This is a genomic window from Endozoicomonas arenosclerae, from assembly GCF_001562015.1.
Taxonomy (GTDB): Bacteria; Pseudomonadota; Gammaproteobacteria; order Pseudomonadales; family Endozoicomonadaceae; genus Endozoicomonas_A; species Endozoicomonas_A arenosclerae.
The window spans coordinates 1-51,889 of record NZ_LASA01000102.1 but is presented as its reverse complement, the minus strand read 5'-3'; the positions used below and the strand labels follow the sequence as shown (position 1 = coordinate 51,889).

Below are 51,889 nucleotides of genomic sequence, written 5' to 3'. Positions count from 1 at the left end.
TGCAGCCGCAAACTGAAACTGTATGGCGTCAGGCTGACAAATACGAAGTGCCTCGCATGGTGTTTGTTAACAAGATGGACCGTACCGGTGCAGACTACCAGATGGTTGTCGATCAGTTGCGTGAGCGTCTGAATGCTACTGCTGTACCAATGCAGATGACTATTGGTGCAGAAGACGAATTCAAGGGTGTAGTCGATCTCGTTAAGATGAAAGCAATCATCTGGAACGAGGCTGACCAGGGAATGACCTTCAAATATGAAGATATTCCTGCTGATATGGCTGATGTTTGTGCAGAAATGCATGAATACATGGTTGAAGCTGCAGCTGAAGCAACCGAAGAGCTCATGGATAAATACCTTGAAGAAGGTGGGCTGACTGAGGAAGAGATCAAGGCTGGTATCCGTGCGCGGACCCTGGCTAACGAAATTATTCCTGTCTTCGGTGGCTCTGCGTTCAAGAACAAGGGCGTACAAGCCGTTCTGGATGCTGTTATCGAGTACATGCCTTCTCCGAAAGAAGTTAAGGCTATCGAAGGTGTTCTGGACGATAAGGATGGAACCGTTGAGACTCGTGAAGCTGATGACAATGCGCCATTCGCTTCCCTGGCATTCAAGATTGCTACCGACCCATTCGTTGGTACGTTGACCTTCGTTCGTAGCTATTCCGGTACTCTGAATTCAGGTGATACCGTATACAATCCTGTTAAGGGTAAGCGTGAGCGTGTCGGCCGTATGGTTCAGATGCACTCAAACAATCGCGAAGAGCTCAAGCAGTGCCTGGCGGGCGACATTGTTGCCTTGATCGGCATGAAAGACGTAACCACTGGTGACACTCTGTGTGCCACGGATAACGTTATTACTCTGGAGCGCATGGAGTTCCCGGAGCCAGTAATTTCTGTTGCTGTTGAGCCTAAAACCAAGGCTGACCAGGAAAAGATGGGTATCGCTCTGGGCAAGCTGGCTCAGGAAGATCCTTCTTTCCGCGTTCACACCGACGAAGAAAGTGGTCAGACCATTATCTCCGGTATGGGTGAATTGCACCTGGATATCCTTGTTGACCGTATGCGTCGTGAGTTTAACGTTGAGGCCAACATTGGTAAGCCACAGGTTGCTTACCGTGAGAAGTTGAAAGGCACTGTTGACGCTAACCACAAGTTTGCCAAGCAGTCTGGTGGTCGTGGTCAATACGGTCATGTTGTTATTGAGCTTTCTCCTGCTGCTGCGGGTGAAGAAGGTCTTGAGTTTATCAACGAGATCGTGGGTGGTGCTATTCCTCGTGAATACATCCCTGCTGTACAAAAAGGTCTGGAAGAGCAGATGCAGAACGGTGTTATCGCCGGATATCCTCTGCTGGGTCTGAAGGCTCGTTTGTACGATGGTTCGTATCATGATGTTGACTCTAATGAGATGGCGTTTAAAATCGCAGCTTCTCAGTGTCTGAAGAAGTATGCTCCTCAGGCTCAACCTGTATTGATGGAGCCTATGATGCAGGTTGAGGTGGTAACACCTGAAGACTATATGGGTGACGTGATGGGTGACCTGAGTCGTCGTCGTGGTGTTCTTCAGGGTATGGAAGATACCCCTTCAGGCAAAACAATTAATGCTCAGGTGCCGCTGGGTGAAATGTTCGGCTACGCCACAGATCTGCGTTCAGCAACTCAGGGGCGTGCAACATACTCTATGGAATTCGCAGAGTATGCCGAAGCGCCCGCCAGCATTGCTGAAGCGGTCATTAAAAATCAGGGTTAATATACGCTGACAGTGTTCTGGTATCCCTTGTGGGGTGCTAGAATGCTGCGTCAAGTATCACTACCCCCGAACCATTGATATTTAAAGGTTAAGAGAAATGGCTAAGGAAAAATTTGAACGTTCGAAGCCGCACGTAAACGTCGGCACCATCGGTCACGTTGACCACGGTAAAACAACTCTGACTGCTGCACTGACTCGCGTATGTGCTGAAGTTTGGGGTGGTGAAGCTAAAGACTTCTCCCAGATCGATAATGCTCCTGAAGAGCGCGAGCGTGGTATCACTATCTCTACTGCTCACGTAGAGTATGATTCTCCAAACCGCCACTATGCTCACGTTGACTGCCCAGGTCACGCTGACTACGTTAAGAACATGATTACTGGTGCTGCTCAGATGGACGGCGCTATCCTGGTATGTTCCGCTGCTGATGGCCCCATGCCTCAGACTCGTGAGCACATCCTGCTGTCTCGTCAGGTTGGCGTACCATACATCGTGGTATTCCTGAACAAAGCCGACATGGTAGACGACGAAGAGCTGCTGGAACTGGTTGAGATGGAAGTTCGTGAGCTTCTGGACATGTACGAGTTCCCAGGTGACGATACTCCAATCGTTATCGGTTCTGCTCTGATGGCTCTGGAAGGTAAAGACGACAACGAAATGGGTACTACTGCTGTTAAGAAGCTGGTAGAAACCCTGGACGAGTACATTCCTCAGCCAGAGCGTGCTATTGATCAGCCGTTCCTGATGCCTATCGAGGACGTATTCTCCATCGCTGGTCGTGGTACTGTAGTAACAGGCCGTGTTGAGCGTGGTATCATCACCGTTGGTGAAGAAGTAGAAATCATTGGTATCAAAGAGACTACCAAGACTACTGTTACCGGTGTTGAAATGTTCCGTAAGCTGCTGGACGAAGGTCGTGCAGGTGAGAACGTTGGTGCGCTGCTGCGTGGTACCAAGCGTGAAGAAGTTGAGCGTGGTCAGTGTCTGATCAAGCCAGGAACTGTGACTCCGCACACCAAGTTCGAAGCAGAAGTATACATTCTGTCCAAGGACGAAGGTGGTCGTCACACTCCTTTCTTCAAGGGCTACCGTCCTCAGTTCTACTTCCGTACCACTGACGTGACCGGTGCTGTAGAACTGCCAGAAGGCGTTGAAATGGTAATGCCAGGCGACAACATCAACTTCGTAGCTACTCTGATCGCTCCAGTAGCGATGGAAGACGGCCTGCGCTTCGCTATCCGTGAAGGTGGTCGTACTGTAGGTGCTGGTGTTGTAGCTAAGATCATCGAGTGATACTGAATCACTGGTAATCTAAAGCCACCCTATAAAAACCCCGGACTTGTCCGGGGTTTTTTTATGTGTGTGGTTGGCTTTTAAGGTGAGCGGTTGTAAGGGTGTTAAGGGTTGTGTGTTATTGAGTGGGGTGTAGAGCGGGTGTTCAATGTGTTGTACTGAGTGAGGTGTTTGCAGATCCGTTGTGGGTGTGGAAGAATGGCTGTGCCTTAGGGCGCAGTAACCCAATAAGAATAAATGGACTTTTGTCATGGCTGAATTGTTGTTTTATAGCGAGCCGACTCTTCTGAATCGCGAAGTACACAAAACTCTTCGATTTTCTGCTTCTCCTGATTATTCCTTTACCAAAGAAGTTAATTCCGTGCCTCTGGCGGGAATTGAGTTTTTTGAGGCTAGTCGGGATATGCCAGTTCTTTTCGGTAAAGATGAAGAGGGTGGGTATTTTCCTCTGGTGATGCTCTCATTGATGGATGGGGGGCATAAGCAGCTGGATGAATCGGGTGAGTGGGGTGATAGTTATGTTCCTGCTTTTATCAGGCGCTACCCTTTTGCACTGACTGATGATGGGACGGTTTGTTTTGATCAGAAGGCGGGTCAGTTGCAGTCGGAGGAAGGTGATCTTCTTTTTAATGATGAGGGTGAAGGTACAAAAGTACTGGATAATATTGTTCAGTTTTTAAGTAGTTTTGAGGGGCAGTATAAGGAAACTCGTCGCTACTGTGATCAGTGTAAAGAGTTTGATCTGTTTGTTCCCTTTAATCTCAAGGTCATGGCGGGTGGTGAAAAACCGCTGAAGCTGGATGGCCTTTATGTGATTGATGAGAAAAAACTGAACGAGATTCCTGAGTCCGCTGTTTCGAGTTGGTTTAAATCAGGTTGGCTTGCCTGGACTTATGCCCATTTACATTCTGTGGGTGCGCTGAGTCGGCTGGTCAAAAAACAAGGTTGATACTAACGTCCGTCTTTTTATTTAGTTCTATCGTACAAAAATATTGCAGTGCTGCCGTTCATTTTTAAGCGTAAATGTTTAGGGTGTGTTGGCGGCCTGCTCTACTCTCCTCAGCAGTTTTCCTTATCTCTTTGTTGGATTTAATGCGCTATTATGCCGTCTTTAATATGTGTGCGGTGGCTGAAGCAAGTAAGATGGGATCTTTCATCTGGCACTTGTGTTGACTTTAAGTTTTGTGCTTAGTAGAATTCCGCGTCCTTTTGTCTAGGTGGCATTGCACACCGGACTTAGTTCTTTATTGATATATGGTTACAACAAGATGAGTCAAGCTCAGCAGATTCGCATTCGTTTAAAGGCTTTTGATCATCGCCTGATTGATCAGTCCACGCAGGAAATCGTTGATACTGCGAAGCGTACTGGTGCTCAGGTTCGTGGTCCAATCCCTCTGCCAACCCGAAAAGAACGTTTTACAGTTCTGATCTCTCCTCACGTAAACAAAGATGCGCGTGACCAGTATGAGATCCGTACTCATAAACGTCTTCTCGACATTATAGAGCCCACCGAAAAGACCGTTGACGCGCTGATGAAGCTGGACCTGGCAGCCGGCGTTGAAGTGCAAATCAGTCTCGGTTAATAACGGAGCGGGCGGCCATTCAGTGTGCACAAAACTTTTGTGTAACGCTCTGGAATGAGCGGCCATAGTGGGTGAAAGCCCCGTACACGAGAGAGGTTCAAATGACTATTGGATTAGTCGGTAAGAAGTGCGGTATGACCCGTATCTTCACAGAAGACGGTGCTTCTGTACCAGTCACTGTAATTGAGGTTGATCCTAACCGTATTACCCAGGTTAAAAGCCAGGAAGTAGACGGTTACAGCGCAGTTCAGGTGACTACTGGTGCTAAGAAAAGCAGCCGTGTTCGCAAGCCAGAAGCTGGTCACTTTGCGAAAGCAAAGGTTGAAGCCGGTCGTGGTCTTTGGGAGTTTCGTGTTGACGATTCAGCTTCTTTCGAGCTGGGTCAGTTGATCGGAGTTGACCTGTTCGAGCAGGGTCAGAAAGTAGACGTAACTGGTCAGTCCAAAGGTAAGGGCTTCCAGGGTGGCGTAAAGCGTTGGAACTTCCATATGCAAGACGCTACACACGGTAACTCTCTGTCTCACCGTGCTCCTGGTTCCATCGGTCAGTGTCAGACCCCAGGTCGTGTCTTCAAAGGTAAGAAGATGGCTGGACATATGGGTGCTGAGAAAGTGACCGTTCAGTCCCTGGAAATCGTTCGCGTTGACGCTGAACGTAACCTGCTGCTGGTAAAGGGTGCAGTGCCTGGTGCTACTGGTGCTGACGTTATCGTTAAAGCTGCAGTTAAAGCGCGCGCCTGAGGGGATTAGACGATGGAATTGAATGTAACAGGTGCTGGTACGGTTCAAGTCTCTGACGTGACCTTCGGTACTGAATTCAACGAAAGTCTGGTTCATCAGACAGTTGTTGCTTTCATGGCCGGTGCTCGTCAAGGCACTCGTGCTCAGAAAACCCGCAGCGAAGTAAGCGGCGGTGGACGCAAGCCCTGGCGTCAAAAAGGTACTGGTCGTGCACGCGCCGGTACTATCCGTAGCCCATTGTGGCGCGGGGGCGGCAAATCTTTTGCTGCTAAACCACAAGATCACGCTCAGAAGTTGAACAAGAAAATGTATCGCGGTGCTCTGCGTTCTATCTTGTCCGAGCTGGTTCGTCAGGAGCGTCTGGTTGTTGTTGATAGCCTGGCTGTTGACACTCCTAAGACCAAGCTGATGGTAGCGAAGCTGAAAGAGCTGAATGTCGAGAGCGGTCTGATTGTTTCTGATGAAGTTGATCAGAATCTGTATCTGGCTACTCGCAACATTCCGCATGTGGATACACGTGACGTACAAGGCGTTGACCCTGTCAGCCTGATCGCTCATGAGAAAGTCGTGATGACTGTTGCAGCCATCAAGAAATTCGAGGAGATGCTGGGATGAACCAGGAACGTATTTATAAAGTTCTGCTTGGTCCGCACATTTCCGAGAAGGCGACAGTGGTTGCTGAAGAGCATGGCCAGTACGTCTTCAAGGTAGCCAAGGACGCAACCAAGCTTGAAATTAAAAAAGCGGTAGAGCAGCTGTTCGAAGTCAGCGTTGACGCTGTTCGTACAGCGGTTGTTAAAGGTAAGACCAAGCGTACTCGCTTCGGTATGGGCAAACGCTCAGACTGGAAGAAAGCGTACGTGAGTCTGGCGCAGGGTCAAGAGATTGACTTTGCCGACGCGGAATAAGGAGTTACAGGATGGCCGTAATTAAGTGCAAGCCGACTTCTCCGGGTCGTCGCTTCGTAGTCAAGGTTGTAAACCCTGACCTTCACAAGGGTCGCCCACACGCGCCTCTGGTGGAAAAGAAGAGCAAGACTGGTGGTCGTAACAACGCTGGTCGTATCACTACCCGTCATCGTGGTGGTGGTCACAAGCAGCACTACCGTATCGTAGATTTCCGTCGTAACAAGGATGGCATTCCAGCTGTCGTTGAGCGTCTGGAATACGATCCAAATCGTACTGCTCACATCGCCCTGTTGAAATACATGGACGGTGAGCGTCGTTACATCATCGCACCTAAAGGTGTGAAGGCTGGTGACGAGCTGTACTCTGGTGTTGATGCTCCTATCAAGCCAGGCAACACACTGCCTCTGCGTAATATTCCGCAGGGTTCTGTAGTTCACTGTGTTGAGCTCAAGCCAGGTAAAGGTGCGCAGATGATGCGCAGTGCCGGTACTTCCGCTCAGGTCGTGGCTCGTGATGGTGCTTACGTTACCTTGCGTCTGCGTTCCGGTGAAATGCGTAAAGTTCTGGCTGACTGTCGTGCAACTCTGGGTGAAGCCTCTAACAGTGAGCACAACTTGCGCTCTCTGGGTAAGGCTGGTGCCAAGCGTTGGAGAGGCGTGCGTCCAACCGTTCGTGGTGTTGCCATGAACCCGGTTGATCACCCACACGGTGGTGGTGAAGGTCGTACTTCCGGTGGTCGTCACCCAGTGACGCCATGGGGTGTTCCGACTAAGGGTCGCAAGACTCGTTCCAATAAGCGTACGGATAAAATGATCGTACGTCGTCGCAGCGCGAAGTAAGCCTAGAGAGAGGATACGACAGTGCCACGTTCTTTGAAGAAAGGCCCATTTATCGACCTTCACCTGCTGAAGAAAGTCGAAGGTGCGGCTGAAAGCGGCAACAAGCGTCCGATCAAGACCTGGTCGCGCCGCTCAATGATCCTGCCAAACATGGTAGGTCTGACCATCGCCGTTCATAACGGTCGCCAGCATGTGCCTGTTTTCGTTAGCGAAGACATGGTAGGCCACAAGCTGGGTGAGTTTGCTGCTACCCGCACCTATCGCGGTCACGCTGCAGACAAGAAGGCCAAGAAGCGCTAAGAGGGTAAGAAATGAAAGAAGTAGCTGCTATACATAAAGGCGCTCGCATTTCTGCCCAGAAAGCGCGCCTGGTTGCTGACCAGATTCGAGGCAAAGCCGTTGGCGACGCCCTCGAGTTGCTGGCATTCAGTCCTAAAAAGGCTGCAGAGCTGGTCAAGAAGGTGTTGGAATCTGCGATTGCTAATGCAGAGCACAACGAAGGCATGGATATCGATGAGCTGAAAGTGTCTACTATCTTCGTTGACGAAGGTATGACCATGAAGCGCATCCGTCCACGTGCCAAGGGCCGTGCCGATCGCATTCTGAAGCGGTCTTGCCATATCACGGTTAAGGTTGCAGAGGTCTAAGGAGCGATCACATGGGTCAGAAAGTTCATCCAAATGGGATCCGACTGGGCATCGTAAAGCCCCACAGATCTGTATGGTTTGCTGAAGGTCAGGAATACGCTGACAAGCTGATTACAGACCTGGAAGTTCGTGATTTCCTGCAAAAGAAGCTGAAAAATGCTTCCGTTAGCCGCATCGACATCCAGCGTCCTGCTCAAAGCGCTCGCGTTACCATTCATACTGCCCGTCCAGGCATCGTGATTGGTAAAAAAGGCGAAGACGTTGAGAAGCTGCGCCAGGCTGTTACCAAGATGATGGGCGTACCTGTTCACATCAACATTGAAGAAGTTCGCAAGCCCGAACTGGACGCAATGCTGGTTGCACAGTCCATCGCTGGTCAGCTGGAGCGTCGTGTAATGTTCCGTCGTGCCATGAAGCGTTCTGTACAGAATGCTATGCGTTTGGGCGCGAAGGGCATCAAGGTGCAAATCGGTGGTCGTTTAGGCGGCGCTGAGATTGCTCGTACCGAATGGTATCGTGAGGGTCGCGTACCTCTGCACACTCTGCGTGCAGACATCGATTACGCAGCTTATGAAGCCCTGACTACCTACGGTATCCTGGGTGTTAAAGTATGGATCTTCAAAGGCGAAGTGATTGGCGGAATGGCTCCTGAGGAGCCAAAAGAGCCAGCCAAGCGTCCTAAGAAGAGACAGGCTAAGAAGTAAGGAGCGCGGTAATGTTACAGCCAAAGCGTACGAAATTTCGTAAGCAGCAAAAGGGTCGCAATCGCGGCCTGGCACACCGCGGCTCCACTGTTAGCTTCGGTGAATACGCATTGAAAGCAACGGGTCGTGGACGTATAACTGCTCGCCAGATTGAAGCAGCTCGTCGTGCCATGACTCGTCACATCAAGCGTGGTGGTAAAATCTGGATTCGCGTCTTCCCTGACAAGCCGATCTCCAAGAAACCTCTCGAGGTTCGTATGGGTAAAGGTAAGGGTAGTGTTGAGTACTGGGTAGCACAGATCCAGCCGGGTCGTGTCCTGTACGAAATGGAAGGTGTGTCCGAAGAGCTGGCTCGCGAGGCATTTGCCCTGGCTGCAGCCAAGCTTCCAGTGGAAACTGCCTTCGTTAAGCGGAGCGTGATGTGATGAAAGCTGCTGAATTGCGTGAAAAAACTGTTGAACAGCTCAACGAAGAGCTGATCACACTGCTGCGGGACCAGTTTAACTACCGCATGCAGAAAGCGACTGGTCAGCTGAGTCAGACTCATCTGCTGAAGCAGACCAGACGCGACATCGCCCGTATTAAGACGGCGTTGAATGAGAAGGCAGGTATTTAACGATGGCTGAAGACAAGAAAGTCCGTACTCTGACCGGTAAGGTTGTGAGTGACAAGATGGACAAGACCGTCACCGTTCTTATTGAGCGCCGTGTTAAACATCCGCTCTACGGTAAGATCGTTAAGCGGTCCACCAAGTTGCACGCTCACGACGAAAACAATGAATGCCGTATGGGTGACATTGTTACAATCAAGGAAACACGTCCAATGTCAAAGTCCAAGACATTTGAACTGGTTTCCATTGATGAGCGTGCTACTCAAATATAAGGCCACGGTGCCTAGAGTCTGAGTAGTGCCAGGGCTGAAAGGCACTGGCAGCGAATGATCGGTCTTCGGGCCGGTCGCTCTTACTTTGACTGGCGGGTACCCGTCTGCAGTTTGGGCTTGGAGAATAAGCATGATCCAGACAGAATCTCAACTCGAAGTAGCCGATAACTCCGGCGCTCGTCGAGTACAGTGTATCAAGGTGTTGGGTGGATCCCATCGCCGCTACGCCCACATCGGCGACATCATCAAAGTTACCGTTAAGGAAGCAATTCCTCGCGGTAAGGTCAAAAAAGGCCAGGTGATGAACGCAGTTGTAGTGCGTACTAAAAAAGGCGTTCGTCGTCCAGACGGTTCCGTAATCCGCTTCGATGGCAATGCAGCCGTTCTGCTGAACGCAAGCAATCAGCCAATCGGTACCCGTATCTTTGGGCCAGTGACTCGTGAATTGCGCGGTGAGCAATTCATGAAGATCATTTCCCTGGCACCAGAAGTACTGTAAGGGAGCAGGAAATGAAAAAGATCCGTCGTGACGACGAAGTTATCGTCATAGCTGGCAAGGACAAAGGTAAGCGCGGCAAAGTGCAAACCGTTCGTGCCGATGGCAAGCTGATTGTTTCTGGTATCAATATGATCAAGAAACATCAGAAGCCTAACCCAATGCTGGGCACCCCTGGTGGCATCGTTGAAAAAGAAGCGCCTATTCAGGCTTCTAACGTTGCAATCCTGAACACAGAAACCGACAAGGCTGATCGCGTTGGCACTGCTATCTCTGAAGATGGCAAAAAGCAGCGCGTGTTCAAGTCTACCGGTAAGCCGGTTGACGCGTAAGGGGTGGCATAATGGCAAACTTCAAGACTCAATATCGTGAAGAGATCCTGCCTAAGCTCAAAGAAGAGCTGGGTGTGAGCAATATTCACGAAGTTCCTCGAATCACCAAGATCACTCTGAACATGGGTGTAGGTGAAGCGATCGGTGACAAGAAGGTCATCGAAAACGCTGTTGCTGACATGGAAAAAATCGCCGGTCAGAAAGCAGTAGTTACCAAGGCACGTAAATCCGTTGCAGGCTTCAAGGTTCGTGAAGGCTGGCCAATCGGTGTTAAAGTGACCCTGCGTGACGAACGTATGTACGAATTCCTGGAGCGTCTGGTTGACATCGCTCTGCCTCGTGTTCGTGACTTCCGTGGCATCAGCCCGAAGTCATTTGACGGCCGTGGCAACTACAGCATGGGTGTCAAAGAGCAGATTATCTTCCCGGAAATCGATTACGATAAAGTCGACGCTCTGCGTGGTCTGGATATTACCCTGACTACTACAGCCAAGACTGATGACGAAGGCCGTGCATTGCTGAAAGCCTTCAACTTCCCATTCCGTAACTGATTAAGGTACGAGCCCATGGCAAAAGTATCCATGAAGCAGCGGGAGTTGAAGCGTCAGCGCACCGTTGCCAAGTTTGCAGAGAAGCGCGCTGCGCTGAAGGCGATCATCAGCAGCCCAAACAGCTCAGAAGATGAGCAGTGGGAAGCTGTAGTAGCACTGCAGAAGCAGCCACGTGATGCCAGCTCATCTCGTCTGCGTAACCGCTGCCGTATAACAGGTCGCCCTCACGGTTACCTGCGTAAATTCGGCCTGAGCCGCATCAAGCTGCGTGAAGCAGCTATGCGTGGTGACGTTCCAGGTCTGGTTAAGGCCAGCTGGTAAGCGCGATTGATCTTCTGGAGAGATAGATAATGAGTATGCAGGACCCGTTAGCAGATATGCTAACTCGTATCCGTAATGCCCAAATGGCAGAACATGCATCTGTCGAAATGCCCTCTTCCAAAGTAAAGGCTGCTGTAGCCAAAGTACTGAAGGAAGAAGGTTATATTACTGATGCACGTGTTGAAGGCGAAGTTCAGAAGACTCTGATCATTGACCTGAAATACTATGAAGGCAAACCAGTTATTGAAAACCTGAAGCGCGCTAGCCGTCCAGGTCTTCGTACTTATGCCGGTAAAGAAGGTCTGCCTAAAGTTAAAGGCGGTCTCGGAATTGCCATCGTTTCTACCAACAAAGGTGTAATGACCGATCGTGCTGCTCGTGCAGCCGGTGTTGGTGGCGAAATTCTTTGCACCGTATTTTAAGGGAGGGGTGAGATGTCTCGAGTAGCAAAAAGCCCTGTAGAAATCCCTGCCGGTGTTGAGATCAAGCTGAATGGTCAGCACATCGCTGTCAAGGGTGGCAAAGGTCAACTGGAGCTGAGCATTCACTCCAATGTTGAAGTAAAGCAGGAAGAAAACGTCCTGACTTTCGAAGCCCGTGACGGTGCTAAGCACTCTCGTGCACTGGCTGGTACTACACGTGCGCTGGTTAACAATATGGTTACCGGTGTGACCGCTGGTTTCGAAAAGAAACTGAAGCTGGTTGGTGTAGGTTATCGTGCGCAGGCCAAGGGCAAGAGCCTGAATCTGAACCTGGGCTTCTCCCATCCGGTTGACTACAGTCTGCCGGAAGGTGTTACAGCGGAAACTCCAAGCCAGACTGAGATCCTGATCAAAGGGATCGACAAGCAGCTGGTTGGACAGGTTGCAGCGGAAATCCGTGAATTCCGTCGCCCAGAGCCATATAAAGGCAAGGGTGTCCGCTATGCTGACGAACACGTTCGTCGCAAAGAAGCCAAGAAAAAGTAAGGTAGGGTGAGATCATGATTGATAAAAATTCTGCTCGCCTGCGTCGTGCCCGCCGTGCACGGATGAAGATGCGTGAACTGGGCGCTAACCGTCTAAGCGTTCATCGCACACCGCGTCATATTTATGCGCAGGTGGTTGCCCCTGAGGGTGACAAGGTGCTGGCCTCTGCCTCCACCGTTGAGAAGGAGCTGCGTGGCGAAGCTACCGGTAACGTTGATGCTGCTAAAAAAGTGGGTGCTCTGATTGCTGAGCGCGCTAAAGCAGCTGGTGTTGCCAAGGTCGCTTTCGACCGCTCCGGTTACAAGTATCACGGTCGTGTTAAGGCTCTCGCCGATGCAGCCCGTGAAGCCGGTCTGGAATTCTGAGGGTAGGCATCATGGCGAAAGATGAGCGTAAGCAACAAAACGACGAAGGTCTGATTGAAAAGCTGGTACAGGTTAACCGTGTAGCCAAAGTGGTGAAAGGTGGTCGTATCTTCGGTTTCACAGCCCTGACCGTTGTTGGTGATGGTAAAGGTAAAGTAGGTTTTGGTCGTGGCAAGGCGCGTGAAGTGCCGGTCGCTATCCAGAAAGCTATGGAAGCTGCCCGTCGTAACATGATTCAGGTAGACCTGAACGGTGACACCCTGCAGTACCCTGTGAAAGCCCGTCACGGTGCTTCCAAGGTATACATGCAGCCTGCTTCTGCGGGTACTGGTGTAATTGCCGGTGGTGCTATGCGTGCCGTTCTGGAAGTAGCTGGCGTACATAACGTACTGGCCAAGTGCTACGGTTCTACCAACCCTGTGAACGTTGTTAATGCAACTTTCAAGGGTCTGCGCGACATGCGTTCTCCTGAAGACATTGCCTCCAAGCGTGGCAAGTCTGTAGAAGATATTCTGGGGTAAGTCATGGCTGAGAAGATCAAAGTGAAGCTCGTTAAGAGCACTAACGGTCGCCTCGAAAGCCACAAGGCTTGCGTCCGTGGCCTGGGTCTGCGTCGCATCAACCACACGGTTGAAGTGGAAGATACTCCTTCCGTTCGCGGCATGATCAACAAGGTATCTTACCTCGTTAAGGTCGAAGGAGAATAACATGCGTCTGAATACTCTGAGTCCTGCTGAAGGCAGTCGTAAAGAGCGTAAGCGCGTTGGCCGTGGTATCGGTTCTGGTCTGGGTAAGACTGGTGGCCGTGGTCACAAAGGTCAGAAGTCACGTTCCGGTGGTTCTGTAAGACCAGGTTTCGAAGGCGGTCAGCAGCCTCTGCAACGTCGTCTGCCGAAGTACGGTTTTACTTCACGCAAGGCGCGCTTTACTGCTGAAATTCGTCTGCACGAGCTGGCCAAGGTTGAATCCGATGTGATCGATCTGGCTGCTCTGAAGGCTGCGGACCTGATCAACGGTAGCATCCTGCGTGCGAAAGTGGTACTGTCCGGCGAACTGAACAAGGCCGTAACACTGAAAGGTGTGGCAGCTACCAAGGGCGCTCGCGCCGCGATCGAAGCTGCTGGTGGTAAGATCGAGGACTAAATGGCTAAGACACTACCTGTTGGGAATCAAAGCGGGTTGGGCGAGTTAATCTCTCGCCTCAAATTCGTATTTCTGGCGATCCTGGTATATAGGATCGGAGCTCACATTCCTGTACCGGGCATCAATCCTGATGCTCTGGCACGGATGTTTCAACAAAATGAAGGCACTATTCTTGGCCTGTTCAACATGTTCTCCGGTGGTGCACTGGAGCGTATGTCGGTACTGGCTCTGGGAATCATGCCTTACATTTCGGCGTCCATCATCATTCAGTTGATGACCGTGGTCAGTCCGCAGTTGGAGCAGCTGAAGAAGGAAGGTGAATCAGGTCGACGCAAGATCAGCCAGTATACTCGCTACCTGACAGTGTTGCTGGCGTTCGTCCAGGGTATGGGTATGACCGTAGGTCTGGCCAACCAGGGCGTAGCGTTCAATCCTGATATCAGCTTCTACGTAGTGGCTGTTGTAACCTTCGTAACCGGTGCTGTCTTTATGATGTGGCTGGGTGAGCAGGTTACTGAGCGCGGGATTGGTAACGGCATCTCTATCCTGATTTTTGCAGGTATTGTCGCTGGTCTACCTAGTGCGATTGGGCGGTCTTTCGAGTCCGCCCGTCAGGGTGACATCAATATTCTGGCATTGCTCGCAATTGCCTTATTAGCAATCGCAATTATCGCGTTCGTTGTGTTCATTGAACGCGGTCAGCGCCGTATAACTGTCAATTACGCCAAGCGTCAGCAAGGTCGTAAAGTGTTTGCGGCACAGAGCAGTCATTTGCCACTGAAAGTAAATATGGCTGGGGTAATTCCTGCTATCTTTGCTTCCAGCCTTCTTCTGTTTCCTGCTTCCATTGCACAATGGTTTGGTCAGGGTGAAGGTTGGGAATGGCTTCAGGATATTGCACTGGCGCTTGGCCCAGGCCAGCCGCTGAACATAGTTCTGTTCTCGGCAGGTATCATCTTTTTCTGCTTCTTCTACACTGCACTGGTCTTCAACCCGAAGGACGTTGCAGATAACCTGAAGAAGTCAGGGGCTTTCATCCCGGGTATTCGTCCTGGTGAACAGTCTGCCCGTTACATTGATGGTGTCCTGACTCGTCTGACCATGTTTGGCGCTATCTATATGACAGCGGTATGTCTGCTGCCACAGTTCCTGGTAGTTTCGGCTAACGTGCCTTTCTATCTGGGTGGTACCAGTCTGCTGATCGTAGTAGTGGTCGTCATGGATACTATGGCTCAGGTGCAGTCTCACCTGATGTCACATCAGTACGAGTCACTGCTGAAGAAATCCAATCTTAAGGGCTACGGTGGTGGTGGCCTGACCCGCTAACACCGGTTCTGCAACGATTGTGGAGTGAATAATGAAAGTACGTGCGTCGGTTAAGAAAATCTGCCGTAACTGCAAGATTATCAAGCGCAAGGGCACCGTTCGTGTGATCTGCGTTGAGCCACGTCACAAACAGCGTCAAGGCTGATTGTGTATGAGGTCTTTCGGAATTTTCCGGGCTGTTATGGTCTGACCTCATAAGGCTACAGACAAATACAATCGCTCATGAGTATCATGAGCGGTTGTATTTTGTCGTAGGTGGGATTAAAATTTCCGCCTTTCGACCTGTTAGTTGTGTAAGCATCTAACAATGGGTTGGGAAGCATGCTTTTCAGCATTCTTTTTCAGTATCTTCAGGTACTGGTCTCGCCCAACGTTATCTGCCTATAGATAGCGAAGTAGATAAACGTCGCATAATTGACTGAAAAGTTAATTAAAGAAGTCTACAGGCGAAAATAACCGTGAACTCAAAATGTCCCTGTCTTTCCAGACTAGGATGAACTCACGGAGAAACAAACGGAGACGATTGAATGGCCCGTATTGCTGGCGTCAACATTCCGGATAACAAACATGCTGTTATCTCGTTGACCTACATATTCGGCATCGGCAAGACCACAGCTAAGCAGCTGTGCGAATCCACTGGCGTTAAGCCAGAAGCCAAAATCGCTGATCTGAGCGAAGAGCAACTGGAGTCCCTGCGTGGTGAAATCGCCAAGCTGGACGTTGAAGGTGATCTGCGTCGTGAAATCAGCATGAACATTAAGCGCCTCATGGACCTGGGTTGCTACCGTGGTATTCGCCACCGTCGCAGTCTGCCGGTTCGTGGTCAGCGTTCCAAGACGAATGCTCGCACCCGTAAGGGTCCTCGCAAGCCTATTCGTAAGTAAGTATCAATTAAGAATGGTTATACCGTTCTTATGAAACAGGATTTATTCTGATATGGCAAAGCCAGGTACTCGTTCACGTAAGAAGGTTAAAAAGCAGGTTGTTGACGGTGTAGCTCACATCCACGCTTCTTTTAACAACACTATCGTGACCATTACCGATCGTCAGGGCAACGCTCTGGCCTGGGCCACAGCCGGCGGTTCCGGTTTCCGTGGTTCTCGTAAGAGCACGCCGTTTGCAGCCCAGGTTGCTGCTGAGCGTGCAGGCCAAGCTGCTGCTGAATACGGTCTGAAGAATCTGGATGTCTGCGTGAAAGGACCTGGTCCTGGCCGCGAATCCGCTGTACGCGCTCTGAACGCTTGTGGTTACAAGATCACTAACATCACTGATGTTACCCCGATCCCCCACAACGGTTGTCGTCCGCCTAAAAAGCGTCGTGTATAAGCAGGAGTCGGTATAAATGGCTAGATACATTGGTCCTAAGTGCAAACTGTCTCGTCGTGAAGGCACCGATCTCTTTCTGAAGAGCGGTGTGCGCCCACTCGAGTCAAAGTGCAAAGCAGAAATTCCTCCAGGTCAACACGGACAGCGTCGTGGTCGTTTATCCGACTACGGTGTTCAGCTTCGTGAAAAGCAGAAAGTTCGTCGTATCTACGGCGTTCTGGAGAAGCAGTTCCGTAACTACTACAAGGCCGCTGATCGCAAGAAAGGTGCAACAGGTTCAAACCTCTTGCAACTGCTTGAAGCTCGCCTTGATAATGTAGTTTACCGCATGGGATTCGGTTCCACCCGTGCCGAAGCACGTCAGCTGGTAAGCCACAAGGCAATTCTGGTAAATGGAAAGGCTGTAAACATTCCTTCCTACCAGGTTCAGCCAGGCGATGTTGTCGCTATTCGCGAAAAAGCGAAAAACCAGCTGCGTATCAATGCAGCACTGGAGCTGGCCGCTCAGCGTGGGTTCTCTACCTGGGTTGAAGTTGATTCCAGCAAGAAGGAAGGTACCTTCAAGGTGCTGCCCGAGCGGAGTGACCTGTCAGCTGACATCAACGAAAACTTGATCGTCGAGCTGTACTCCAAGTAAGGGATAGACAGTTAGGTGGGGTGTAACATCCATGCAGAATTCGGTTACTGAATTTCTAACTCCTAGACACATTGATGTCGAGGAAATTAGCCTGACGCGTGCTAAGGTAACTCTGGAACCGCTTGAGCGTGGTTTTGGACATACCTTGGGCAATGCTCTGCGTCGTATCCTTCTTTCTTCCATGCCCGGCTGTGCCGTGACGGAAGTAGAAATCGACGGCGTACAGCATGAATACAGTGCGATTGAAGGTGTTCAGGAAGATGTTATTGACATCCTGCTGAACCTCAAAGGTCTTGCTATTCGCATGACTGGCCGTGACGAAGCAACACTGAGCCTGACCAAAAAAGGTGCTGGCCCTGTGACTGCTGCGGATATCCAGTTGGACCACGATGTTGAAATCGTTAACCCGGATCATGTGATCGCCAATCTGAATGAGAAAGGCGACCTGAACATGAAGCTGAGAATAGCTCGTGGCCGTGGTTATGAGTCTGCTGACAGCCGTCATCAGGATGAAGAAGAGACCCGTGCTATTGGCCGTCTGCAACTGGATGCCACCTATAGCCCTGTTTACCGCGTCTCCTATGTCGTTGAAAGTGCTCGTGTTGAGCAGCGTACCGACCTTGACAAGCTGGTTCTTGATCTGGAAACCGACGGTACTCTGGATCCGGATGAAGCCATCCGCCGTGCTGCAACTATTCTGCAGCAGCAGCTGGCAGTATTCGTTGATCTGGAAGGTGAGGCTGAGCCAGAGCCAGTTAAGGAAGAGGATGAAGTTGATCCGATCCTGCTGCGCCCTGTGGATGATCTCGAACTGACCGTACGTAGTGCTAACTGCCTGAAGGCAGAGAACATCTACTACATCGGTGACCTGATCCAGCGCACTGAGGTTGAACTGCTCAAGACCCCGAATCTGGGTAAGAAGTCCCTGACTGAAATCAAGGACGTTCTGGCCTCCCGTGGTCTGAGCCTGGGTATGCGTCTCGACAACTGGCCTCCAGCCAGTCTGAAGGGCGACGACAAGATTTCTGCTTAAAGCAGCCATTAGCTTCTTCACTCACTCCAAAAGAGTGAGTGGAAGGCAAATGGTAGAATGAGGAAGTTTGTGCCATGCGTCATCGTAAGAGTGGCCGCAAGCTCAACCGGAACAGTTCTCATCGCAAGGCGATGTTCAAGAACATGACTGCTTCTTTGGTTGAGCACGAAGTAATCAAAACAACACTGCCTAAGGCTAAAGAGCTGCGCCGTGTTGCTGAACCGCTGATCACCCTGGCTAAGGAAGATAGCGTAGCTAATCGTCGTCTGGCGTTCGATCGTCTCCGTAACAAAGCGACTGTTGGTAAGCTGTTCTCTGAACTGGGTCCTCGCTTCAAAGAGCGTCCAGGCGGTTACATCCGTATCCTGAAGTGCGGATTCCGTAAGGGTGATAATGCACCTATGGCTATCGTTGAGCTGCTGGATCGTCCAGTTGCTGAAGCGGAAGCTACTGAAGAGTAAGTTTTACTCTTCTATAAAAAAACCGGACCTTGTGTCCGGTTTTTTTTATTTAGATGGACGTAATGTATCCCTCAAGCGTACGACTATACAATGTAGAAGTGTGAGCGAAGCAGGATCCACGAGCTGTGGAGCAGTTACAGGGGGATGTCTCATAAAACCATCATTATTGAAGTCGATTTAACCTGCCTCACATCCACCTCATTCCATACGTGCTAACAAATTTGAGTCTGTTAAATCTGGTAGCTCTGTCGAGCTGGCCTCTTTGACCAAAACCCTGACGTCTTTTTGCTGTCTATACTGCATAGGCAATCATGTTCAGCTGTCTGAGGATCTATGTCTAATCAGGGTATCGAAGCCAAACGATCTGTTGATAAAAACTCTACTTCAGAATGGACGGCCAGAGATACTGGCTGGATGTTTAGCCATATAGGTACCGGTATAGGAGCAGGCCTGCTTTATTTGCCCATAGCTGCGGGCAGCGGTGGCGTGTGGCCTCTTCTGATGATGGCTCTGGTAAGCGGGCCAATGGTTTTTCTTACCCATAGAGGGCTGACACGCTTTTGCCTGTCTTCAAAAACGCCAGACAGTGATATCAGTTGCACGGTCAGAGAGAACTTTGGCGAAAAAGCCGGCCAATGGCTAATGCTGATCTGTTTTCTCTCAATGTTCCCGGTACTCCTGCTCTATAGCATTGGTATTACCAATGTCACCGAAAGTTTCATTGTCCATCAATTGGGAATGGTCGAAGGTGTAAGTCGCCCGTTGCTGGTTTTTTTGCTGGTAACAGGCATGATCATGCTGTTCTGTGGCTCTGAGCAAAGACTGTTGAAGCTGATCAGTAGTCTGGTCTTCCCTTTAACGGTGGTTCTTCTGTGCATGGGGCTGTATTTGATCCCGCAATGGAGAATGGAGTTTCTTACGCAGGAAGTGACTCTTGTCGATACGGTAAAAACCTTTTTGCTGACTTTACCTGTACTGGTATTTTCTTTTTATCATGCGCCTGTCTGTTCATCCTTTGCGCAATCTTATCGCCGTGAAATCCCGGATTTGCATCGTTGTATTGCCAAAACTGATCAGATTCATTTCAAAAGCTCAATTATATTGCTTCTTATTACCCTTTTTTTTGTGCTGTCTTGTGTACTGGCTTTGACTCCTGAGCAGATTGAACAGGCAAGGCTTCAAAATTTACCCACACTCTCAGTATTGGCTAATCAGCCTGGTAATCGATTTTTCTCTACTCTGGCGCCTGTGATTGCATTTATTGCCATTCTGACATCTTTCTTTGGCTTCTTTCTTGGAACCATTGAAGTATTGAATGGTTTCATTGGTGTTGGCCTGGAAAAGTTCAGACCGGGTCATTTAACGATTCCTTCAGGTCGGCCTCGTCGGTTAAGTCTGTTAGTCGTAGCAATGGGTTGCTGGATTGCTGGTGTGGGTAACTGGAGTGTCTTGATGATACTGGATGCGATAGTAGCGCCCATGATGGCGATTATTTTATTCTTTATTCCAGTTATGGGTCTCTATAAGTCCAAGAAGCTTAGACATTACCGTAAGCCAAGAAATGATTTGTTTGTGGTGATTGTTGGCATGATTGTGGTGGCAGGATTTCTGGTTTCACAGTTAATAAAATAAAAAAAACCGGGCCCCCTCAAACCCGGTTTTCTTTCTGGCTATGGCTTTGCTTCTTATAAGACTTCTCCTTATTTTTCAGTTTGCTGATTTTATTGTTTTTCTTGTGAACGACAGTGCTTGTTGAGCTCTTGGGTTCTAATATAGGTGATAGTGCCTATTGGTTTCTTGATCTAAATCAATAAAAGGTAGGTGGTAATACCTATTGGTTTTTGATGCTTTTCAATAGACGAAAAAAAACCGGGTCCCCTCAAACCCGGTTTTTTCTGCTGGCTAAGGCTCTGACTTTTGAACGTATAGGCTACTCCACTCATGCATTGATAGAACAAACTGATTGACTGCTTGGACAGCGTTTTATTGCTGACCGCTTTGTTTGTGGTTTCACTATAAGTAAAAGCACTTATCTTAATTTTGATCTGGATCAATAAATGCTAAGTATGAATACTTATTTTTGAATTGGGCACTGGTTGGGATGAAATTCGTTAGAGGCAGGCAGAGGTTTCGATTATCAAGTTAATTAATTGTTTAATAGATACATAAGAAACAGGCATAAAAAAACCAGGTCCCCTCAAACCTGGTTTTTTTATTGGCTGGCTACATCAAGTGTTATGCTTTTTATACTTGGTTCCTTGTATCATTTTTTATTATGACATTGTTTTTATTCTACATTCGCCCTCGCTCCTGTGGTTTCTACTATACGTAACAACGCTTATCGAGAGATTGACGCAGATCAATATTTTTGTTCGTGTGTAGGTGTTATTCGCATAATAGTTGGCATGGGATTCGCCTATGTTCATCCGTTTTCGTTTATTTGTGAATATGCCTGTTTGTTGTTATTTATCCTTGTCAGACAATTTTTCCTGCTCTGAGGCATGTAACAAGCAGACCGACCTCAAGTGAGAACTACGTTTGTGCATCCATTGCAAATTATTGAATTCAAAACTGTCTATCTTGAAAAAGCTGTCTAGTCTGATGAAAGTTTCAGCCACCAGGTAGTAGTAAACTGATGAAACTCATTCAATTCATCGCCACAGCTTCATTTCTGGCTTCTTGTGCTTCCTTTGCCAGTCCCGTTCCCGAGAATTCTCAGGGAAGCTCTCTGAATCAGTGTCAGAAACGTTTTGGCTCTTCAGGCCTTCATACCTATGTATTTGGTTTTTTGCCGTTACAGGGGGATGTATTTCACGGGAGGGTGACGATAGGTGAAAGGGTTCAGAAAGATGAGGTTACTGCTGAAACGCCCTTTACAGATGGCTCCCTTGAATATTTTTTCAGTCGAGATGCAAAAGTCTATGACTTGACATTAATGCCCAATGACAAGCCTGAAGATGCTTCTGTTTGTGAGGATTATGAAAGTGAAGCAGGTTCGGATATGGAGGTTGTTCAGTTTAACTGGAATGGCAAGCCGCCAATGAATGAGATAACCAGCTGGTCGTTGAAATATCATTCTCTCGGTCCACTGTCCTGTTATATAGGGGCAGAGCCTGGCTATGTTGAAATTGTACTGATGTGTAAGGTACATGTAGGTAAAACACTGGTCTATCCATACCAGATTTTTGACGAGCTGAAAGCTTTGTTCTCTAAATCTGAGATAGTGAATACGGTATGTCAGTCTCTGGGTGAAGAAGCTCGCCGGGGAACTGAGGAAAAGTGCAAGAGAAATATAAAGAATCTAGACGACTATGTACTTAATACTCGGCATAATCAGCCGCTGAAACTTATAAATGGTCACGACAATACGCTCAAGTAGTGTCGAAATATAAGTTTGTAAATAAAAAAACCGGGTTCCCTCAAACCCGGTTTCTACTGGCTGGCTTTGTGACTGATCCCGCTTATTATTCTTGGTTCCATACTTGAAGCTGTTTGAATTGTCTGGCGTGGCTCGTAACTCGCTGAATTATTCTTATTAACTCGTTGCTGCCAATCGCGCTCACAATTTCAGTATACGTACATCCACCTATCAAGTTTTGATCTGGATCAAATTAATTCGGAATATACTTATCGGTGTTCAAGTTAACGGGTTTGTACTTTCATGGATAAAAGTCATTTCACCTTGAAGAGTGAAATGACTTTCTTTGTTAGTAACGATTAAAACTTAAAGTCCGCGAGCCTGGCACATAGCCTTGTATTCATCTTCGTAGAAGAACTTTTCTTCACCAAAGGCAGGTTTAAGGTCATCCAGCCAGGTCGCTTCTTCATCATACTTGGCGAAGAAAGGCTTATAACACCACTCAGGGTTACGCCCTTGGAGGAAGCGAAGAACAAATACTTTCTCGCCATTCACTTCTGTAATACCTGTGATTTCCACTTTACCTGGGCCTGCACTCATGGAAGGTCCACGCACGGTACGACCAAGGCCAGACATCTGGATAATGGCTTCCTGGTAAATGTTGTAGGCACGAGCCAGTGGGATTTCGAAATAGTGCTTGGCTCCCGTGTCACGGGCAACAAAGAAGTAATAAGGGATGATGCCCAGAGACAGTTGGGTCTTCCAGTTTTCAACCCAGACAGAAGCGTCATCATTGATGTGTCGTGTCAGTGGTGCCTGGGCGCGAAGGTTGGCTCCGGTAGCACGAATTCGCTTGATGGCTTCTTTACAGATATCGGTCTTCAGTTCTGCATAGTGGTCAAAGTGGGCCATGAAAGCCAGGTGCTTGCCAGAGTCTGCAATTTTCTTGAACAGTTCGAGTAACTCTTCAGCGTCATCGTCACTGACAAAACGGTATGGCCAGAAGGTCAGTGTTTTTGAGCCAATACGAATGTGACGAATGTGGTCAAACTCAGGTTCCAGCAGAGGCTCAAGGTAAGCCTTGAGAATCTTGGTCTTCATGACCAGTGGATCGCCACCGGTAAACAGCAGGTCGGTGATTTCAGTGTGAGCTTTCAGATAGGCGTGCATGGTGGCCGCATCTGTGGAAGCCATTTTCAGTTCATTGTCGCCAATAAACTGGGCCCAGCGGAAACAGAAAGTGCAGTAACTGTGACAAGTCTGGCCCTGACTTGGAAAATACAAGGCAGTTTCCCTATATTTATGCTGCATGCCTTGGACAGGCTCGCCTTCCAGCATAGGTGCATTCATCACCTGTTGACCCGCAGGGTGAGGGTTCATGCCCAGTTGAATCTCATGAGCCAGCTTCTTGATGGTTTCGCGACTTTCCCCAGCTTCGTGTAGTTGTGCCATCAGATTGAAGTCTGCAGCCTTCAGCATTTCCTTCTGAGGGAACATCAGTCTGAATATGGGATCAGCAGGGATGTTATTCCAGTCGATCAATTCATTAATGACATATTCGTTGACACGAAAAGGCATGACGCTGGCCACGACCTTGATATCAAACTGCATGGCTTCAGGCAGCTTCCGAAACTGCTCAATACTGTCGATGTTTCTTTCAGTAAATACTTTATAGGGGCGATCGGAGCTGTCGGAAGAAGCTATCAGGGTTTCTGTGGGCGTAGAGTCAATCAAGGAACATCCTCATGGGTAGACCGATACCGCCACTTCCAGTCAGTGAATCAACTGCAAATGGGGTCCTGGCTTTTTTTTCGTGAAAGTGTTTCAGCCTCTGAGTCACAGGGAATACTGAAAAGGCACAATGAAACTCAGGCCGAATTTTTTCATAAAGTCTGATCACGGAGCATCCGCTATCACCGTGGGATCATAGGGCTCTGGTAGGGGTTTCTTGTAGTTCTATAAGGGCAGTCAAAAAAGCCATGGGAACTTACTCTTGTACGGGGAGTGTTGACTAAGGGCCTCTTTTTCTTATACTTTCTATCGAGTGAGCGTTCGTTAAAATAACAATAAAGAGCCGGAACCATGCAAAAAAGAACAAGACCCCCTCTCTTTTCATACGGAGTCGTGCTGGGCTGTTGCCTTTCAGCAACGGCCAGTGCCGTTCAGTTCAGTCATGGGGAAATTGACGGTCAACTGACTTCCCAGCTCTCCATTGGTGCCAGCTGGAGTACTGAGAAGGCCAGTGATGATCTGATTGCCATAGGAAATGGCGGTAAAGCATTCAGCAGTACGATGGACGATGGACGTCTTAACTTTGATAAGGGCGATAGCTTTTCCGAAATTTTTAAAGGTGTTCATGAGCTGAGCCTCAACTATCGCAATTATGGTGCTTTCATCCGTGGAAAATATTGGTATGACCGTCGTCTAAAAGATGGAAATGTAAACCATGGTCATGCTCCCACGGGGTATGGCAACACCCAGCGAGACAAGAAGCTGGACGACAGCTCCTTTGATGATCCGGCCAAGTTTTCCGGTGCCGAAATCCTTGATGCCTATGTTTACGGTGAGTTTGAGCTCGGTGAAGTTTTGATGGATCTGCGCCTTGGAAGGCAGGTTGTCAGCTGGGGTGAAAGTACTTTTATCAGAGACGGTATCAATACCATTAACCCCGTGGATCTGAATGCCTTTCGCCGTCCAGGTGCTGAGATCAAGGAAGGGCTAAGGCCCGTCAACATGATATATGGTAACTTCAGCCTCTCTGAAAACTTCACCATGGAAGCCTTCTACCAACTGAAGTGGGAAAAAACGGTGGTCGACGGTTGTGGCTCCTTCTTTTCCAGCAGTGATGTGGTGGCCAGTGGTTGTGACAAGTTGACATTGAGTGGTTATGCACGCTCCGACGAACAGGCTTTAGCCGTACCCAATGATCAGGGCTTTATGTCCCGAGTCAAGGACAGGGAGCCCGGAGATTCAGGCCAGTATGGTTTGGCTTTTCGCTATTTCTCACCTGAGCTGAACGATACAGAATTTGGTCTTTATTACATAAACTATCACAGTCGTATTCCGTTCTTTGGAGGCGTAGCCCTCAATCCTGGTGTCAGCCCTGCCGTCTACGCCATGGAGTTTCCGGAAGATATAGAAGTCTATGGCTTCAGCTTCAGTACCTCTGTGGGGGATTACTCAGTAGCCGGTGAAATCAGCCACCGTCCTGATCAACCTGTGGGACTAAACAGTACCGACTTGTTGTTCGATGCAGTGACCGGTGGAAGTACTGGCTTTATTCCGGGAAGACTTGCTCCAGGAAAGTCTTTCTCTGGCTTTGATCGTTTGCCTGTCTCTCAGGCCCAGGTAACCGTTACCCGCTTTTTTGATCAGGTTCTTGGTGCCAGCCGTCTTACCCTGCTCGGCGAAGTGGGTTACTCCCATACAGGTGATCTCCCCAGTACTGACAAAGTTCGATACGGCAGAGCCCCCGCTTTTGGTATCGGTAAAGGCTGTAATGCCGCAGTACCTCCCTTCAGCCCTGCATCAGGCAATGATTGTACAAAGAATGGCTACGTAACTTCCGGAGCCTGGGGCTATCGTCTGTTAGCTGCTCTGAATTACAGCAATGTGTTTGCCGGAGTAAACCTGACACCAAAAGTGGCCTTTGCACATGATGTTGATGGTTACTCTGCGACAGGTGTCTTTTTGGAAGACCGTCAGGCACTCAGTATGAGTCTGGCAGCAGACTATCTGAACACCTACACCGCCAGTATTTCCTACAACACTTTCTGGGGAGGGAAATACAACACCTCCAAAGACAGGGATTACGCGGCTATCAGCTTCGGGGTCAGCTTTTAAGGGACTGATATTATGAACGTATTGAAAACAAACAAGATCTTTTCGCTGCTTGTGAGCGCCTGTCTGCTGTCAACATCGCCCGTTGCTATGGCCAAAGTATCTCAGGCGGATGCTGCCAAGCTCGGAGTTACTTTGACTCCAGTGGGGGCAGAAAAGTCTGCCAACGGTTCAGGCAGTATTCCGGCCTGGGACGGTCAAGTCGTGAACACAATGGATGAGCAGGGATTCCTGAAGAATCCTTTCCCTCAGGACAAGCCGCTCTATGTCATTACCAGCAAGAACATGGATCAGTATAAGGAGCTGCTGACAGAGGGTCATAAAGCGTTATTCAAAGCTTTTCCTGACAGTTACAAAATGCCTGTCTATAAAACCCGAAGGACAGCAGCCTATTCAAAAGAACTCTATGAGAACGCCAAGGTCGATGCGGTCAGTGCGGAACTGGCCAACAAGGGTAATGGCGTGGTGGGCTTCAAGGGCAATGTTCCTTTCCCCATTCCTGCCAACGGGCTTGAGGTTTACTGGAATCATATTAACCGCTTCAAGGGTGGCAGTATGCAGTGGGGCAGTATTCTTGCGCCAGTGCAAACCAACGGCAGTTACAGTCTGATTAAAGTAGAGGACAAGCTCGTTTGGCCAGACTACCTGTTGGACCGTGGCAGTTTTGATGCGGATAACCTGCTTTACTTCTATACCCGTAAAGTCACAGCCCCCGCGCGAATGACTGGTAATGTTCAATTGGTTCGAGAGCCTCTGGATCATATCAAAGAGCCAAGAGGTGCCTGGGTTTATAATGCAGGCCAGCGTCGTGTGAGAAGAGCCCCTACCATTGCTTATGATGGTCCGGCGTTTGCCTCTGAAGGTATGCGTACATCCGATAACATCGATATGTTTAACGGTGCACCAGATCGTTACAACATGAAGCTGATGGGTAAGAAGGAAATGCTGATTCCTTACAATGCCTATCAGGTGGCCTCTCGTGATCTTAAGTACTCTGACATCATTAAAAAAGGTCATATCAACCAGGAACATGCCCGCTATGAGCTTCATAGAGTCTGGGTTGTAGAAGCTACCTTGAAAGAAAGTGAGCGACACATTTATGCCAAACGTGTTTTCTATGTGGATGAAGATACCTGGCAGATTGCCCATGTCGACCATTACGATGAGCGGGGTAACTTATGGCGTGTAGGGGAGGGGCACATGGCCTTTTTCAGCAAGCCGATGATGAGCTGGTACTCACTGGGCACGCTCTACGATCTGATTGCGCGCAGATATTTCGTTGACTGGTTGATGAACGAAGAACCCAAGGCAATCGACTTCTCACGTACCGCCAGGAGTCGGGACTTTACGCCTTCCTCACTGCGTCGGGCAGGTAGATAGTTGCAGCAAGTGCTGGTGGGCAGAAAAGAGAGGAAAGAGAAGACCCTTTCCTCTTGGGGAATCAGGCAGACTCTAGCTGCTTGATTTCCTCTTCTTCCGTGTGGTTGGGAAGCAATTCGCCACTCTTGTGCATACGCTCCATCTTGCCGTTGATCGCCGCACCGGCCACCATTTCCATGACGTCGTAGTATACGTTGCCTTCAACATGCGCTTTAGCGGACAGTTCAAGCTTTTCAGTGGCGTAAACGTCGCCTGTTACACGACCGTTAATTACTACGTGGGCCGCCTGGATATTCCCGTCAACACTGCTGCCGGAGATCAGTTGCAGTTTACCGTCACTGGAGCTGACATTACCCTTGATCCGGCCCTCAACATGGACAATGCCTCTGAAACGGATATCGCCTTCTACTTCAGTACCTGCAGCAATCAGGGTGATGGTATCGTCGTTTCTGCTGCTACTGACCGGGCTGTTTTCTGAGCTGTTCTTGCCCCACATGGTGAACTCCTTAAAGTGCTTAACCCGCTATACCTGAAAACAGTAATTGTCTTTGTAGTGAAACGACAGTGGTCACTGTTTTTCAAGGTGAAAATTCAAGGGGTGAATCATCCTTCATTGGGCCCCCGGCTTCAATGTGTAAACGTCACTAATGAGAGTTTGAACAAGGGTGAAAGTCTACCGGTTACCCCTGAGCCTTTGCGGTTAGCTAATTCCTTGACTATATAACCCTATTCAGAAAAATAATCTCAAAACTATGTTTATTCCAAGAAGGATTCCTGCAGCAGAGTTTTTACTGTTGTTTTTGCTGGTTTTTTGTACGGACGTGCATTCAGCTATAAATGACAGCTACTCCATTACTGTGCCACTGACGGCTTTTCCAGGTTATCAACAGGGCGCTAATGCTTCATTGGTCACTACGGGTGGTGGGGGCGATGAGTTTCCCTTTCAGCCCGGTAAAAGACCGCCCGGTATGGGTCCTGTATCTATAGGTTTGGCAGATGCCGGGTTTCTGGTTGATTTTATTGCTCTTCTGATCAGTGCTGCATTGGGTAATGGTACGGTTTTGCCTACCAGCAACAATAGTGATCATCATACTCAATCGGTTGGCAGTTCAGAGCAGTCATTGTTCCCCAATGGTTCTGAAAGTGGAGAGAGTAATCAAGACGATCCTTTGCCTCCGGTCTATCTTGACTGGCGTGAACAAACCGCTGGAAACGCAAGGCTACACATTCTGGATTATGTGACGGAGCTGACCCGAGAGTTTCTCATGAGCTGGGTGATCAATAATGCATCGTACTTTGGCCCGCTGGCAGAGCAGATGAGGCGGGCTTACGAGGATGGAGATTGGTCTGCAGATGTCTTTCAGGGTATTCAGTCTTTCAACACCCTGTTGTATCTGTACATAAATGACAGCACGTTTTCTGAAACGGACTTCATGGAAATTCAAATGTGGTTGCAGATTAATCATCACTTCCATGCAGATTCTGATGTCCAATTGCTCCATAGGGAAGTGTCTGGTTCATCGGTTGAAGCGCAGCGCTATCTAGCCTATCTCGGCCAGCGTTTGGGGCGATTCTCACACCTGTTGTCTCAACTTACTTCGGGTCAGCGACATTTCACGCAAGTCGTGTTGAGTTCGGATGTTTCAAGATGGCTCAGGCAGTATCTGAATGTTTGGGATGAGGACGAACATGCCAGTCAATATACTTATCAAGCGGATATGCAGGCCCAGATCGAAAACTTTGAATGGATGATTTATGCCAGAGACTTTGGTTACCTCTTCATAGATACAGAGTCTCATGAAAGTTTGGTCAGCATTTATGTGCCTTCCTATTCGCTTTACTCTTACTTGTTGGGGCACGCCTCTGGTTTACCGGAGAGTGAGTGGATGAATCCGGCTCCATTTTATGGCGAGCCTGATATTGCGCAGCTCTTGAATCTCAGAGACAGAAACGTTCATCCCATTGCGATCTTCCACCCACTGATACACACCAGCATCACTCATCCTGATGGTCGTTATGCCGGCAGCTGGTTGGGTACACTTCATGACCTGGTGCATGTCTATTTTCTTAACCGGCTCATGAATCAGGAACGGACGTTTTTTTATCAACTCTATCAAACCGTCAGAGGAAGTCTTGCGGGCTGGGCTTCAGGTACGGCCACCCTACCTGAAGAATTTCTCGAACATGTCACAAGACTGTTTGAATATCGGGATGATGTTTCTCTGGAAACCATCAGGACCGTAGACTGGGGTGAAGACGCTTGGGCTCTGTTCCCTATTGTTGATCTGGGGTTGTTGATGAGGGAAGGGGGCAGTAGAGCTGCAGGCCTCTGGGACATGCTGGTCAGAGCGGCATTTCGGGGTCAAAATGAGCGTTCAGGTCGTTATGATCTGGTGATGGCTCAGGCTTATCTGGCTTATCTTCTGGTCAATGAAGAAGTGGTTGGGCCTGGAGGAAGTGGATCTTTCAATGATTGGTATGAAGACCAGGGGCACAGGCATCAGTTGAGTGAGATGCGGAGAATGATCAATTTCTGGCAGCGTGTCTTTGCCCCCGCTGTTCCCTTGCGATCGGATGAAGCAGGAGAGGCCAGTGTTATATAGGATTGAGTCTCTATGGGAAATAGATCATTCTAATAAAGTCATGACCACGGAAGGCATTGATTATGAGCGGAGACTCAAACACCCAACTCTATAAGTTCTCTCTGAAGGGAACGGATGATCGCTTTGATGGGCAGGAGCCCGAGATTACCCTGCAGCTCTCAGTCAAACTGGAATGCTTTGATGGCATTGATAGTAAATTTCTGACTATTTCCCTGCTAAACAGTACCGTGGCTGCCAGTCTTACCGGCGATATGGTTTACAACACCGAGACTCACAGAGGTTGGTATACCGAGAAGGTGCATGTTTACATTGGTGTGGATGGTTTTGGGAATAACCCGTTACTGGAAAAGGATTATCCCAGCACAACTTCAAGTGAAACTACCTTTTCTACGAGCGAAACCCTGGGTGTGACGGCGGGCGCGAGCGTGAGTGGCTCAGGTCCTTCTCTGTCTATTGGTGTTTCAAACAGCTCAACAACCAGTACTTCCCAGACAGTGGCCGATTTTACGGTGGCCAACAATTCGGCAGACGATGAAGTCAATCATGACTATAACCTGAGCAGCACACCCAAAGGGCTTTATACGGGTCCGAAGAGTTTGGTGATCAAACCGTCTTCAACGGATTTTCTGGAGTACGATACCTTGAGTGCAGTGACCAATAACGATGGTACTGCTATCAGTAATCTGCCCTTAGCCAGTCAGGCGGTTTATCGAACGCCTACGGGGGATTTCAATCAGGAAGTGAGCCTGAGAGTCCGGGTGACTCATTATCTACAATCGGTTTCAACCAGCCACTCGGCGTTGACGTCTACGGTTAACTATTACACTGAGGACAGCCAGCCTGTTTACGACCTGCTGGAAGATCTTCCTGTTGAGTTCTCTGCCATTCGAAATCCGGAGGTTTGACAGCAGTCCGGTCTGAAGACTATTTCGGAAGAACACAGACCTCGCCGGAGGGGACGCTTTTGATATTGACGATTTTATCCGGATACTTTTCGGCCAGGTCATGCCATGCGGCTTCCGACTCATCAAGGCGTTCTGTGTAGGATGGGGCTGGGTTTTTATCAGTACTGAGAATATTCAGAGAACTGTCGACAATGACTCGGCGTTTCTGTGCGCTGGCGGTGGCGATATCCACTACTGCATTATCCCTGTTACAACCTATGGGTACCACTGTGTTGATATCATTAGAGGTTAGAAACTTTTCAAAGTCAGAGCCTAGCCATTTCACGTATTCGTCGTAAGTTTGTAAAACAACGTAGTCTTCGTACTCGATGGTGTGTCCAATCTGTTCATAATAAAACTCCCGTGATTTGATCCGGAGCAGGCTTTCCAGATCCCAAACCGGGGTAGTCGGGTTGGAACTGAGATCCATATCAACAAAATAGACACTACTGTCGGTGAGAAATTCGTTAAGCAGTTTTTTTTGAGCTCTGACCGCCGCTTTGGGTTCCCAGTCTATTCTGGGGTCCTCATCGACCCCACTGATACTTTCCGGCTTCATATTGATCAATAGAATGACCACTTTCTCTCCCTGAACAAGAAGATTGTCTATGTATTCACTCAATTGGTTAACGTAGGCACAAATGGGAGTTGCAAGTAGAGTGCTGGTCAGCAACAGTTCTGCTAAACCAAGATTCATAAGACTGTTCGGCCCGAAAAAGGAAAGCTGTTTGGATAATGGACGCGCCAGATTGGCCAAGCCACTGGGTAAGAGGCTAGTCACTAAATGATTAAGCTACAAGGTTGTAGCTAAACGGATAGGGTAAGTTAATTCAATAGCAAGTTTGAGTACATATCGCCTGATCCTGTCATTCAAATGAATCAGGCGATATAAGAGGGAGGGTTTAGGCTTTTCACCCTGAGCTGGTCGAAGGATCGTGGTATGGGGCTTCGACGGGCTCAGGGCTATTCCTTAGCTGGCCAGCATGGGTTTCAGGAAGTGTCCGGTATGGGACACTTTGCTCTCAGCCACAGTTTCCGGTGTACCTTCGGAAATGATCTGGCCTCCACCGTCGCCGCCTTCCGGTCCCAGATCTACAATCCAGTCCGCCGTTTTGATGACGTCCAGATTGTGCTCAATGACAACCACCGTATTACCGTGATCTCTCAGTCGGTGCAGAACCACCAGTAATTGCTGGATATCATGGAAGTGCAGACCCGTTGTCGGCTCGTCCAGAATATAAAGGGTCTTACCGGTATCCCGTTTGGAGAGTTCCTTGGCCAGCTTGACTCGTTGAGCCTCACCACCAGAAAGGGTTGTCGCATTCTGTCCCAGATGAATGTAGGAGAGACCCACATCCATCAAGGTTTGCAGCTTGCGTTTGACGGCAGGAATCGGCTCAAAGTACTCAAGGGCTTCCTCAACGGTCATCTCCAGCACTTCGTGAATATTCTTGCCTTTGTATTTTACGTCCAGGGTTTCTCGGTTATATCGCTTACCCTTACAGACGTCACACGGCACGTAAATATCCGGCAGGAAGTGCATTTCAACTTTTATAACCCCATCACCCTGGCACGCTTCGCAACGACCGCCTTTGACGTTAAAGCTGAAACGACCTGGTTTATAACCACGGGAGCGAGCTTCCTGGGTCCCGGCAAACAGTTCACGAATAGCTGTGAATATACCGGTATAGGTCGCAGGGTTGGATCTTGGCGTACGCCCGATAGGGCTCTGATCAATGTCGATGCATTTGTCGAAATGATCCAGGCCGCTGATCTTTTTATGTTTGGATGCCGTTAATGTGGTGGCGCCGTTCAGGGCATGGGCTGCAATAGGGTAGAGCGTGCTATTGATGAGTGTTGACTTACCCGAGCCGGAAACACCGGTCACACAGGTCATCAAGCCCACTGGAATCTCAAGGCTGACATTCTTCAGGTTGTTTCCGGTGCAGCCACTGAGTTTCAGCAGCTTCTTTTTATCCACAGGTGTACGCTGCTCGGGCACTGCAATTTTTTTGGCGCCCGTGAGATATTGCCCGGTTACGGATTTTTCGTTATCCATGACTTGAGCGGGTGTTCCCTGGGCAATAATTTCGCCACCATGAACGCCAGCCCCTGGGCCGATATCGATCACATGATCAGCCATACGAATAGCATCTTCGTCATGTTCTACGACAATGACTGTATTACCCAGATCACGAAGGCGGGTCAGTGTGTTCAGCAGTCGTTCGTTATCCCGTTGATGCAGGCCAATGCTGGGTTCATCCAGAATGTACATGACACCTACAAGACCCGCACCAATCTGACTGGCCAGACGAATTCTCTGTGCTTCACCGCCTGAAAGCGTATCAGCGCTGCGATCAAGGGTCAGGTAGTTGAGTCCTACATTCACCAGAAAACTCAGACGATCGCAGATCTCTTTCAGGATTTTTTCGGCAATTTCCCCTTTCTGACCGGGCAGGCTGAGTTCCTCAAAATAGGAAAGGGCTCGTTCTACCGGCAGTTTGACCAGATCAGGTAATGCTTCCTCCTGGATAAAGACATGTCTGGATTCCTGACGCAGACGAGTACCTTTGCAGCTTGGACAGTGCTGGGTACTCAGGTATTTGGACAGCTCTTCCCGCACGGACTGGGATTCAGTCTCACGGAAACGGCGTTCGAAATTGGGAATAATGCCTTCAAAACGATGACGTTTTTTGTAGACATCACCCCGGTCATTAACGTAGCTGAAATCGATCTGCTCTTCGCCAGAGCCGTGCAGGATAATATTCTGCTGCTCTGCCGAAAGATCATCAAAAGCGGTATCAATATCAAAGCCAAAGTGAGCGGCTAATGATTTCAACAGATGAAAGTAATAAACACTTCTTCGGTCCCAGCCCCGGATAGCACCTTCTGCAAGCGTCAGTTCAGGGTGTTGAACAATACGGTCTTCATCAAAGAACTGTTTTACCCCCAAACCGTCACAGGTAGGACAGGCACCCGCTGGGTTGTTGAAGGAAAACATTCTGGGTTCCAGCTCATTAATACTGTAACCACAGGAAGGGCAGGCAAACCGGGCAGAATAAACAATGTCTTCCTGGTCGCCGTCCATAAAGCTGATGGCGGCCAGGCCGTCGGTTAGCTCCAGGGCGGTTTCAAAGGATTCTGCCAGGCGAAGTTGCAGGTCTTCTCTCACCTTGAAACGATCCACGACCACTTCAATAGTGTGTTTCTTCTTTTTGTCCAGCTCAGGTGGGTTGTCCAGATCAGTGACAATGCCATCAATGCGGGCACGAATAAAACCCTGTGCTCTCAGTTCACTGAATACATGCAGGTGCTCACCTTTTCTGTCTCTGACGACAGGGGCTAACAGCATCAGTTTGGTGCCTTCGGGCAGGGCCAGGACTTGATCCACCATCTGGCTGACAGTCTGCGCTTCCAGGGGTAAGTGATGCTTGGGGCAGCGAGGTGTACCGGTTCTGGCAAAAAGCAGTCGCAGGTAGTCGTATATCTCAGTGATGGTGCCGACGGTTGAACGAGGGTTATGGCTGGTGGACTTCTGCTCTATAGATATGGCCGGTGACAGACCTTCAATATGATCAACGTCCGGCTTCTCCATCATCGAAAGAAACTGTCGGGCGTAGGCAGAGAGTGATTCAACATAGCGACGCTGGCCTTCAGCGTAAAGGGTATCGAAGGCCAGAGACGACTTCCCTGATCCGGACAGACCCGTGATGACAATCAGACTGTCCCGGGGCATATCCAGATCAATGTTCTTCAGGTTATGGGTGCGTGCACCCTGTACCGTTATTTTATCCACCCGTATCACCCGATGCTGTTGAAGAGCAAACAGGGGAGTATAAAGCATCCCACGACTGGAAATGTAGTGGATGTTAAAGAACCTGGGAGTTGAGGGTTCCTATCTGTGTTTATCCATGAATGTATTACTCATGAGTCGGCACATGAACAGGTTGAGGTTCACCCTCTGCAGCAGATAGATAAACCGGCTTTGGAGGAGCTGGCCATGGGGCACCCAATTTCCAGAAGTAGGCTTTAGTCTGATTGCTGGAAATATCCGTAGCTATGAAAAATTCTTTATGCCCATCGTGATGGAGATGAGTGACTCCCTGTTTGGGAAGCTGGTATACCAGACGGCCTTTGGCATCGACCATGGGAGGGATCATGCCGGGGGCTTTTGGATAGTGATAACAGGTCTTGAAAAACTCACTGGCCTCGAAGCCTTTAAGGCTTATCTGGTAGTAGCTCATATCAGGCGTTTCCTTGCTTTCAATGCTGGACTTCAGGGTTGCCTGGAATGGCATCAGAGTCAGTTTGTTAGCGCTGTAGATCAGCTCAGGTAAAACGACATTGACAGCCTTATGCAAGTCGATGCCACTGAACTCATGGGGAAAGATCATTCTGTTTTTTAGAAACCATTGATGACATTGATCATGGATGTCTTTTAACAGGGTTCCATCGATACCTTTAACCCGTGTGATGGGCTCGCAAATGGCTGTTTCGGTTTTCGCTCTCAGTTGAGTCCGGGTTCCTTTGTACTCAACGATTTTGTTTTTTGCATCCACAAAAGGAGCGAGCCTGATGTCACTTGGATGCTGGTGAGCTTTTAACTCCGCTTCTTTCTTATAAGTAATCAGGGGGAGCTGAAGAGTGTGTTCTTGAGAGTCGCCGTCATCGGCAAACTCGGGGTCATCCGGAGACGAGCCAGAGTTGTGCCAGACGGCACCTCCTGTGATGAGTAAGACTAAGGCAACCCCAAGGGATACATAGAGCCTGCCATTGTTGGCTTCAGCGGGTTTTGGGATCACAAGGACGAGAGCCAGTACCGCTGCCATGAGAAGTTTGAACTGACTGCTGTTTCTGACAAGGTGTGTCATGTTTATCAATCCTCTGTTTTTATCGCTCTGGAGTCATGAGCCTGCCTTTGTGGGTAGTGACCTGGCAGAGTCCCTTGGGATGACTTCATCGGAACGAATAAAAATAGCTGACTGATGGGAAAGTGTTGGAAGTGGAAGAAACTTTTGTGTTTTTTTTGGGTCTAACACCTGTCAAACCATTATCTCCCGGTAATGGCTGCCCAGGATTTTCAGTATTGAGAACCTCTTTGTATCGCTTGAGTCGGAATCAGGCGGTTTGGAGGCTCTGAGCTGTTTTGGAGTCATAGATATGCAAGGATGCGAAGGTGCCAAATCTGTTGATAGGGGAAAGTCTGTTGATAACGCAGGCTCGGCTCTCCCATCTTCTTCTCCCCCTAAATTCCTGCCTGCTCTGAATATAGGCACGGCTTCATCCGTTCGAAAAGTGAGTGAATTTTCAGTTAATACCGTGGGTAATTCTCCCGGTATTGTTCAACTAATGGATGACATGAAGGCAGGAAAGCTTGATCAGGAAAGTTATGAGCAGCTTTTGGAACGTCTGCGAGTTTGGGTTTCCGAGTCGGATCAACTGGATATCTGGTATGGAGAAGCTGGCAACCAGTACCTCAGTGATATTCGTCAGTTGAAAGACTGGTTGTCTTGTCCTCCAACCCATCTCATTGATTTGGCAGAAGAACATCAACTTTTTCTGGCTTGCAGGCTTAAAAGTGTCCAGTCTGTGTTTCTTGACGAACTATCAGGCATACAGGAGGAAACCGAGCCGCTGATTCGTCTCCTGACTCAATTAGAAGTAATAAGACTTCCACTGGATCAGGAATTTTGTCCAGTTAAAAGTGCTGTCTATTTACCTCCGGACCTTTTCAGGCAGCTTTGGGGGAGTGAGCTTCAGCCACAGATGAGGTCAGCTGCTTTTGGATTTTCTCTATTGAGTGTTAAGCCAGCAGAGCTCTTTAACTGGTGGCAGTCCGAAATGTGCAAATATGAAGGGGTCGAAGTCGGTGGGGTGCCTTCTTTTCAGAAAACCATGTCGGAAGTTATTTTTTCGAAAATGAGACAAGGCGATCTTTACTGTAAAACGGAGTTTGCCGAGCAGTATTGCTGGAATCACTTCATCCTTCCCAGGTTGAAGGATTGGCACCAGAAAGGGCAGTACCCAAGGTTTTGTGGAGAGCGGGTAAATGGCATGCATCAATGGATGAGCCATCACAAAAAGGAGTTGGACAACATCTTCCATCTTCTGATTGAGCAGCCTTCATTGTTGCCAGACTTCATGGCTCAGATACCAAAAGATATGCTGCCATTTATACTCTGGTGTGCGTTTACTCAGGGTTATCCGGAAGTTGTCGAGGCTATTCAAACTGCATGCTCGGATGCTTTGTCTTCACTACGAGCTATTGAAACTGATACGGGGAATTCCCTCTTACATTACTTGTGTATTGATAAGATCGAAGAAGGTTCGGACCTGTTACTGAAATTGATCAGGGAACATGATCTGGAAAGGTATGCATCATTAACCAATGCACAAGGTAAAACGCCTCTTGAAGGGCAGAGTAGAACTTACGAACTTTATGCAAACGGAAAAATAAAGCAGCGGCAGAAGTTGCGCCTGTACGGTTTCTTTTTTGAACATTCAAGGCCTCAACAGATCTCGGCTTGTTTGGAGCATCTGCTGGAAGAAGAGCCGTTAGTTGACCATGACTGCATACCACTCTTGATTCTGGGTCTGCTGGCGGGCGGCATTATTCCTGAAAAGGCGTTGCAGAAAAAACGCCTCAATTACTCAATGCCAATCTGGCAAAAGTCTGAAGGAAATCATGCTTTAGCGCCTTTTCTGAGCTGGGTGAAACAGTTTGAGCCCCTTAATGTTGACAATCTTGCTGCTTTGCTTAATCAGTTGCCTGTAATGGGCATTAAGCCAGAAGTCGTTTCAGAAGTTCTTGCGGTTTTACCCCCTGATGTTCTCTCTGATCAGCTTGAGAGTTACATTCATGGTGAGCACAAAGTCTGGTTTCAGGAGCAGTTCCTTTCCACTCAGCTTTACCCATTAGGTCAGGGTATAGATGCCAGTTACCCATGGACAAGTCTCCTGCAGACAGTGGGATTCAGGGTTGCCATTCCGAAACCCGACAGCGACCAGGAAAGGGATTATCAATGTTGTCTTGATCAGCATGTTTATAAAGATCCCAAAAAGCTTGGGTCTGTACCTGAAGCTTTTACCGACGGCTTCAAAGAACCTGATGGTATTACCGGGCTTTATGGAAGAAGCCTTTATCATCAAGGTGAGGTCCCTGGACTTGAAGATACCGTGCCCCGAATAAAACTCAGAAAGCGGGGAACGGACGGCACCGATGAACCACTGGAAGAATTGACAAGAGAAGCCGGCGTTCTTCAGTTTTTACGTGAACAGCAGGTGTTGTTTAAAGAGTCCAATGGCAGACACGGGATGGATTTGCATAGCAAGTTACCGGAACCTGTGGGTAATTTTGTGTTGCCCGATGCGTCGGAGTTTTTGGCCAGTGTGGCTTTGTCAGAAGAAGATAGAGCTGCTTTACAATCAAGGGTTGCGTTAGATTCAGAGCGTGATACCTGTGAAGCTTATCTTTTCCAGACAAAGCCAGGAGAGTTGTATCATCGTTATGCTCATGAGACTTCTGGTGAGGAAGGACTGAGCAGGGAGAACGCATTAAAAGCATTAAGGGTAGCGGCGCATGACATTGGAGTTTTGTTCAGAAACGGTTTTTCTGTGCCTAATGCTTTACCTGCGTTTCATACCACTTATGAGAGTGATTCCAGAAAGTACATGACACTCAATCAATTATCTGGCTATTGCTCTCAGGGGTCTTTCAATTCTTGGACAGGTCCCGCTACTGAATACCCGAACATGTCTCCTTTCCCGGTAGTGTTGAGGGATTTTGCGGAAATTCGAAAGCATTCTGAACTATCCCCTGTTACAACAGAGCTAGGGTTTGATATGGAAAATGAAGAGGCTGTCAGTGCTGTTGCCATGAATGAACTGGCAAACAACATGCTGGCACTGGAAATGCTGTTGGCTCGCATTCTGACAAAAGAGCTTAACAGCCGGGATCCAGTAGGTTTTTCCAGAGCATCGGAAGAAGTTGAGAATGAATTACTGGTGCTGTATACGACACTTTATGGAGAAGCCTTTGGGATGCCCGAAGGCAGTCCAGCTCGTGAACGTTTGCGTACTGCATTAAAAGATCATGGTATTGCCAGTCAGGCAGCAAGAGAGTTGTGTTACTGGTGTGAGACGGGTGAACACCCTGGTTGGGTTGAGCATGTTCAGAAAAGGGAAGTGCCTTCCTGGGTTTATCCCCAGCCACTGCCCGAAAAACAAAGGAAAACTTTTTTGGAGAAGCGTCTTCACCAGCTAAAAAAAACCGGTTTTATGTGCAGCACTAAAAATCCTCACCCTAAACTGGCTGCTTTCAGTGGCTGGTTCCTGTTGGCCCAGAGTAACTGCATGAAAACGCTGTCTATTGCCGAGGGTATTATTCATCAGAATAAGTCATATCCTTCCCTTCCCAGCGGGCCTATATCATAAAGTCGAAAGCCTATTCGCCTACATCCGGGGAATATCTCCTCACATCTTATCGGTTTCCTGATAAAATGAGCCGCTTGAAATTTTAAAAAAGAAGTCAGGAATGTCTCCGCAGGAACTTAAAGCAACGGTCTCACTGTCACTGGTGTTTGTCTTCAGGATGTTTGGCCTGTTTATGGTACTGCCTGTTCTGGTCCTTTATTCTGAAGACCTGCAGGGAGCTACTCCGGCTCTGGCCGGCTTTGCCATTGGTGCTTATGGGCTGACCCAGGCCGCTTTGCAAATTCCCTTTGGCTGGATGTCTGATCGGTTTGGACGCAAGCCGGTGATCATTGCCGGCATGATGATCTTTATGCTGGGCAGTTTGGTGGCGGCCCAGGCCGACTCTATCTATGGCGTAATTTTTGGTCGGGTTCTGCAAGGCGCGGGTGCTGTTGCGGGTGCTATCACAGCTCTCCTGGCTGATTTGACCCGAGAACAATACCGAACCCGGGCTATGGCAGTGTTTGGTATCAGTATCGGCTTTTCCTTCTGCATAGCCATGCTTCTGGGGCCTTTATTCGCCAGCTGGTGGGGACTGGGTGGACTGTTTGGCAGTAATGCTGTCATGGCTGGGCTGGGCATAATGATTTTGCTGTTCCTGGTGCCAACCCCTGTAGTCACCCGAACGGATTTAAATACCAAGGTCAGTGTCAAAGACGTTGGTAACGTAGTGCGTAATCCGGAAATGCTGAGGCTGATGGCAGGTATTTTTACCCTGCACTTCACTCTGATGGCTCTGTTCGTATTTCTGCCGCAGATGCTTGAGGACACACTGGGCATGGCCCGTGAGAATCACGGCTGGGTTTATCTGATTGCTCTTTCTGTGTCTTTTGTAATGATTGTCCCTGTCATTATTTTCAGTGAATCCAAGCGTCGCCTGAAGCAGTGTTTTGTAGGGGCGGTAACGGTTTTACTGGCTGCCATAGCAGGCATGTGGCAGGTAGACAGTGTTCTGGTAGGTATATTCCTGTTCTTTGCGGCCTTTAATTTTCTGGAAGCTACACTACCTTCTCTGGTCAGTAAGTTATCACCGGCCGGAACCCGTGGCACCTCCATGGGCGTATACTCAACCAGTCAGTTCCTGGGTGCAGCTTTGGGTGGCAGTCTGGGAGGACTGGCTTTGCAGTACTGGGGTGCGACCGGTGTCATGATGGTTTGTGCAATCCCTACTGCACTATGGTGGTTATTGTCTGTTACCATGAAACAACCCCCCTATGTCAGCAGTATGGTTATGGCCCTCGACTCGTCCGTGAGCCTGGATGCCCGTGCCATTGGCAGGGAACTGGCCATTATTCCGGGGGTTGAGGAAGTCACTGTCCTGGATAGTGAAAGAACCGCCTATCTTAAGGTAGACAGGAAAATAGTGGACATGACCGCACTGCGCCAGTTTGGCGAGTGCTGACAGAAGTACCTGATCAGGTGCTTAAACAAATGAGACAGCCCAGAGTGGCTGGAACTGTTTTTCATCACCTCGGCGGGATGATAAATTGTTCATGTTAAAAAATACTGGAGAAACTGATGGCACGAGGTGTTAACAAGGTCATTCTGATCGGCAACCTGGGCAATGATCCGGATGTCCGTTTTAGCCCTAATGGCAGCGCTGTAGCCAACCTGAGTGTGGCAACCAGTGAGTCCTGGAAAGATCGTAACACCGGCCAGCCTCAGGAAAAGACCGAATGGCACCGTGTTGTCATTTTCGGCAAGCTGGCTGAAATCGCTCAGCAATTCCTGCGCAAGGGTTCCAAGGTTTACATCGAAGGTAAACTGCAGACCCGGAAGTGGCAGGACCAGTCCGGTCAGGACAAGTACACGACGGAAATTGTTGTCGATGGCTTCAGTGGCCAGCTGCAAATGCTCGACGGCCGTCAGGAAGGCATGGGTGCCCCTGCCGGTGGTGGTGAGTTCCAGCCAAGAGCCGCTCAACAGTCTGCTCCTCAGCAGCAGTATGGTTCAGCGCCTCAGCAGCCTATGCAACAGCAGGCTCCAGCTGCAGCTCCACAACAGCAGTATGGTGGTGCGCCACAACAGCAACAGCCCCAGAGCCGCCCAGCACCACAACAGCAGCCTCAGCAACAACCTCAGGCTGCACCGGCTGGTGGTTTTGATGACTTTGATGACGATATTCCGTTCTGATTTTCATATCATCTGAAAAAGTAGACGAAAAACATAAAAGGTCCGATTGTTCGGGCCTTTTATGTTTTGACAAAGGATTTGTCTCGAAATTACTTCCCTATTTTTATACGGATTCCGTTCACCCTGAGCTTGTCGAAGAGGGGATCCGCTTCAGAATGATTGAGCTGAAAGAAGTCAATGACTTCAAGGGCCAGATCATAATCCAGCCTCCACTTCTATAGATAAATCCATGATTTCTGAGGTGACTATCTGTGTGGAACCTACAGTTACCAAAATTGCGAGATTTGATAACTGTAGGTCTCAATGCGAGCTGTTTGATGCATCTCTGACTATGAGATTTTGATCCGAGTAGCTGACTTCTGATTGAGTATTCCCCGGCATCAGGTGACAATGCTGTTTGAACAGAACTTAGTTTGGTGTCATAGCAGATGGATCGAGCCAGTCTTCGCAAGCAGTTACGCTCCAATCGTCAATCCCTGTCCTCTGAACAACAGCTGGAGGCTGCAGAGCATCTATCATCTGTCGTATGTGGACTGGATGCTTTTAAACAGAGTCAGCATATCGCCCTTTATCTGGCCAGTGATGGTGAAATTGATCCGGTGTTGATTGCCCGCGAGATCTGGAAGAAGGATAAGTTCTGTTATCTGCCCGTACTCGATCAGGAAGATCCGGACAAAATGCACTTTCAGTTATTCAGGCCTGATCACCCGTTGCAGGATAACCGCTTCGGCATTCCTGAGCCGGTTCTGGATCGTGAAAAAACGGTTAAGGCTGAGTCTCTGGATCTGGTACTTATGCCGCTGACGGGCTTTGATGAAAAAGGGAACCGTCTGGGTATGGGCGGTGGCTTTTATGACAGGACATTTGCTTTCTTGAAGAAGCGGAAAAAGCCAATGTTAATTGGGTTGGCGCATGAATGTCAGAAGGTAGAGGCCATTCCGGTAGCAGACTGGGATGTTCCGATGAAGGGGGTGGCGACAGATAAGGCGTTTTACGGTTAGCTTTCAGTAAGCCATTCCCTGGCCTACCAAAATCAGTCTTCAGACCAGTGCTGCGGTGGCAACGGTTGTCAAAACAGCTAGGGCAAAAGTGACTAGCAGAAGGCTGATTGCATCGGGTTTGGGGCCAACCATTTCTATAGAACTCCACATTATTTTAATTATTCTTCATGGCTGTCTTGAACTACTCGATCAACTGCAGTCAGTCATTGGGGTGCCATTAAAAGCGATCAATGTTGCTTTTTTGTTAAGCGTTGATGAATTTCGCATAAAGAGGGGTTGACTGCAAGCCGTTGTCCAGGAGGGGCTGCATGGATAGCTGGTAGTGAGTCGTATGTCTCATTACTCAACCGTATGGCAAACGCTCACACCGACGGGGCCTCTTGTTGGAGGAGCTGTTTTCCAGCCTCAGCGGTTAATGCCGTGCGGACTTTTTTCAGTACCGCGGTTTCGAGCTGCCAGTAGTGCCAATAGAGGGGCACGTTAAGCGACTTTCCAGGTGTCATTTCAACCAGTTCATTCGAGATGAGGTAGGAGTGCGCCTGCATTCTGGGCACAATACCGTAGGCGATGCCTTCTCTGGCAGCGTTAAGAATAGCCTCCACAGAAGGTAAAACATGAGCGGGAAACTGTCCGGGTTCCAGTTGAAAGTACTTTTTCAGGAAACGATTCTGAAGTTCATCCTGGCGGCCAAAATGGACAGTGGGTATCTCGGAAAAAGGTTGCTCATGGAAGGTCCGGTAAAAATCCGGTGTCGCTACCGCTATGTATTCCATTTCTCCCAGGAAATCACAGCGGCATCCCTGAATAAGCTGTGCAGAAGAAGAAATACAACCCATCACCTCTCCTTCCTTCAAATAGTGGGTGGTGACATCCTGATCATCGGCAATAAGCTCGGTAAGGATTTTATGCTGAAATAACTCTTTCAGCACAGAGGGCAACCAGGTGGCCAGAGAGTCTGCATTCACGGCCAGCCTGACGGTCTGCCACTGAGTTGTTTTTTCCCCGGACAGGGTTTCCATCAGCTGACTTTCCAGCGACTGTACCTGCTGAGCATGGCGCAGTAACTGGCGTCCTATGGGTGAAGGTTTTACCGGGGAAGTGCGGATTAATAAGGGTCGGCCAATGCGTTGTTCCAGCAGTTTGATTCTCTGTGAAACCGCTGATTGGGTTATTGCGAGAACCTGAGCTGCTTTTTCAAAAGAGCCGTGGGTTATCACCGCCGCCAGAGCATCCAGTAATTTGTAATCGAACATTGTGATACAGCCATTGATTAACAGAGCTACCCATCATTAATTTTTCTAATGCAGTGTTAGCTATATGATTTTTATTAATGCTACACATTATTGTTTAATCAGCACGGATTTGTCACTTGATGAAGTGTTTCTGTGTTGGCCACCTGTTTCAACTGGCCGGTATGCATAAACCTATAACAAGAGAGCAGTAGGAAATGCTTGAGATCTACCTTGATGGCCTGCTATTGAGCGGTGGCCTGATCATTGCCATTGGCAGTCAGAATGCTTTTCTCCTTGCCAAGGGATTGCGTCGGGAGTCGCCAATCCTTGTGGCCACTATTTGTGCTATTTGTGATGCCTTATTGATACTGGCGGGTGTGCTTGGCTTGGGCACCCTGATACAGAGTAATGAAACTCTGCTTGAAGCCGCTCGCTGGGCAGGCGTGATTTACCTGACCGGTTTTGGTTTGATGTCGCTGCGTCGCAGCTTTAAGACAGAGCGCTTGAAGGCGGAGGGAAAGGCTCAGAGTTCAATGCGTGCCCTGGTGCTTTCAACTCTGGCTGTGACGCTGCTTAATCCGCACGTTTATCTTGATACCGTTATTTTACTGGGCAGTATCGGTGCTCAGTTCGGCGATATGCGTGGTTATTTTGTACTAGGGGCAACAACTGCCTCAATCATCTGGTTCTATGGGTTAGGACTGGGTGCAGTGAAACTGGCCCCCCTGTTATCCCGCCCTGTAGCTTGGAAAATCATTGATCTGGCCATCTGTCTGATCATGTGGAGCATGGCTTTCAGCCTGATGCGAATGGATTTTGTAAATATTTTATAACGTTTCTGTCTAAGTAATTCTAAGTCTGAGTGGCAGTACATTGGCTACTTTGAAGATCACGTACTTTTTTTGGTAAGCACGTTTTCATCACCTGGTGATGGAGTCTTGTTAGTCAACGCTGTATTAAAAAAAAGGAGTTGATCCGATGAAGTTCAGGGTCATGGGCAAAATAGCCCTGCTTTCACTCAGTTTGCTGTCCTCGCTGGCATTAGCCAAAACCATCTCTGACAATCTGGTCTTGGTGGTTTATGAAGGCAATGCCGAAGTTAACATGGTTCTGGCTTCGGCCAATGAGCCTGCAAAAGTATTGGCCAGCTCGGTAGCGTCGCCAGTGCATGTCAGTTATAGCAGAGAACCCGGCGAAGAAGATTATTATGATGGGTCTGTAACCGGCATGGGGCATACAGGTTCGCTTCAAGGCCGTGATTCAGAAACGATCCTCTTCGCCAACGCTCTGGATAACCTGAGAAAGTCGGCAAAGTTTTATTGGACGGATCTGGAAGATGCAGACGAGATCCGATTGAATGCTGTTTATATTGGTATTGCAGGCTTTAAGGATAATCAGGGTAAGACTCTGACGGTTAATGGCAAATCCATGACCAAGGGGCAGTATATTCGAAAGAATATGAAGAAGGTGCTCAAGCTCCGTCACTTCATTGCTCCCAGGGATAGACTGGTGCAAATGGATGCAGACTATCGGTTGATCGGTAAAGTAGCCAAGCAAAAGGCCGGAGAAGATGCAGAAACAAGAGATCTGGATTTCATTCAGCTAACGACTTATGCCACGGGTCATAAGATTCGTGATGGTGTCCTTGAGGATGATCAGGTCACTTTCAATAGTGAGGGTGGGCCATATCAGTATGGTATCAAGATGCAGCAGGACTTTTTCTCTCACCTGCCTGAGAGTTGCACCGCTGCTGACTTTGATAACCCTGATTTAAAACACATTGCTCCTGCGCTTAAAGCAATGAATGCCATGCCCACCGTTGATGTGTATGGCCAGGTGGAAAAGGGTGCCTATCTTTATGTGCCTGATTTGGGATACAGCGTCGCTGAGCAGGAAAGGTTGAATAACACCTTGCCGCATAGGGACTTTAATCATCTTTTTGTCCGTGAGAAGTCTAAAAAGAATGAGGCTGGCTATCTTGGATTCTGGGTGTTGCAGCAGGAAATAGTACCAGAAGGTGTGAAAGAGCAAGATTGGAACGAGGGTCAGCAAAAGCTGACAGAATGTGCAAAGAGCACATTTATCCCGGCTATCAAACGAGTAGTGGATGCTTTGGGTGAGGAAGGCGTTGCCAAAACCAAAGAGGGTGCCAATGTCCCCTTGTTTATGGTGGGAGAATTCCCCGTTGGTCAGGTTTTACGTTTGAGACAAGCCCTTACCGAAATTCTCAGTGAAGAAGATCAAAAACGGATTGTCTGGATGAAGCCACTGCATTACCGACAGTTTCTGGCTCAGGCCGGTATCAAACTGCTGAAGAAGAATGGCTTTAAGCTCAAGAAGAAAAAAGAGAAGCCAGCGGTAGGCGATGCTTGAGAGCTGTTTGAAAAGGGGCTGGTCGTCAGCCCCTTTTTCTTACCGTGTAATTTTATTATTCACTCAAACGACTTCGCAGCATAGCCAATGCGGCATTACCGGTTACAGCATTCTGTTCCTGGGTCGCCTTTTTCCCAAACCCTGAATATTCCAGATCCTCCTGAGGCAGTTCATCCAGGAATCGACTGGGTGTGGTATCAATAATTTCGCCATACTGTTTTCGTTGACCCGCCAGAGTCATGGTCAGGGTTTTTCTGGCACGGGTGATACCCACATAAGTCAGTCGGCGCTCTTCTTCAATATTGTCTTCCTCAATGCTGGTGCGGTGAGGTAGCAGGTCTTCTTCCATCCCCATCATGAATACGTAAGGGTATTCCAGACCTTTGGAAGCATGCAGGGTGAGCAGTTGAACCTTGTCGTTGTCTTCTTCCTCTTCCTGGCGCTCCATCATGTCTCTGAGAATCAAGCGGGCAATGGCGTCCTCTACCGTAGCGTCTTCATCACCTCGTTCCAGAGTCTGCTGCAGAGAGTCGATCAGGAACGAAACATTCCCCATTCTTTTTTCAGCGCCAGCAGGTGTGGCCGTCGTTTGCATCAGCCAGTTATCGTAGCCACAGTCATCAATCATTTCACGGACGGCGGCAATAGGATCATCGTCGCTCTGGCAACGACGTGAGACTGAGTCCATCCATTCGGTGAAGCTGCGCAGTTTCTCGACATATTTGGCAGAAAGATCTTCCTGAAGCCCCATTTCCTGGGACGCGGCGTAAAGACTCAAGTTATGAGTGCCGGCATAATTCCCCAGTTTTTCAAGGGTAGAGGGACCAATCTCACGGCGAGGCACATTCACTACACGCAGAAAAGCGTTGTCATCATCCTGGTTCACCAGCAGTCGCAGGTAAGCCATGATGTCCTTGACTTCAGAGCGGGAGAAAAATGAGGTGCCGCCATTAATGTGATAGGGAATCTGGTGGTGCTGAAGTTTCATTTCCAGCAGGCGAGACTGGAAATTACCCCGGTAGAGCACGGCATAGTCTCTCCAGTGGGTGTCATTTTTCAGCTTTTGGGTAAGGATCTCGGTGGCAATGCGTTCGCATTCCATTTCATCATTACGGCAACGTATGACCCGAATGATGTCGCCCATCCCCAAGTCACACCACAGAGTTTTCTCAAACACGTGAGGGTTATTGGCTATCAAGGTGTTAGCCGCTTTCAGGATACGGCTGGTGGATCGATAGTTTTGCTCCAGTTTAATGACTCGAAGAGCTGGGTAGTCTTCCTTGAGCAACGCCAGATTTTCAGGACGTGCGCCACGCCATGCGTAAATTGACTGGTCGTCGTCGCCCACAACCGTCAGTTTGCCTCGATCTCCCACCAGTCGGCTGATCAGCTCATACTGGGCGCCATTGGTATCCTGATATTCGTCGACCAGCACGTAATGCGTTTTTTTCTGCCAGCGTTCCAGCACTTCAGGGTGTTCGCGGAACAGCATAACCGGCTGCAGAATCAGGTCGTCAAAATCTACAGCATTAAAAGCTTTCAGAGTGCGGTTATAGTGTTCATATACCCGGGCTGCCAGTTGTTCGTTAGGCTGGCGGGCATTAGCCAGTGCTTGTGGAGGCAGAATCAGATCGTTCTTCCAGTTGGAAATAATGTGCTGGACAGCGTCCACACTCTCTTCGTCTGAGCCCATTTCCCGCTGCATCAGCTCACCAATCAGGGCATGGGCATCCTGGGCATCAAAGATCGAGAAGCCCGGTTTGTAGCCCAGCGTCTTGTATTCCTTGCGGATCAGGTTCAGACCCAGGTTGTGAAAGGTTGAAACCGTCAAGCCATGAGACGCTCGGCCCTTAACCAGTTTGCCGACACGCTCCTTCATTTCCCGTGCGGCCTTATTGGTAAAGGTAACCGCAATGATATTACGGGCATTAATCCCGCATTCCTGAATCAGGTAAGCAATCTTGGTGGTGATTACACTGGTTTTGCCACTGCCCGCACCTGCCAGAACCAGCAAGGGGGTATCAATATACTTTACGGCTTCGGCTTGTCGGTCGTTGAGTCTATGCACGGGTAGCTTCGATGTCGTTTCAATGTCTTGAGCTGAGAGAGCCAGTATATCAGGAATCTGGCTGTACCGTTGTGTACTTGAAAGTGCAGCAAACTGATTAATACTGATTCTATTATTTTAAAAAGATCAGGGATCCGTATGTTGTTAGCGAGCCAAGCTGTTGCTTGCAGATTAGTGATTATTCTAGCCCTGACATTGGGCATGACGGTGTTCTTTGCAAAGGTTTGTCTGGCTATTCAGTCTAATCAGGGGGAGCTGAGTAGCGAGCAATATAAAGTCATGGATGAATTTAATATCCTTTCTTTTGAATTCTCCTTTGATGAAAATGGCGCTCTGGTTCTTGTCGTTCCCCAAAATAACCTTCAGGTGGATAATGGGGCGCTCCCTGTGGAAGAAGCTCCCTCCCCTATTCTTATTCAGGGGATATTGAGTACTAACTTATTGGTATCAGTAGAAAGTATTCCTCTGTCAGGGAGTGAGCGGTTTTTCCTATTACCCACTGATTTGTATCTGGCAGTCATTGTGGCGGCTTTTGTAATGGCTAATGACTCAGCTACGTCAACAGACTTAGAAAGAGCCTTTGCCAGTCACACTCTTTCAACCTCTGTAGAAATTGGCAGTTTTTCCAAGGGTAGGAGAACGATTAATGCTCTGACTTACACCTTGCTTTCTTCTGCACAAACTTCTGAAAGGATAACTATAACGCTATCGGAGTGGGATCAGAAAACGATCCGAGTCGCTATAAGAATTGGTGAGATGGTACTGACCTACTATATAAAGCGGCCCGAAGATGATCTGAAAAGGTTATTAGCGCTTCTGCCTGATCAAGAGAAACCGGAGAGCAGAAAGCATGACGATGATGACGACCCTGATCCGGATACCGTAGTTGATTCAGGCTGTGGTTCGTGCTTTTGGTCGCTGTGTTGCTGGTGCTGCAATTGGGGAAGCAGTTCGGAATCAAAGCCTATTAATCAGGGGAGTATTCAATATGGCTCAAATCAACAACAGGCAGTGAGATTGATTTTTGAACTGGATCTAATGCCGTCAATAGTGCTTTCGGATCTCTTCAAAACAATTATTAATGAGACTGTTCGCCTGGATGTCAGTAATAGCAGGCCTCTAAAAAGTATGGAGGCCATTCAGCATAATATCCCTGAAGGCGTCAGTGCCTGGTAGTAACATCACCAGGCACTCAGGATATTTATATACCCATGCAGTTAGCGTAATAACTGGTGGTTGCCGGCCAGTCGGAGAAAATCCCCAGAACACCGACTTCCATCGCCAGAACATCAATGACGGTCATCATGTCACCGTCATTGTTGATAACGCTCTGGCTGGAACCCTCAGGAGGATTCTGGCCATTCAGGGTTTGATAGTACCAGCCGCCACCATTGGTCAGGGGACCTGAGCGCTCAACCGTCCAGGTGATGATGTCCAGTCCAGCTTCTCTGGCAGCATGCGCGTAGAGTGAGGGAACTACTTTGCCATTTTCAACATCCAACAGCATCCACATGGGCGGAGCAATGATCTGTACGCCCCGGTTGGCCAGCTCTTCCATGGAAGGAGACCAGGTTTTGGGATCACGGTGGTTGAAGTCCGGATTTCCGTAGCGGTCATCCAGAAAAACCGCCTGACGGCCAAAGCGAGGGTTGTTATCGATCCAGTACTCAACATCCTTTTGATTAAACGACTGAGGCCAAACCTTTCTGGCGGACACGCCTTCTTCCCGATATTCATTAATCAGCTTCTGGGCATAATCTTCCTGACTGAAGCCATCAAAAGGCATGGAAACACTGGGAGACTTCAGCTCAGGTGTCATCTTAACCCTGAGCTTTTTGAACAGCTGGATACTTTCCCTGTGAGTCATCAGGGTGCCACGGCTGGCATAAAGATCCGTTCTCCAGTTCGCTGTTCCATCCAAATATTCTGCCACTGTTTTGGCTTTGGGATTGAACGCATCCATTTTCCCTTTAAGGGTTTTGAACTGCTCCAGAGAGATATCACTGGTACAGCACTTGGCTGAAGCCGGCTCCAGCAGGTTGCCATTTTCGTCAAAAGTAGCGGGCTTGAAAGGCTCTGAACATTGCTGTGCCAGTTCGGTCTCCAGAATATTGGTGGTGGTGTGGAGGTCGCATTGGGAGTGGCGGCAAACCAGCTCTTTGTCCTGGGTAAAAGTCACGTCACATTCGAGAATACCAGCGCCCATACGAGCCGCTGCTTCGTAAGATTCTCTGGTGTGCTCAGGGAACTGCATGGGTGCACCACGATGGCCGATTGAAAAGTCAGACTTTCGGAATCGCTTGATTTTGCTGCAGGCTTGCAGGGTTTCTTTCAGAGGGCCTGCATCCATATCGTCAACCAGATAGTAAGGTCTTGGGCCCAGCTGTATGGCTGAACGTTTTTTGGAGAATTCGTAGTAAGCGTCACTCGACATGTGTTGTTGATTGACACTGGCAAAAGCCATTGCAGGCAGCATTATCCAGATCAGTGTGATAAGCCGGCGCATGATCAAATTCCTTATTGTTGTTATGGAAAAGATTCTACAGTAGAGCGCTGATGTTGCTGTTTGGTTTAGTGAATGTGAAATTTTTTGTGTGGGCAGTGAGAATCACCGCCCGCATTTGAGTTGTGACGTTCAGGCCATTTGCCATCGTTGCGTGCGATTGAGCAAAAACCTGCCCAGAGCCATGTGGCCCATTTTTACGCAGGCTGCGGTCACCAGTATCAGGACTGCCATGGCGGCTGCCGGACCTGTCTGCCCAGCGTCTTCCATATTCAGAACAGAAACCGAAGCCAGCATGGTATCGGTAGAGTAGAGGAAAACGACGGCTGACGTGGTTGTCAGGGCGTTGACGAACAGGTAGATGGCAATATCCAGTAAAGCAGGCGTACATACCGGCAGTGAGACTTTCAAAAACGCCTTGTACTGTGGAATCTTCAGGGAAGCGGCGACCTGTTCAATTTCTGCAGGCAATTTCTTCAGCGCGGTTAAAGCCGTCAGATGCCCCACTGTGAAATAGTGAGCCACTGTATTGATCACCAGAATCGCCATGGTGCCATAGAAGATCCCCAGAGGATTGCCCGCCTGATTAAAGAAGAAGATATAGCCCAGACCCAGCACCATGCCTGGCACAGCCATAGGCAGCATGGCCATGATGTGAATAAAGCTTCTGATGATCGGAGGCAGTTTACTTTTTTCCACATTATAAGCGGTGATGAAAATGATCAGGGTACCAATAATGGCGGTGTAGAAAGCCATTTCCAGGGAGTTGAAATAAGGCTCCCAGCCATTGGCACTGAACTTTTCAAACTGATAGTTGTTCCAGGATAGCTCCATATTCCAGGGCCAGAAGGTGACCAGGGAACCATAAATGGCTATGCCAATCACCGACAGAATCGCCAGTGAGATCAGGCTGCAAAGAACAAAGAAGAGTGTGTCTTTCGCCGGGTTCTTTTCGGGCTGGTAGTTAACTGAACGTGCGCCAAACAGTTCTTTCTGTTTTTTCTGAACCCTGTTGTCGATCACAAAAGCCAGAAGGGCTGGAACCAATAGCAGGATGCTGATGACAGCCCCCATGGCAAAGTTTTGCTGACCCGCCACCTGTTTATAGATGTCGGTGGCCAGGACGTTGTACTGGCCACCAATCACCTTGGGAACACCAAAGTCAGTCACCACCAGAGTAAAGACCACGGTTATCGTGCTGATCAGGCCAAACCTGGCAGCAGGAAGTGTGACGGTTGTGAAGGTTTTAAAGGGTGAAGTGCCCATGGAGCGTGCAGCTTCATAGAGTCTGGCATCCGATGTAGAAAGAGCCGTAGTAAGAATCAACAGGGCATGGGGGAAAGTCCAGAAAACCAGACCCAGCACAATACCTGGCAAACCGTATATGGAATGGCTAAATAACAGATCTACAGCCACGCCCTGATTGCCAAACAGATAAATCATACTGATGGCTGGCAGCAGGGAAGGGGCCAGAATAGGCAGCATACCCAAGACCTTGAAGACAGGTTTGAAAGGCATGCGGGTACGAGTAAGTCCATAAGAAAACAGAAAGGCAATACTAACGACAATCGTCGTGACAATGGTTCCGGTTTTTAGAGTGTTTCCAATGGATTGGCTCAATGCCGGATTACCAAGATACTCGTAGAAGTAACTGAGACCAACGAAAGCACCATCACTGTCC

53 protein-coding genes are annotated in these 51,889 nt (G+C 48.8%); 44 read left to right on the top strand and 9 right to left on the bottom strand.

All coding sequences use genetic code 11. From position 1 onward, the window contains the following. The 33 genes from fusA to WG89_RS16300 form a co-directional block, all read left to right on the top strand. Positions 1 to 1,748: elongation factor G (gene fusA, locus WG89_RS16455; protein WP_062268094.1), on the top strand; the 1,748-nt coding region annotated here is incomplete at its 5' end. A gap of 97 nt (positions 1,749 to 1,845) precedes the next feature. After that, positions 1,846 to 3,039 carry an elongation factor Tu gene (gene tuf, locus WG89_RS16450; protein WP_062268092.1) on the top strand — a complete coding sequence of 398 codons (1,194 nt, stop codon included), beginning with the start codon at positions 1,846 to 1,848 and terminating at the stop codon, positions 3,037 to 3,039. A gap of 250 nt (positions 3,040 to 3,289) precedes the next feature. Next, the gene (locus tag WG89_RS16445) at positions 3,290 to 3,988 is read left to right on the top strand and encodes a SapC family protein (protein WP_062268090.1); all 699 of its coding nucleotides are present in this window, start codon (positions 3,290 to 3,292) and stop codon (positions 3,986 to 3,988) included. Between the two features lie 319 nt (positions 3,989 to 4,307). Continuing rightward, positions 4,308 to 4,622 carry a 30S ribosomal protein S10 gene (gene rpsJ / locus WG89_RS16440; protein WP_034841731.1) on the top strand — a complete coding sequence of 105 codons (315 nt, stop codon included), beginning with the start codon at positions 4,308 to 4,310 and terminating at the stop codon, positions 4,620 to 4,622. A 101-nt stretch (positions 4,623 to 4,723) separates the two neighbouring features. After that, positions 4,724 to 5,362 carry a 50S ribosomal protein L3 gene (gene rplC / locus WG89_RS16435; RefSeq protein WP_062268088.1) on the top strand — a complete coding sequence of 213 codons (639 nt, stop codon included), beginning with the start codon at positions 4,724 to 4,726 and terminating at the stop codon, positions 5,360 to 5,362. A gap of 12 nt (positions 5,363 to 5,374) precedes the next feature. Next, positions 5,375 to 5,977: a 50S ribosomal protein L4 gene (gene rplD, locus WG89_RS16430; RefSeq protein WP_062268086.1), complete on the top strand. Its 603-nt coding sequence runs from the start codon at positions 5,375 to 5,377 to the stop codon at positions 5,975 to 5,977. Beyond that, positions 5,974 to 6,270, top strand: coding sequence for a 50S ribosomal protein L23 (gene rplW, locus WG89_RS16425; RefSeq protein WP_034841736.1), 297 nt, complete (start codon positions 5,974 to 5,976; stop codon positions 6,268 to 6,270). Before rplD ends, rplW begins: the two co-directional genes overlap by 4 nt. An 11-nt stretch (positions 6,271 to 6,281) precedes the next feature. Beyond that, positions 6,282 to 7,109, top strand: coding sequence for a 50S ribosomal protein L2 (gene rplB / locus WG89_RS16420; protein WP_062268083.1), 828 nt, complete (start codon positions 6,282 to 6,284; stop codon positions 7,107 to 7,109). A gap of 21 nt (positions 7,110 to 7,130) precedes the next feature. Next, entirely contained in the window at positions 7,131 to 7,409 is a 279-nt protein-coding gene (rpsS, locus tag WG89_RS16415; RefSeq protein WP_062268081.1) for a 30S ribosomal protein S19, read from the top strand. An 11-nt stretch (positions 7,410 to 7,420) separates the two neighbouring features. After that, complete coding sequence (gene rplV / locus WG89_RS16410; RefSeq protein ID WP_062268079.1) at positions 7,421 to 7,756, top strand: 50S ribosomal protein L22; 336 nt, start codon at positions 7,421 to 7,423, stop codon at positions 7,754 to 7,756. A gap of 11 nt (positions 7,757 to 7,767) precedes the next feature. Beyond that, positions 7,768 to 8,460, top strand: a complete 693-nt coding sequence (gene rpsC, locus WG89_RS16405) for a 30S ribosomal protein S3 (protein WP_062268077.1) — start codon at positions 7,768 to 7,770, stop codon at positions 8,458 to 8,460. An 11-nt stretch (positions 8,461 to 8,471) separates the two neighbouring features. Continuing rightward, entirely contained in the window at positions 8,472 to 8,885 is a 414-nt protein-coding gene (gene rplP / locus WG89_RS16400; protein WP_034841748.1) for a 50S ribosomal protein L16, read from the top strand. Further along, a complete protein-coding gene (gene rpmC, locus WG89_RS16395) occupies positions 8,885 to 9,076 on the top strand; it encodes a 50S ribosomal protein L29 (RefSeq protein ID WP_062268075.1) in 192 nt (63 codons plus the stop codon). Before rplP ends, rpmC begins: the two co-directional genes overlap by 1 nt. 2 nt (positions 9,077 to 9,078) lie before the next feature. Then, positions 9,079 to 9,342, top strand: coding sequence for a 30S ribosomal protein S17 (rpsQ, locus tag WG89_RS16390; RefSeq protein ID WP_062268073.1), 264 nt, complete (start codon positions 9,079 to 9,081; stop codon positions 9,340 to 9,342). A 130-nt stretch (positions 9,343 to 9,472) separates the two neighbouring features. Next, positions 9,473 to 9,841, top strand: a complete 369-nt coding sequence (gene rplN / locus WG89_RS16385; protein WP_062268071.1) for a 50S ribosomal protein L14 — start codon at positions 9,473 to 9,475, stop codon at positions 9,839 to 9,841. Between the two features lie 11 nt (positions 9,842 to 9,852). Next, positions 9,853 to 10,170 (top strand): 50S ribosomal protein L24, encoded by a 318-nt coding sequence (gene rplX / locus WG89_RS16380; RefSeq protein WP_062268069.1) that lies wholly within the window; start codon positions 9,853 to 9,855, stop codon positions 10,168 to 10,170. Positions 10,171 to 10,181: 11 nt separating this feature from the next. Then, entirely contained in the window at positions 10,182 to 10,721 is a 540-nt protein-coding gene (gene rplE, locus WG89_RS16375) for a 50S ribosomal protein L5 (protein WP_062268067.1), read from the top strand. Positions 10,722 to 10,736: 15 nt separating this feature from the next. After that, positions 10,737 to 11,042 carry a 30S ribosomal protein S14 gene (gene rpsN / locus WG89_RS16370; protein WP_062268065.1) on the top strand — a complete coding sequence of 102 codons (306 nt, stop codon included), beginning with the start codon at positions 10,737 to 10,739 and terminating at the stop codon, positions 11,040 to 11,042. Between the two features lie 29 nt (positions 11,043 to 11,071). Continuing rightward, on the top strand, positions 11,072 to 11,464 hold the full coding sequence (gene rpsH / locus WG89_RS16365) for a 30S ribosomal protein S8 (protein WP_062268063.1): 393 nt from the start codon (positions 11,072 to 11,074) through the stop codon (positions 11,462 to 11,464). Between the two features lie 12 nt (positions 11,465 to 11,476). Continuing rightward, complete coding sequence (rplF, locus tag WG89_RS16360) at positions 11,477 to 12,010, top strand: 50S ribosomal protein L6 (protein ID WP_062268061.1); 534 nt, start codon at positions 11,477 to 11,479, stop codon at positions 12,008 to 12,010. Positions 12,011 to 12,024: 14 nt separating this feature from the next. Further along, positions 12,025 to 12,375, top strand: coding sequence for a 50S ribosomal protein L18 (gene rplR, locus WG89_RS16355; protein ID WP_034841770.1), 351 nt, complete (start codon positions 12,025 to 12,027; stop codon positions 12,373 to 12,375). Positions 12,376 to 12,386: 11 nt separating this feature from the next. Then, positions 12,387 to 12,896 carry a 30S ribosomal protein S5 gene (gene rpsE, locus WG89_RS16350; RefSeq protein ID WP_062268059.1) on the top strand — a complete coding sequence of 170 codons (510 nt, stop codon included), beginning with the start codon at positions 12,387 to 12,389 and terminating at the stop codon, positions 12,894 to 12,896. A 3-nt stretch (positions 12,897 to 12,899) separates the two neighbouring features. Further along, positions 12,900 to 13,082, top strand: a complete 183-nt coding sequence (rpmD, locus tag WG89_RS16345; protein WP_062268056.1) for a 50S ribosomal protein L30 — start codon at positions 12,900 to 12,902, stop codon at positions 13,080 to 13,082. A gap of 1 nt (position 13,083) precedes the next feature. Beyond that, positions 13,084 to 13,518 (top strand): 50S ribosomal protein L15, encoded by a 435-nt coding sequence (gene rplO / locus WG89_RS16340; RefSeq protein ID WP_062268054.1) that lies wholly within the window; start codon positions 13,084 to 13,086, stop codon positions 13,516 to 13,518. Beyond that, positions 13,519 to 14,844, top strand: coding sequence for a preprotein translocase subunit SecY (gene secY / locus WG89_RS16335; RefSeq protein ID WP_062268052.1), 1,326 nt, complete (start codon positions 13,519 to 13,521; stop codon positions 14,842 to 14,844). A 31-nt stretch (positions 14,845 to 14,875) separates the two neighbouring features. After that, positions 14,876 to 14,989: a 50S ribosomal protein L36 gene (gene rpmJ, locus WG89_RS29425; RefSeq protein WP_079253874.1), complete on the top strand. Its 114-nt coding sequence runs from the start codon at positions 14,876 to 14,878 to the stop codon at positions 14,987 to 14,989. Positions 14,990 to 15,371: 382 nt separating this feature from the next. Further along, positions 15,372 to 15,728, top strand: coding sequence for a 30S ribosomal protein S13 (gene rpsM / locus WG89_RS16330; RefSeq protein ID WP_062268050.1), 357 nt, complete (start codon positions 15,372 to 15,374; stop codon positions 15,726 to 15,728). 52 nt (positions 15,729 to 15,780) lie between these two features. After that, positions 15,781 to 16,170 carry a 30S ribosomal protein S11 gene (gene rpsK, locus WG89_RS16325; protein ID WP_034841784.1) on the top strand — a complete coding sequence of 130 codons (390 nt, stop codon included), beginning with the start codon at positions 15,781 to 15,783 and terminating at the stop codon, positions 16,168 to 16,170. A gap of 16 nt (positions 16,171 to 16,186) precedes the next feature. Then, a complete protein-coding gene (gene rpsD, locus WG89_RS16320; protein WP_062268048.1) occupies positions 16,187 to 16,807 on the top strand; it encodes a 30S ribosomal protein S4 in 621 nt (206 codons plus the stop codon). A 31-nt stretch (positions 16,808 to 16,838) separates the two neighbouring features. Beyond that, positions 16,839 to 17,840 carry a DNA-directed RNA polymerase subunit alpha gene (locus tag WG89_RS16315; protein WP_062268046.1) on the top strand — a complete coding sequence of 334 codons (1,002 nt, stop codon included), beginning with the start codon at positions 16,839 to 16,841 and terminating at the stop codon, positions 17,838 to 17,840. 74 nt (positions 17,841 to 17,914) lie between these two features. Continuing rightward, positions 17,915 to 18,301 carry a 50S ribosomal protein L17 gene (gene rplQ / locus WG89_RS16310; protein ID WP_062268044.1) on the top strand — a complete coding sequence of 129 codons (387 nt, stop codon included), beginning with the start codon at positions 17,915 to 17,917 and terminating at the stop codon, positions 18,299 to 18,301. Between the two features lie 333 nt (positions 18,302 to 18,634). Further along, the gene (locus WG89_RS16305; protein ID WP_062268042.1) at positions 18,635 to 19,933 is read left to right on the top strand and encodes an amino acid permease; all 1,299 of its coding nucleotides are present in this window, start codon (positions 18,635 to 18,637) and stop codon (positions 19,931 to 19,933) included. Positions 19,934 to 20,936: 1,003 nt separating this feature from the next. After that, entirely contained in the window at positions 20,937 to 21,680 is a 744-nt protein-coding gene (locus WG89_RS16300) for a hypothetical protein (RefSeq protein WP_062268040.1), read from the top strand. A gap of 345 nt (positions 21,681 to 22,025) precedes the next feature. Here the strand turns inward: WG89_RS16300 and WG89_RS16295 are convergent, their stop codons facing one another. Beyond that, entirely contained in the window at positions 22,026 to 23,393 is a 1,368-nt protein-coding gene (locus WG89_RS16295) for a KamA family radical SAM protein (RefSeq protein ID WP_153301641.1), read from the bottom strand. A 348-nt stretch (positions 23,394 to 23,741) separates the two neighbouring features. On the opposite strand from WG89_RS16295, the gene WG89_RS16290 reads away from it, so the two are divergent. Both WG89_RS16290 and WG89_RS16285 read left to right on the top strand, forming a co-directional pair. Then, positions 23,742 to 25,502 carry a DUF1302 domain-containing protein gene (locus WG89_RS16290; RefSeq protein ID WP_062268038.1) on the top strand — a complete coding sequence of 587 codons (1,761 nt, stop codon included), beginning with the start codon at positions 23,742 to 23,744 and terminating at the stop codon, positions 25,500 to 25,502. Between the two features lie 12 nt (positions 25,503 to 25,514). Further along, complete coding sequence (locus WG89_RS16285; RefSeq protein ID WP_062268037.1) at positions 25,515 to 26,879, top strand: DUF1329 domain-containing protein; 1,365 nt, start codon at positions 25,515 to 25,517, stop codon at positions 26,877 to 26,879. Between the two features lie 61 nt (positions 26,880 to 26,940). Here WG89_RS16285 and WG89_RS16280 read toward each other — a convergent pair whose 3' ends face one another. Beyond that, positions 26,941 to 27,375: a bactofilin family protein gene (locus tag WG89_RS16280; RefSeq protein WP_062268035.1), complete on the bottom strand. Its 435-nt coding sequence runs from the start codon at positions 27,373 to 27,375 to the stop codon at positions 26,941 to 26,943. A 325-nt stretch (positions 27,376 to 27,700) separates the two neighbouring features. Between WG89_RS16280 and WG89_RS16275 the strand changes: the two genes are divergently transcribed. After that, positions 27,701 to 29,482, top strand: a complete 1,782-nt coding sequence (locus WG89_RS16275; RefSeq protein WP_153301640.1) for a hypothetical protein — start codon at positions 27,701 to 27,703, stop codon at positions 29,480 to 29,482. 62 nt (positions 29,483 to 29,544) lie between these two features. Beyond that, on the top strand, positions 29,545 to 30,387 hold the full coding sequence (locus WG89_RS16270; RefSeq protein ID WP_062268031.1) for a hypothetical protein: 843 nt from the start codon (positions 29,545 to 29,547) through the stop codon (positions 30,385 to 30,387). A gap of 19 nt (positions 30,388 to 30,406) precedes the next feature. Here the strand turns inward: WG89_RS16270 and WG89_RS16265 are convergent, their stop codons facing one another. The 3 genes from WG89_RS16265 to WG89_RS16255 form a co-directional block, all read right to left on the bottom strand. Beyond that, positions 30,407 to 31,123: a hypothetical protein gene (locus tag WG89_RS16265; protein WP_062268029.1), complete on the bottom strand. Its 717-nt coding sequence runs from the start codon at positions 31,121 to 31,123 to the stop codon at positions 30,407 to 30,409. A gap of 273 nt (positions 31,124 to 31,396) precedes the next feature. Beyond that, positions 31,397 to 34,222, bottom strand: coding sequence for an excinuclease ABC subunit UvrA (uvrA, locus tag WG89_RS16260; RefSeq protein WP_062268096.1), 2,826 nt, complete (start codon positions 34,220 to 34,222; stop codon positions 31,397 to 31,399). Positions 34,223 to 34,346: 124 nt separating this feature from the next. Then, entirely contained in the window at positions 34,347 to 35,297 is a 951-nt protein-coding gene (locus tag WG89_RS16255) for a hypothetical protein (RefSeq protein ID WP_062268027.1), read from the bottom strand. A gap of 289 nt (positions 35,298 to 35,586) precedes the next feature. On the opposite strand from WG89_RS16255, the gene WG89_RS16250 reads away from it, so the two are divergent. From WG89_RS16250 to WG89_RS16235, 4 genes are all read left to right on the top strand, one after another. Further along, positions 35,587 to 38,859, top strand: a complete 3,273-nt coding sequence (locus WG89_RS16250) for a hypothetical protein (protein WP_153301639.1) — start codon at positions 35,587 to 35,589, stop codon at positions 38,857 to 38,859. Between the two features lie 100 nt (positions 38,860 to 38,959). Then, complete coding sequence (locus WG89_RS16245; RefSeq protein WP_062268023.1) at positions 38,960 to 40,300, top strand: MFS transporter; 1,341 nt, start codon at positions 38,960 to 38,962, stop codon at positions 40,298 to 40,300. A 116-nt stretch (positions 40,301 to 40,416) separates the two neighbouring features. Then, positions 40,417 to 41,031: a single-stranded DNA-binding protein gene (gene ssb, locus WG89_RS16240; RefSeq protein ID WP_281177705.1), complete on the top strand. Its 615-nt coding sequence runs from the start codon at positions 40,417 to 40,419 to the stop codon at positions 41,029 to 41,031. A gap of 428 nt (positions 41,032 to 41,459) precedes the next feature. Next, positions 41,460 to 42,032 (top strand): 5-formyltetrahydrofolate cyclo-ligase, encoded by a 573-nt coding sequence (locus WG89_RS16235; RefSeq protein ID WP_062268019.1) that lies wholly within the window; start codon positions 41,460 to 41,462, stop codon positions 42,030 to 42,032. Between the two features lie 362 nt (positions 42,033 to 42,394). Here the strand turns inward: WG89_RS16235 and WG89_RS16230 are convergent, their stop codons facing one another. After that, positions 42,395 to 43,285 carry a LysR family transcriptional regulator ArgP gene (locus tag WG89_RS16230; protein WP_062268017.1) on the bottom strand — a complete coding sequence of 297 codons (891 nt, stop codon included), beginning with the start codon at positions 43,283 to 43,285 and terminating at the stop codon, positions 42,395 to 42,397. A 194-nt stretch (positions 43,286 to 43,479) separates the two neighbouring features. Here WG89_RS16230 and WG89_RS16225 point away from each other — a divergent pair, with 194 nt between their 5' ends. Both WG89_RS16225 and WG89_RS16220 read left to right on the top strand, forming a co-directional pair. Next, positions 43,480 to 44,097 (top strand): LysE/ArgO family amino acid transporter, encoded by a 618-nt coding sequence (locus tag WG89_RS16225; RefSeq protein ID WP_062268015.1) that lies wholly within the window; start codon positions 43,480 to 43,482, stop codon positions 44,095 to 44,097. A gap of 145 nt (positions 44,098 to 44,242) precedes the next feature. Continuing rightward, positions 44,243 to 45,637, top strand: a complete 1,395-nt coding sequence (locus WG89_RS16220) for a hypothetical protein (protein WP_062268013.1) — start codon at positions 44,243 to 44,245, stop codon at positions 45,635 to 45,637. A gap of 55 nt (positions 45,638 to 45,692) precedes the next feature. Here the strand turns inward: WG89_RS16220 and rep are convergent, their stop codons facing one another. Next, entirely contained in the window at positions 45,693 to 47,705 is a 2,013-nt protein-coding gene (gene rep, locus WG89_RS16215) for a DNA helicase Rep (RefSeq protein WP_062268011.1), read from the bottom strand. Positions 47,706 to 47,843: 138 nt separating this feature from the next. Here rep and WG89_RS16210 point away from each other — a divergent pair, with 138 nt between their 5' ends. Next, positions 47,844 to 48,881 carry a hypothetical protein gene (locus tag WG89_RS16210; RefSeq protein WP_062268009.1) on the top strand — a complete coding sequence of 346 codons (1,038 nt, stop codon included), beginning with the start codon at positions 47,844 to 47,846 and terminating at the stop codon, positions 48,879 to 48,881. 25 nt (positions 48,882 to 48,906) lie between these two features. Here the strand turns inward: WG89_RS16210 and WG89_RS16205 are convergent, their stop codons facing one another. Both WG89_RS16205 and WG89_RS16200 read right to left on the bottom strand, forming a co-directional pair. Beyond that, positions 48,907 to 50,211, bottom strand: a complete 1,305-nt coding sequence (locus WG89_RS16205) for a glycerophosphodiester phosphodiesterase family protein (protein ID WP_079253873.1) — start codon at positions 50,209 to 50,211, stop codon at positions 48,907 to 48,909. A 129-nt stretch (positions 50,212 to 50,340) separates the two neighbouring features. Continuing rightward, positions 50,341 to 51,889: putative 2-aminoethylphosphonate ABC transporter permease subunit (locus tag WG89_RS16200; protein WP_062268004.1), on the bottom strand; the 1,549-nt coding region annotated here is incomplete at its 5' end.

Bases quoted from the DNA above. Each gene is read 5' to 3' on its own strand.
- WG89_RS16300 (WP_062268040.1), top strand. From the start codon at position 20,937: ATGAAACTCATTCAATTCATCGCCACAGCTTCATTTCTGGCTTCTTGT.
- WG89_RS16225 (WP_062268015.1), top strand. From the start codon at position 43,480: ATGCTTGAGATCTACCTTGATGGCCTGCTATTGAGCGGTGGCCTGATC.
- WG89_RS16250 (WP_153301639.1), top strand. From the start codon at position 35,587: ATGCAAGGATGCGAAGGTGCCAAATCTGTTGATAGGGGAAAGTCTGTT.
- WG89_RS16255 (WP_062268027.1), bottom strand. From the start codon at position 35,297: ATGACACACCTTGTCAGAAACAGCAGTCAGTTCAAACTTCTCATGGCA.
- rpsK (WP_034841784.1), top strand. From the start codon at position 15,781: ATGGCAAAGCCAGGTACTCGTTCACGTAAGAAGGTTAAAAAGCAGGTT.
- WG89_RS16265 (WP_062268029.1), bottom strand. From the start codon at position 31,123: ATGAATCTTGGTTTAGCAGAACTGTTGCTGACCAGCACTCTACTTGCA.
- WG89_RS16205 (WP_079253873.1), bottom strand. From the start codon at position 50,211: ATGCGCCGGCTTATCACACTGATCTGGATAATGCTGCCTGCAATGGCT.
- rpsJ (WP_034841731.1), top strand. From the start codon at position 4,308: ATGAGTCAAGCTCAGCAGATTCGCATTCGTTTAAAGGCTTTTGATCAT.
- rplC (WP_062268088.1), top strand. From the start codon at position 4,724: ATGACTATTGGATTAGTCGGTAAGAAGTGCGGTATGACCCGTATCTTC.
- rplO (WP_062268054.1), top strand. From the start codon at position 13,084: ATGCGTCTGAATACTCTGAGTCCTGCTGAAGGCAGTCGTAAAGAGCGT.
- WG89_RS16270 (WP_062268031.1), top strand. From the start codon at position 29,545: ATGAGCGGAGACTCAAACACCCAACTCTATAAGTTCTCTCTGAAGGGA.
- rplP (WP_034841748.1), top strand. From the start codon at position 8,472: ATGTTACAGCCAAAGCGTACGAAATTTCGTAAGCAGCAAAAGGGTCGC.
- rpsM (WP_062268050.1), top strand. From the start codon at position 15,372: ATGGCCCGTATTGCTGGCGTCAACATTCCGGATAACAAACATGCTGTT.
- ssb (WP_281177705.1), top strand. From the start codon at position 40,417: ATGGCACGAGGTGTTAACAAGGTCATTCTGATCGGCAACCTGGGCAAT.
- rpsQ (WP_062268073.1), top strand. From the start codon at position 9,079: ATGGCTGAAGACAAGAAAGTCCGTACTCTGACCGGTAAGGTTGTGAGT.
- tuf (WP_062268092.1), top strand. From the start codon at position 1,846: ATGGCTAAGGAAAAATTTGAACGTTCGAAGCCGCACGTAAACGTCGGC.
- rpsH (WP_062268063.1), top strand. From the start codon at position 11,072: ATGAGTATGCAGGACCCGTTAGCAGATATGCTAACTCGTATCCGTAAT.
- rplN (WP_062268071.1), top strand. From the start codon at position 9,473: ATGATCCAGACAGAATCTCAACTCGAAGTAGCCGATAACTCCGGCGCT.
- secY (WP_062268052.1), top strand. From the start codon at position 13,519: ATGGCTAAGACACTACCTGTTGGGAATCAAAGCGGGTTGGGCGAGTTA.
- WG89_RS16245 (WP_062268023.1), top strand. From the start codon at position 38,960: ATGTCTCCGCAGGAACTTAAAGCAACGGTCTCACTGTCACTGGTGTTT.
- WG89_RS16445 (WP_062268090.1), top strand. From the start codon at position 3,290: ATGGCTGAATTGTTGTTTTATAGCGAGCCGACTCTTCTGAATCGCGAA.
- rpmC (WP_062268075.1), top strand. From the start codon at position 8,885: ATGAAAGCTGCTGAATTGCGTGAAAAAACTGTTGAACAGCTCAACGAA.
- WG89_RS16290 (WP_062268038.1), top strand. From the start codon at position 23,742: ATGCAAAAAAGAACAAGACCCCCTCTCTTTTCATACGGAGTCGTGCTG.
- rplV (WP_062268079.1), top strand. From the start codon at position 7,421: ATGAAAGAAGTAGCTGCTATACATAAAGGCGCTCGCATTTCTGCCCAG.
- WG89_RS16220 (WP_062268013.1), top strand. From the start codon at position 44,243: ATGAAGTTCAGGGTCATGGGCAAAATAGCCCTGCTTTCACTCAGTTTG.
- rplQ (WP_062268044.1), top strand. From the start codon at position 17,915: ATGCGTCATCGTAAGAGTGGCCGCAAGCTCAACCGGAACAGTTCTCAT.
- rplR (WP_034841770.1), top strand. From the start codon at position 12,025: ATGATTGATAAAAATTCTGCTCGCCTGCGTCGTGCCCGCCGTGCACGG.
- WG89_RS16230 (WP_062268017.1), bottom strand. From the start codon at position 43,285: ATGTTCGATTACAAATTACTGGATGCTCTGGCGGCGGTGATAACCCAC.
- rpsD (WP_062268048.1), top strand. From the start codon at position 16,187: ATGGCTAGATACATTGGTCCTAAGTGCAAACTGTCTCGTCGTGAAGGC.
- rplB (WP_062268083.1), top strand. From the start codon at position 6,282: ATGGCCGTAATTAAGTGCAAGCCGACTTCTCCGGGTCGTCGCTTCGTA.
- rpmJ (WP_079253874.1), top strand. From the start codon at position 14,876: ATGAAAGTACGTGCGTCGGTTAAGAAAATCTGCCGTAACTGCAAGATT.
- rpsC (WP_062268077.1), top strand. From the start codon at position 7,768: ATGGGTCAGAAAGTTCATCCAAATGGGATCCGACTGGGCATCGTAAAG.
- WG89_RS16235 (WP_062268019.1), top strand. From the start codon at position 41,460: ATGGATCGAGCCAGTCTTCGCAAGCAGTTACGCTCCAATCGTCAATCC.
- WG89_RS16210 (WP_062268009.1), top strand. From the start codon at position 47,844: ATGTTGTTAGCGAGCCAAGCTGTTGCTTGCAGATTAGTGATTATTCTA.
- rplW (WP_034841736.1), top strand. From the start codon at position 5,974: ATGAACCAGGAACGTATTTATAAAGTTCTGCTTGGTCCGCACATTTCC.
- rplD (WP_062268086.1), top strand. From the start codon at position 5,375: ATGGAATTGAATGTAACAGGTGCTGGTACGGTTCAAGTCTCTGACGTG.
- rplX (WP_062268069.1), top strand. From the start codon at position 9,853: ATGAAAAAGATCCGTCGTGACGACGAAGTTATCGTCATAGCTGGCAAG.
- WG89_RS16285 (WP_062268037.1), top strand. From the start codon at position 25,515: ATGAACGTATTGAAAACAAACAAGATCTTTTCGCTGCTTGTGAGCGCC.
- rpmD (WP_062268056.1), top strand. From the start codon at position 12,900: ATGGCTGAGAAGATCAAAGTGAAGCTCGTTAAGAGCACTAACGGTCGC.
- rplF (WP_062268061.1), top strand. From the start codon at position 11,477: ATGTCTCGAGTAGCAAAAAGCCCTGTAGAAATCCCTGCCGGTGTTGAG.
- WG89_RS16280 (WP_062268035.1), bottom strand. From the start codon at position 27,375: ATGTGGGGCAAGAACAGCTCAGAAAACAGCCCGGTCAGTAGCAGCAGA.
- rpsN (WP_062268065.1), top strand. From the start codon at position 10,737: ATGGCAAAAGTATCCATGAAGCAGCGGGAGTTGAAGCGTCAGCGCACC.
- rpsE (WP_062268059.1), top strand. From the start codon at position 12,387: ATGGCGAAAGATGAGCGTAAGCAACAAAACGACGAAGGTCTGATTGAA.
- rplE (WP_062268067.1), top strand. From the start codon at position 10,182: ATGGCAAACTTCAAGACTCAATATCGTGAAGAGATCCTGCCTAAGCTC.
- WG89_RS16305 (WP_062268042.1), top strand. From the start codon at position 18,635: ATGTCTAATCAGGGTATCGAAGCCAAACGATCTGTTGATAAAAACTCT.
- WG89_RS16315 (WP_062268046.1), top strand. From the start codon at position 16,839: ATGCAGAATTCGGTTACTGAATTTCTAACTCCTAGACACATTGATGTC.